Source organism: Mesorhizobium sp. M0960, assembly GCF_040319055.1.
GTDB lineage: Bacteria > Pseudomonadota > Alphaproteobacteria > Rhizobiales > Rhizobiaceae > Mesorhizobium.
Genome location: NZ_JAMYNN010000004.1, coordinates 1 through 51,848, shown reverse-complemented (window position 1 = coordinate 51,848; position 51,848 = coordinate 1). Strand labels below are relative to the sequence as shown.

65 protein-coding genes and 2 pseudogenes (1 of these 67 running past the window's edge) are annotated in these 51,848 nt (G+C 62.7%); 25 read left to right on the top strand and 42 right to left on the bottom strand.

Annotated elements, in window-relative coordinates; translation table 11 throughout:
• The 10 genes from NKH63_RS10955 to NKH63_RS10910 all read left to right on the top strand — a co-directional run.
• Positions 1-489: the 3' portion of a heme-binding protein gene (locus tag NKH63_RS10955; protein WP_023716604.1), read on the top strand. It extends 288 nt beyond the left edge of the window; only the last 489 of its 777 coding nucleotides appear in the window; its start codon lies beyond the left edge, outside the window; the stop codon is at positions 487-489.
• Positions 490-551: 62 nt separating this feature from the next.
• Positions 552-2,354: a methanol/ethanol family PQQ-dependent dehydrogenase gene (locus NKH63_RS10950; RefSeq protein ID WP_280940404.1), complete on the top strand. Its 1,803-nt coding sequence runs from the start codon at positions 552-554 to the stop codon at positions 2,352-2,354.
• Positions 2,335-3,204, top strand: a complete 870-nt coding sequence (locus NKH63_RS10945; protein WP_352482827.1) for a substrate-binding domain-containing protein — start codon at positions 2,335-2,337, stop codon at positions 3,202-3,204. Before NKH63_RS10950 ends, NKH63_RS10945 begins: the two co-directional genes overlap by 20 nt.
• A complete protein-coding gene (locus NKH63_RS10940) occupies positions 3,201-3,734 on the top strand; it encodes a c-type cytochrome (RefSeq protein WP_023716601.1) in 534 nt (177 codons plus the stop codon). The genes NKH63_RS10945 and NKH63_RS10940 overlap by 4 nt, the downstream gene beginning before the upstream one ends.
• Positions 3,735-3,772: 38 nt before the next feature.
• Entirely contained in the window at positions 3,773-4,747 is a 975-nt protein-coding gene (gene coxB / locus NKH63_RS10935) for a cytochrome c oxidase subunit II (RefSeq protein ID WP_352482828.1), read from the top strand.
• The gene (gene ctaD, locus NKH63_RS10930; protein WP_352482829.1) at positions 4,744-6,720 is read left to right on the top strand and encodes a cytochrome c oxidase subunit I; all 1,977 of its coding nucleotides are present in this window, start codon (positions 4,744-4,746) and stop codon (positions 6,718-6,720) included. The genes coxB and ctaD overlap by 4 nt, the downstream gene beginning before the upstream one ends.
• A complete protein-coding gene (locus NKH63_RS10925; protein WP_352482830.1) occupies positions 6,717-7,322 on the top strand; it encodes a cytochrome c oxidase subunit 3 in 606 nt (201 codons plus the stop codon). The genes ctaD and NKH63_RS10925 overlap by 4 nt, the downstream gene beginning before the upstream one ends.
• A gap of 1 nt (position 7,323) precedes the next feature.
• Positions 7,324-7,665 (top strand): hypothetical protein, encoded by a 342-nt coding sequence (locus NKH63_RS10920; protein WP_023716597.1) that lies wholly within the window; start codon positions 7,324-7,326, stop codon positions 7,663-7,665.
• Complete coding sequence (locus NKH63_RS10915) at positions 7,662-8,540, top strand: cytochrome c oxidase assembly protein (protein WP_352482832.1); 879 nt, start codon at positions 7,662-7,664, stop codon at positions 8,538-8,540. The genes NKH63_RS10920 and NKH63_RS10915 overlap by 4 nt, the downstream gene beginning before the upstream one ends.
• The gene (locus NKH63_RS10910; protein WP_023716595.1) at positions 8,521-8,934 is read left to right on the top strand and encodes a c-type cytochrome; all 414 of its coding nucleotides are present in this window, start codon (positions 8,521-8,523) and stop codon (positions 8,932-8,934) included. The genes NKH63_RS10915 and NKH63_RS10910 overlap by 20 nt, the downstream gene beginning before the upstream one ends.
• A gap of 3 nt (positions 8,935-8,937) precedes the next feature.
• Here the strand turns inward: NKH63_RS10910 and NKH63_RS10905 are convergent, their stop codons facing one another.
• The 9 genes from NKH63_RS10905 to NKH63_RS10865 form a co-directional block, all read right to left on the bottom strand.
• Positions 8,938-9,741, bottom strand: coding sequence for a lanthanide ABC transporter permease protein PedC (locus NKH63_RS10905; RefSeq protein WP_023716594.1), 804 nt, complete (start codon positions 9,739-9,741; stop codon positions 8,938-8,940).
• Positions 9,738-10,463: a lanthanide ABC transporter ATP-binding protein PedB/LutE gene (locus tag NKH63_RS10900; RefSeq protein WP_023716593.1), complete on the bottom strand. Its 726-nt coding sequence runs from the start codon at positions 10,461-10,463 to the stop codon at positions 9,738-9,740. Before NKH63_RS10900 ends, NKH63_RS10905 begins: the two co-directional genes overlap by 4 nt.
• Positions 10,460-11,428, bottom strand: a complete 969-nt coding sequence (locus tag NKH63_RS10895) for a PQQ-dependent catabolism-associated beta-propeller protein (RefSeq protein ID WP_023716592.1) — start codon at positions 11,426-11,428, stop codon at positions 10,460-10,462. Before NKH63_RS10895 ends, NKH63_RS10900 begins: the two co-directional genes overlap by 4 nt.
• Positions 11,416-12,594, bottom strand: coding sequence for a lanthanide ABC transporter ABC transporter substrate-binding protein PedA1 (locus NKH63_RS10890; RefSeq protein WP_023716591.1), 1,179 nt, complete (start codon positions 12,592-12,594; stop codon positions 11,416-11,418). Before NKH63_RS10890 ends, NKH63_RS10895 begins: the two co-directional genes overlap by 13 nt.
• Positions 12,595-12,786: 192 nt before the next feature.
• The gene (gene pqqE, locus NKH63_RS10885; protein ID WP_051409553.1) at positions 12,787-13,932 is read right to left on the bottom strand and encodes a pyrroloquinoline quinone biosynthesis protein PqqE; all 1,146 of its coding nucleotides are present in this window, start codon (positions 13,930-13,932) and stop codon (positions 12,787-12,789) included.
• Complete coding sequence (gene pqqD, locus NKH63_RS10880) at positions 13,902-14,198, bottom strand: pyrroloquinoline quinone biosynthesis peptide chaperone PqqD (protein WP_023716589.1); 297 nt, start codon at positions 14,196-14,198, stop codon at positions 13,902-13,904. Before pqqD ends, pqqE begins: the two co-directional genes overlap by 31 nt.
• A complete protein-coding gene (gene pqqC, locus NKH63_RS10875) occupies positions 14,195-14,935 on the bottom strand; it encodes a pyrroloquinoline-quinone synthase PqqC (RefSeq protein WP_352493902.1) in 741 nt (246 codons plus the stop codon). The genes pqqD and pqqC overlap by 4 nt, the downstream gene beginning before the upstream one ends.
• 14 nt (positions 14,936-14,949) lie before the next feature.
• Complete coding sequence (gene pqqB, locus NKH63_RS10870; RefSeq protein ID WP_352917852.1) at positions 14,950-15,882, bottom strand: pyrroloquinoline quinone biosynthesis protein PqqB; 933 nt, start codon at positions 15,880-15,882, stop codon at positions 14,950-14,952.
• An 87-nt stretch (positions 15,883-15,969) separates the two neighbouring features.
• Positions 15,970-16,068, bottom strand: coding sequence for a pyrroloquinoline quinone precursor peptide PqqA (locus NKH63_RS10865; RefSeq protein ID WP_352482840.1), 99 nt, complete (start codon positions 16,066-16,068; stop codon positions 15,970-15,972).
• A 339-nt stretch (positions 16,069-16,407) separates the two neighbouring features.
• Between NKH63_RS10865 and NKH63_RS10860 the strand changes: the two genes are divergently transcribed.
• The 3 genes from NKH63_RS10860 (at position 16,408) to NKH63_RS10850 (ending at position 18,651) form a co-directional block, all read left to right on the top strand.
• Positions 16,408-17,583: a M20/M25/M40 family metallo-hydrolase gene (locus NKH63_RS10860; RefSeq protein ID WP_352917851.1), complete on the top strand. Its 1,176-nt coding sequence runs from the start codon at positions 16,408-16,410 to the stop codon at positions 17,581-17,583.
• 33 nt (positions 17,584-17,616) lie between these two features.
• On the top strand, positions 17,617-18,048 hold the full coding sequence (locus NKH63_RS10855) for a zinc-binding metallopeptidase family protein (protein WP_352590399.1): 432 nt from the start codon (positions 17,617-17,619) through the stop codon (positions 18,046-18,048).
• Between the two features lie 81 nt (positions 18,049-18,129).
• Entirely contained in the window at positions 18,130-18,651 is a 522-nt protein-coding gene (locus NKH63_RS10850) for a ferritin-like domain-containing protein (RefSeq protein ID WP_352482843.1), read from the top strand.
• 311 nt (positions 18,652-18,962) lie between these two features.
• Here the strand turns inward: NKH63_RS10850 and NKH63_RS10845 are convergent, their stop codons facing one another.
• The 9 genes from NKH63_RS10845 to NKH63_RS10805 form a co-directional block, all read right to left on the bottom strand.
• Entirely contained in the window at positions 18,963-19,877 is a 915-nt protein-coding gene (locus tag NKH63_RS10845; RefSeq protein ID WP_352816961.1) for a hypothetical protein, read from the bottom strand.
• Complete coding sequence (locus NKH63_RS10840; protein ID WP_352482847.1) at positions 19,874-20,269, bottom strand: phage holin family protein; 396 nt, start codon at positions 20,267-20,269, stop codon at positions 19,874-19,876. Before NKH63_RS10840 ends, NKH63_RS10845 begins: the two co-directional genes overlap by 4 nt.
• Complete coding sequence (locus NKH63_RS10835; RefSeq protein ID WP_352482848.1) at positions 20,266-20,904, bottom strand: hypothetical protein; 639 nt, start codon at positions 20,902-20,904, stop codon at positions 20,266-20,268. Before NKH63_RS10835 ends, NKH63_RS10840 begins: the two co-directional genes overlap by 4 nt.
• 360 nt (positions 20,905-21,264) lie before the next feature.
• Positions 21,265-21,738, bottom strand: a complete 474-nt coding sequence (locus NKH63_RS10830; protein ID WP_352493899.1) for a DUF2269 family protein — start codon at positions 21,736-21,738, stop codon at positions 21,265-21,267.
• Complete coding sequence (locus tag NKH63_RS10825) at positions 21,738-23,036, bottom strand: SDR family oxidoreductase (RefSeq protein WP_352917850.1); 1,299 nt, start codon at positions 23,034-23,036, stop codon at positions 21,738-21,740. The genes NKH63_RS10830 and NKH63_RS10825 overlap by 1 nt, the downstream gene beginning before the upstream one ends.
• Before the next feature lie 24 nt (positions 23,037-23,060).
• Positions 23,061-23,399 carry a hypothetical protein gene (locus tag NKH63_RS10820; protein ID WP_352917849.1) on the bottom strand — a complete coding sequence of 113 codons (339 nt, stop codon included), beginning with the start codon at positions 23,397-23,399 and terminating at the stop codon, positions 23,061-23,063.
• A complete protein-coding gene (locus NKH63_RS10815) occupies positions 23,399-23,761 on the bottom strand; it encodes a hypothetical protein (protein WP_352493896.1) in 363 nt (120 codons plus the stop codon). Before NKH63_RS10815 ends, NKH63_RS10820 begins: the two co-directional genes overlap by 1 nt.
• The gene (locus NKH63_RS10810) at positions 23,761-24,981 is read right to left on the bottom strand and encodes an NRAMP family divalent metal transporter (protein ID WP_352493895.1); all 1,221 of its coding nucleotides are present in this window, start codon (positions 24,979-24,981) and stop codon (positions 23,761-23,763) included. The genes NKH63_RS10815 and NKH63_RS10810 overlap by 1 nt, the downstream gene beginning before the upstream one ends.
• Complete coding sequence (locus NKH63_RS10805) at positions 24,978-25,367, bottom strand: hypothetical protein (RefSeq protein ID WP_352917848.1); 390 nt, start codon at positions 25,365-25,367, stop codon at positions 24,978-24,980. Before NKH63_RS10805 ends, NKH63_RS10810 begins: the two co-directional genes overlap by 4 nt.
• Before the next feature lie 227 nt (positions 25,368-25,594).
• Here NKH63_RS10805 and NKH63_RS10800 point away from each other — a divergent pair, with 227 nt between their 5' ends.
• A complete protein-coding gene (locus NKH63_RS10800; protein ID WP_352917847.1) occupies positions 25,595-25,807 on the top strand; it encodes a DUF2934 domain-containing protein in 213 nt (70 codons plus the stop codon).
• A gap of 6 nt (positions 25,808-25,813) precedes the next feature.
• Complete coding sequence (locus tag NKH63_RS10795; protein WP_280940403.1) at positions 25,814-25,942, top strand: hypothetical protein; 129 nt, start codon at positions 25,814-25,816, stop codon at positions 25,940-25,942.
• A gap of 182 nt (positions 25,943-26,124) precedes the next feature.
• Here NKH63_RS10795 and NKH63_RS10790 read toward each other — a convergent pair whose 3' ends face one another.
• The 7 genes and pseudogenes from NKH63_RS10790 to NKH63_RS10760 form a co-directional block, all read right to left on the bottom strand.
• Positions 26,125-26,526, bottom strand: coding sequence for an FCD domain-containing protein (locus NKH63_RS10790; RefSeq protein ID WP_352917918.1), 402 nt, complete (start codon positions 26,524-26,526; stop codon positions 26,125-26,127).
• Between the two features lie 115 nt (positions 26,527-26,641).
• Positions 26,642-26,869, bottom strand: a pseudogene (locus tag NKH63_RS10785) (GntR family transcriptional regulator); the annotation flags it as partial.
• Positions 26,870-26,957: 88 nt separating this feature from the next.
• Entirely contained in the window at positions 26,958-27,740 is a 783-nt protein-coding gene (locus tag NKH63_RS10780; protein ID WP_352493892.1) for an SDR family NAD(P)-dependent oxidoreductase, read from the bottom strand.
• Positions 27,741-27,838: 98 nt separating this feature from the next.
• Positions 27,839-28,753, bottom strand: a complete 915-nt coding sequence (locus NKH63_RS10775) for a PfkB family carbohydrate kinase (RefSeq protein ID WP_352917846.1) — start codon at positions 28,751-28,753, stop codon at positions 27,839-27,841.
• Entirely contained in the window at positions 28,750-29,949 is a 1,200-nt protein-coding gene (gene uxuA, locus NKH63_RS10770; protein ID WP_352816956.1) for a mannonate dehydratase, read from the bottom strand. The genes NKH63_RS10775 and uxuA overlap by 4 nt, the downstream gene beginning before the upstream one ends.
• 157 nt (positions 29,950-30,106) lie before the next feature.
• Positions 30,107-30,766: a ThuA domain-containing protein gene (locus tag NKH63_RS10765; RefSeq protein ID WP_352816952.1), complete on the bottom strand. Its 660-nt coding sequence runs from the start codon at positions 30,764-30,766 to the stop codon at positions 30,107-30,109.
• An 11-nt stretch (positions 30,767-30,777) separates the two neighbouring features.
• Positions 30,778-31,875: a Gfo/Idh/MocA family protein gene (locus NKH63_RS10760; RefSeq protein WP_352792012.1), complete on the bottom strand. Its 1,098-nt coding sequence runs from the start codon at positions 31,873-31,875 to the stop codon at positions 30,778-30,780.
• On the opposite strand from NKH63_RS10760, the pseudogene NKH63_RS10755 reads away from it, so the two are divergent.
• Positions 31,835-33,049, top strand: a pseudogene (locus NKH63_RS10755) (dihydrodipicolinate synthase family protein). The gene NKH63_RS10760 and the pseudogene NKH63_RS10755 overlap by 41 nt on opposite strands.
• Here the strand turns inward: NKH63_RS10755 and NKH63_RS10750 are convergent.
• The 6 genes from NKH63_RS10750 to NKH63_RS10725 all read right to left on the bottom strand — a co-directional run bounded on the left by NKH63_RS10750 (position 33,050) and on the right by NKH63_RS10725 (position 35,530).
• Positions 33,050-33,451 (bottom strand): DUF1801 domain-containing protein, encoded by a 402-nt coding sequence (locus NKH63_RS10750; RefSeq protein ID WP_352482862.1) that lies wholly within the window; start codon positions 33,449-33,451, stop codon positions 33,050-33,052.
• Positions 33,452-33,540: 89 nt separating this feature from the next.
• The gene (locus NKH63_RS10745) at positions 33,541-34,011 is read right to left on the bottom strand and encodes a DUF1801 domain-containing protein (RefSeq protein ID WP_023716564.1); all 471 of its coding nucleotides are present in this window, start codon (positions 34,009-34,011) and stop codon (positions 33,541-33,543) included.
• Between the two features lie 4 nt (positions 34,012-34,015).
• A complete protein-coding gene (locus NKH63_RS10740) occupies positions 34,016-34,246 on the bottom strand; it encodes a hypothetical protein (RefSeq protein WP_352917845.1) in 231 nt (76 codons plus the stop codon).
• 86 nt (positions 34,247-34,332) lie between these two features.
• The gene (locus tag NKH63_RS10735) at positions 34,333-34,725 is read right to left on the bottom strand and encodes a VOC family protein (protein WP_352482865.1); all 393 of its coding nucleotides are present in this window, start codon (positions 34,723-34,725) and stop codon (positions 34,333-34,335) included.
• Positions 34,726-34,799: 74 nt separating this feature from the next.
• Positions 34,800-35,210: an SRPBCC family protein gene (locus NKH63_RS10730; RefSeq protein WP_352590440.1), complete on the bottom strand. Its 411-nt coding sequence runs from the start codon at positions 35,208-35,210 to the stop codon at positions 34,800-34,802.
• Positions 35,207-35,530 carry an ArsR/SmtB family transcription factor gene (locus NKH63_RS10725; RefSeq protein WP_023716560.1) on the bottom strand — a complete coding sequence of 108 codons (324 nt, stop codon included), beginning with the start codon at positions 35,528-35,530 and terminating at the stop codon, positions 35,207-35,209. The genes NKH63_RS10730 and NKH63_RS10725 overlap by 4 nt, the downstream gene beginning before the upstream one ends.
• 198 nt (positions 35,531-35,728) lie before the next feature.
• Here NKH63_RS10725 and NKH63_RS10720 point away from each other — a divergent pair, with 198 nt between their 5' ends.
• The 4 genes from NKH63_RS10720 (at position 35,729) to NKH63_RS10705 (ending at position 37,123) form a co-directional block, all read left to right on the top strand.
• Positions 35,729-35,971, top strand: coding sequence for a type II toxin-antitoxin system Phd/YefM family antitoxin (locus NKH63_RS10720; RefSeq protein WP_352493885.1), 243 nt, complete (start codon positions 35,729-35,731; stop codon positions 35,969-35,971).
• Positions 35,971-36,396: a type II toxin-antitoxin system VapC family toxin gene (locus NKH63_RS10715; protein ID WP_352855283.1), complete on the top strand. Its 426-nt coding sequence runs from the start codon at positions 35,971-35,973 to the stop codon at positions 36,394-36,396. Before NKH63_RS10720 ends, NKH63_RS10715 begins: the two co-directional genes overlap by 1 nt.
• 99 nt (positions 36,397-36,495) lie before the next feature.
• On the top strand, positions 36,496-36,726 hold the full coding sequence (locus NKH63_RS10710) for an AbrB/MazE/SpoVT family DNA-binding domain-containing protein (protein WP_023716557.1): 231 nt from the start codon (positions 36,496-36,498) through the stop codon (positions 36,724-36,726).
• Complete coding sequence (locus NKH63_RS10705) at positions 36,716-37,123, top strand: PIN domain-containing protein (protein WP_352917844.1); 408 nt, start codon at positions 36,716-36,718, stop codon at positions 37,121-37,123. Before NKH63_RS10710 ends, NKH63_RS10705 begins: the two co-directional genes overlap by 11 nt.
• Positions 37,124-37,187: 64 nt before the next feature.
• Here the strand turns inward: NKH63_RS10705 and NKH63_RS10700 are convergent, their stop codons facing one another.
• From NKH63_RS10700 to NKH63_RS10660, 9 genes are all read right to left on the bottom strand, one after another.
• Positions 37,188-38,444 carry an RNA polymerase sigma factor gene (locus NKH63_RS10700; RefSeq protein ID WP_352917843.1) on the bottom strand — a complete coding sequence of 419 codons (1,257 nt, stop codon included), beginning with the start codon at positions 38,442-38,444 and terminating at the stop codon, positions 37,188-37,190.
• 118 nt (positions 38,445-38,562) lie between these two features.
• Entirely contained in the window at positions 38,563-38,931 is a 369-nt protein-coding gene (locus NKH63_RS10695) for a YciI family protein (RefSeq protein ID WP_352917842.1), read from the bottom strand.
• A 399-nt stretch (positions 38,932-39,330) separates the two neighbouring features.
• Entirely contained in the window at positions 39,331-40,113 is a 783-nt protein-coding gene (locus tag NKH63_RS10690; RefSeq protein ID WP_352482875.1) for an ABC transporter ATP-binding protein, read from the bottom strand.
• Positions 40,114-40,123: 10 nt separating this feature from the next.
• Positions 40,124-40,921, bottom strand: coding sequence for an ABC transporter permease (locus NKH63_RS10685; RefSeq protein ID WP_245278504.1), 798 nt, complete (start codon positions 40,919-40,921; stop codon positions 40,124-40,126).
• Between the two features lie 97 nt (positions 40,922-41,018).
• Entirely contained in the window at positions 41,019-42,020 is a 1,002-nt protein-coding gene (locus NKH63_RS10680; RefSeq protein WP_023716550.1) for an ABC transporter substrate-binding protein, read from the bottom strand.
• 215 nt (positions 42,021-42,235) lie between these two features.
• Positions 42,236-42,967 (bottom strand): histidine utilization transcriptional repressor HutC, encoded by a 732-nt coding sequence (hutC, locus tag NKH63_RS10675; RefSeq protein ID WP_023716549.1) that lies wholly within the window; start codon positions 42,965-42,967, stop codon positions 42,236-42,238.
• A gap of 31 nt (positions 42,968-42,998) precedes the next feature.
• Positions 42,999-44,021, bottom strand: coding sequence for a zinc-dependent alcohol dehydrogenase (locus NKH63_RS10670; RefSeq protein WP_023716548.1), 1,023 nt, complete (start codon positions 44,019-44,021; stop codon positions 42,999-43,001).
• Positions 44,022-44,036: 15 nt separating this feature from the next.
• On the bottom strand, positions 44,037-45,359 hold the full coding sequence (hisD, locus tag NKH63_RS10665) for a histidinol dehydrogenase (protein ID WP_352482878.1): 1,323 nt from the start codon (positions 45,357-45,359) through the stop codon (positions 44,037-44,039).
• An 80-nt stretch (positions 45,360-45,439) separates the two neighbouring features.
• Complete coding sequence (locus tag NKH63_RS10660) at positions 45,440-46,213, bottom strand: SDR family NAD(P)-dependent oxidoreductase (protein ID WP_023716546.1); 774 nt, start codon at positions 46,211-46,213, stop codon at positions 45,440-45,442.
• 197 nt (positions 46,214-46,410) lie between these two features.
• Here NKH63_RS10660 and NKH63_RS10655 point away from each other — a divergent pair, with 197 nt between their 5' ends.
• Complete coding sequence (locus tag NKH63_RS10655) at positions 46,411-48,471, top strand: N,N-dimethylformamidase beta subunit family domain-containing protein (protein WP_352917841.1); 2,061 nt, start codon at positions 46,411-46,413, stop codon at positions 48,469-48,471.
• A gap of 55 nt (positions 48,472-48,526) precedes the next feature.
• On the opposite strand, the gene NKH63_RS10650 is transcribed toward NKH63_RS10655, so the two are convergent.
• A complete protein-coding gene (locus NKH63_RS10650; protein ID WP_352917840.1) occupies positions 48,527-49,381 on the bottom strand; it encodes an SDR family oxidoreductase in 855 nt (284 codons plus the stop codon).
• 194 nt (positions 49,382-49,575) lie between these two features.
• Here NKH63_RS10650 and NKH63_RS10645 point away from each other — a divergent pair, with 194 nt between their 5' ends.
• The 4 genes from NKH63_RS10645 to NKH63_RS10630 all read left to right on the top strand — a co-directional run bounded on the left by NKH63_RS10645 (position 49,576) and on the right by NKH63_RS10630 (position 51,462).
• Positions 49,576-49,863, top strand: coding sequence for a winged helix-turn-helix transcriptional regulator (locus tag NKH63_RS10645; protein ID WP_245278483.1), 288 nt, complete (start codon positions 49,576-49,578; stop codon positions 49,861-49,863).
• Between the two features lie 280 nt (positions 49,864-50,143).
• Positions 50,144-50,497 carry a hypothetical protein gene (locus NKH63_RS10640; protein ID WP_023716542.1) on the top strand — a complete coding sequence of 118 codons (354 nt, stop codon included), beginning with the start codon at positions 50,144-50,146 and terminating at the stop codon, positions 50,495-50,497.
• Between the two features lie 103 nt (positions 50,498-50,600).
• Positions 50,601-50,963 (top strand): ArsR/SmtB family transcription factor, encoded by a 363-nt coding sequence (locus tag NKH63_RS10635; protein ID WP_023716541.1) that lies wholly within the window; start codon positions 50,601-50,603, stop codon positions 50,961-50,963.
• Positions 50,944-51,462, top strand: a complete 519-nt coding sequence (locus NKH63_RS10630; RefSeq protein ID WP_023716540.1) for an SRPBCC family protein — start codon at positions 50,944-50,946, stop codon at positions 51,460-51,462. Before NKH63_RS10635 ends, NKH63_RS10630 begins: the two co-directional genes overlap by 20 nt.
• Positions 51,463-51,515: 53 nt before the next feature.
• Here the strand turns inward: NKH63_RS10630 and NKH63_RS10625 are convergent.
• The coding region (locus tag NKH63_RS10625) for a transposase (RefSeq protein WP_352917839.1) at positions 51,516-51,848 on the bottom strand (333 nt) is incomplete at its 5' end.

Genomic DNA, 51,848 nt, shown 5'->3' with positions numbered 1-51,848 from the left:
GCCAATACGGCCAACGGGCTCAGCCTCGCGCAGATGGCTTTGTCCACCGCGAACCTCTACGCGCCGGTGCAGCCCGGCGGTCCTCTATTCGGCCTCCTGGCCACCAATCCGGTCAATCAGGCGGCAGCCTATGCGGGCGATCCTTCTACGTATGGAAGCTCCAGCGATCCATTGCTGGGAAAGCCCATCGGCGGTGTCGTCGTGTTTGGCGGTGGCCTGGCTCTCTACGACGGCAAGGGGATCGTCGGGGCCCTCGGGATAAGCGGCGATTCCTCTTGTGCCGACCACAATGTCGCCTGGCGGGTGCGGGCCGCACTCGGGCTGGACAAGGTACCGGCCGGCGTCAACCCAAACCGCAAGGACGCTATCATTTTCGACCTCGATCCCGGCGGCAAGAGCGCTTCCGGCTGGGGCCATCCATTGTGTGCCGGAACCGAGGCGGACGTAGCCGCAGAGCTTGGCGCCGGTGTCGGCGGGTCGATACGGTAATGAGGCAAGTGCGACAGGTGGCAGCGAAAACCAGTGTGTCAGCCAAAAGGGGAGAAAGGCCAATGGCTGCGATGCTGGGATGGACGCTGCTGGCAGGCTTCGCGCTAGTTACCACGGCGGTTGCTCAGTCAACGTCAAGCTTTGCGATAAATCCGCCGTCCGCAGCTGCTCCGCCCGACGACGGCCAGTGGGCGATGCCGGCAAAGAACTACGCCTCGACCCGCTACAGCGAACTTGCGGAAATCACCGAGGACAACGTCAAGAACCTGCAGGTGGCCTTCACATTCTCCACTGGCGTCAACAAGGGCCAGGAGGCTGCGCCCCTGGTCGTCGGCAACACGATGTACATCGTGACGCCGTTTCCCAACATCCTCTACGCGCTTGACCTTACCAAGCCCGGCGCGCCGATGAAGTGGAAATTCGAGCCCAATCCCGAGCCTGCGGCGCAGGGCGTTGCCTGTTGCGACGTGGTCAACCGCGGTGCGGTCTTCTTCGACGGGCGCATCTATTTCAACACGCTCGACGGCCATACCATCGCCGTTGATGCAGCCACCGGCAAACCGGTCTGGAACACCCATATCGGCAACATCAATATCGGCGAGACCATCACCATGGCGCCGCTGGTGGTCAAGGGCAAGGTGCTGGTCGGCAATTCCGGCGGCGAAATGGGCGTGCGCGGCTGGATCAAGGCGCTCGACGCCGGCGACGGGCACGTCGTCTGGACGGCCTACAACACCGGCCCGGACGCCGAGGTGCTGATCGGCCCCGATTTCAAGCCGCATTACGACATGGACAAGGGCAAGGATCTCGGCGTGACGTCATGGCCGCCCGATGCGTGGAAGATCGGCGGCGGCAATGTGTGGGGCTGGATCTCCTATGATCCGGATCTGAACCTTATCTTCCACGGCACCGGAAATCCCGGCCCGTGGAATCCGGATCTGAGGCCCGGCGACAACAAATGGACCGCCGGCATCTTTGCCCGCGATCCCGACACCGGCGCAGCCAAATGGTTCTATCAATGGACCCCGCACGACCTCCATGATTACGACGGCATCAACGAGCAGGTGCTGCTCGACATGACTTGGCAGGGCAAGCTCCGCAAGGTCCTGGTCCGACCGGAACGCAACGGCTATGTCTATTTGCTGGACCGCACGACGGGGGAGGTATTGTCGGCGGTGCCGTTCGGGCCTGTCAATTCCAGCAAGGGCGTCGACCTCAAGACCGGCCGGCTGATTGTAAATCCCGACAAAAAAACCGGCACCGGTAAGGTCGTGCGCGACATCTGCCCCACCGCATCCGGGCTAAAGGACTGGCAGCCTTCGGCGTTCTCGCCAAAGACCGGCCTGCTCTACATTCCGCACAATAACATGTGCATGGACGAAGAAGGCGTCGAGGTGAATTACATCGCCGGGACGCCCTATGTCGGCATGAACGTGCGCATGATTCCGGGGCCGGGCGGCAATCGCGGCGCTTTCACCGCCTGGGATGTCGCCGCCGCCAAGCCGGCGTGGAGCCTGAAGGAGAACTTTCCGGTGTGGAGCGGCGCCGTCGCCACCGCCGGCAATGTCGTGTTCTATGGCACGATGGAAGGCTGGTTCAAGGCGGTCAGCGCCAGGACCGGCGCGCTGCTTTGGCAGTTCAAGACGTCGTCCGGCATCATCGGCCAGCCGATCACCTATCGCGGCCCAGACGGGCACCAATATGTCGCGGTCCTTTCGGGCGTTGGTGGCTGGGCTGGGGCGATCGTATCCGGCGATCTCGACCCGCGCGACGCCACCGCCGCGCTGGGCTTCGTCAACGTCATGAAGGATCTGAAGGATGTAACCACGCCGGGAGGTACGCTGTATGTGTTCCGGCTGCCTTGAGACGATCGGCCGAGTTGCGCGGCCACGGAGAACGCGACCGCGGCGGCTTGCCGCCGCGGTCGGTGCACTGGCGCTCTCGCTTGTTGCCCCCCTTGCCGATGCGCGCGAATTGAGAATCTGTGCCGATCCCAACAACATGCCGTTCTCCAATGCCGCCAGGGAGGGCTTTGAAAACAAGATTGCCGAACTCGTCGCCGAGGAGCTTGGTGCGACTGTTTCCTACACATGGTGGGCACAGCGGCGCGGCTTTGTGCGCAACACGCTGAAAGCCGGCCTGTGCGATCTGGTGCCCGGCACACCCGCCAATCTCGAAATGCTGCGCACCACCGCGCCCTACTACCGGTCTTCCTACGTCTTCGTGACACGAAAGGATGCGCCGGAAATCACGTCCTTCAACGATCCTCGCCTGCGCGATCTGCACATCGGCGTCCAGCTGATCGGCGACGACGGCGCCAACTCGCCACCCGTCCAGGCGCTCGGGCGCCGCGGCATCGTCGGCCATCTCATCGGCTTCCCGGTCTATGGCGACTATTCCGCGCCAAACCCGCCAGCGCGCATCATCGAGGCGGTGGCGAATGGCGACATCGATGTTGCCGTCGTCTGGGGACCGTTGGCCGGCTACTTCGCCGCCAGGCAAAAAGCTCCGTTACGAATTACGCCGGTTGCGCCGCGTATCGACGGTCCGCTGCTGCCGATGATCTACGACATCTCGATGGCCGTGCGCCGCGACGACGATGCACTGCGCGGTGAGGTAGACGCAGCTATTGCCAAACACCGCGCCGAGATCGATACGATCCTGGCGGAATATGGCGTGCCTCGCCTCGACGGCGCCGGGGCGGCAGTGCGATGAACCGCGGCCTTCCATGCTTGCTGTCGGCGATGCTCGTCCTTGCCGCTTGCCAGCGCGAGGAACGCGACACGCGTCCACAGTCGGTGCTCGGCTCGGGCGACCAACCGGCGGCCGTGACGGCCCTCGAGCCGGGCGGCCAACGGCCGGCCTCGTCCGACAACAAGGCCGGCGTGTTCGAGGCCAACGCCTTCCACCTCAGCGAGGGCAAGCGTCTGTTCAACTGGTTCAACTGTTCCGGCTGCCATGCCAATGGCGGCGGCGGCATGGGCCCGGCCCTCATGGACCAGAAGTGGCTCTATGGCAGCTCGATCGAAAGCATCCACGCCACGATCAGGGACGGCCGGCCGAACGGCATGCCGAGCTTCCGCGACAAGATCCCTGACGACCAGATCTGGGAGCTCGCCGCCTTCGTCCGCGCGCTGAGCGGCAACGCGCCAAAGTCCGCTGCGCCGAGCCGCGACGACGACATGATGCCCCATCCATCCGAAAATCGCCTGCCGGACGCCGCGACGCTGGGGAAGTCGCCGTGAACCGCCTTCTTTGCAGGGTGTGCTGCAGCACAGCCTGCATGCTGCTCCTTGCAGGATGCAGCGGCTGGCAATCCGCGCTCGACCCGAAAGGCCCGGCCGCGGGCGAGCTTGCATGGCTGATCTGGTTCTTCACCGCGCTGTGCACGGCGGTCTGGCTTCTGGTGATGGCCGTGCTGATTACGCCATTGGCCCGGCGCCCGGCGCCGCTCGGCGATCCGCTTGTCCTCGACGCTGCCGCCGAGCGCAGCAAGATGCGAATTGTCGTCGCCGCACTCGCCGCTACCGCCCTGATCCTGGTCGGCCTGACGCTGCTGAGCTACTTCGCTAACCGGACGCTCGCCGCCATCGGCTCGGATGCGGCGCTGACGATCCGGGTGACCGGGCATCAATGGTGGTGGGAGGTGCGCTACGAAAACGATCAGCCGAACCGCATCCTGACGACCGCCAATGAAATCCACATCCCGGCGGGGGAGCCGGTGCGGCTTGTCGTGACCTCGACCGACGTCATCCATTCCTTCTGGGTGCCGAACCTCTCGGGCAAGCTGGACCTCATTCCAGGCCACGAGAACGTTCTCGATCTGAAGGCGGACAAGCCCGGCGTCTATCGCGGCCAGTGCGCCGAGTTCTGCGGCGCGCAGCATGCCAATATGAGCACCTTCATCGTCGCCGAACCCCGGCCCGTCTTCGACGCGTGGCTGAACGATCAGCTGCGGCCGGCGGTCGCTCCTGCCTCTGGCGAGGCAAAAGCCGGCCATGACCTATTCCTCAAACGGCCTTGCGTGATGTGCCACAAGATCGGCGGCACCATCGCCGGCGGTACGGTCGCTCCCGACCTTACACATATCGCAAGCCGGCAGACGCTCGCTGCCGGAACGCTGGCGATGAGCCGCGGCAATCTCGCAGCCTGGATAGCCGATCCGCAAGGGATCAAGCCAGGTGCCCACATGCCCGTGGTGGGACTAAACGGGGACGAGCTGAATGCGATCGTAGCCTATCTCGAAGGCCTGAAATGAGCAGCGCCGACCTAGCCCATGAGCGTGACCTCGCCCAGCAACGCGCCGCAGCACAAAAGGGTGACCTAGCTCCCGAGCACGACGGTCCTCGCGATACCGGCCTCGACGACGCCAGCCTTGACCGCTGGCTGGCGCGGACATGGCAGACGGCACCGGGCATCATCGGTGCGCTCTCGAGCGTCGACCACAAAATTGTCGCGCGGCGCTACCTGATCACCGCCTTCTTCTTCCTGTGCCTCGGTGGCCTCAGCGCCGTTGCCATGCGCATCCAACTGTCGGGGCCGGAGCGCGGGCTGATCGGGCCCGACCGCTACAACCAGCTGTTCACCATGCATGGCGTAACCATGATGTTCTTGTTTGCAGTGCCGATCGTTCAGGCGACTGGCATCTACCTCGTGCCGCTGATGGTCGGCACCCGCAACATCGCCTTTCCGCGCCTCAATGCATTCAGCTTCTGGATTTATCTCTCCGGTGGCCTCTTCGCCTGGGTGTCGTTTGCACTCGACATGGCGCCCGACGTCGGCTGGTTCTCCTATGTGCCGCTGTCCGGCCCTGAATTCGGGCCAGGCAAGCGTTCCGACGTGTGGGCGCAGATGATCACCTATACCGAAGTGTCGTCGTTGGCGGTCGCGGTTGCCACCATCGTCACCGTGCTGAAGCAACGCGCGCCGGGCATGTCGCTGGACAAGATTCCGCTCTACGTCTGGGCGCTGCTGGTCACCTCCTTCGTGATCGTGTTCGCCATGCCGGCGGTCATGATCACGTCGACGTTCCTGATCCTCGACCGGCTGGTCGGCACCCATATCTTCAATCCCGCCGAGGGTGGCGACGTACTGCTCTTCCAGCACCTGTTCTGGTTCTTCGGCCACCCCGAAGTCTACATCATTTTCCTGCCGGCCACCGGCATGGTGTCCTCGATCATCGCCGCTTTCGCCCGGCGTCCGGTATTCGGCTATCTGGGCATGGTTCTGTCGCTGATTTCGGTCGGCTTTCTGTCGTTCGGCCTGTGGGTCCACCACATGTTCGCAACCGGCTTGCCGAAGCTCGGCGCGAGCTTCTTCACCGCGTCGAGCATGCTGATCGCCATCCCGAATGGGCTGCAGATCTTCTGCTGGCTGGCGACATTGTGGGACGGAAAGCCGATAGTCAGGACGCCGCTGCTGTTCGTGTTCGGCTTCTTCTTCACCTTCGTCGCAGGCGGCCTGACCGGCGTGATGCTGGCCTCGGTCCCATTGGACCTGCAAGTGCACGACACCTATTTCGTGGTCGCGCATTTCCATTACGTGCTGATCGGCGGGTCGGTGTTCCCGCTGCTCGGCGCGACCTATTTCTGGTTCCCCAAGATCACCGGCCGGATGATGAACGAGCGTCTCGGACGCTGGCACTTCTGGCTTGCCTTCATAGGCTTCAATGCGGCGTTCTTTCCGATGCACATTGTCGGGCTGTGGGGCATGCCGCGCCGGGTCTACACCTATCCGGCGGAGCTCGGCTGGGGCAACATCAACCTGTGCATCACAGCCGGCGCGGTCGTCCTGTTCCTGAGCTTCGTGCTGTTTACCATAAACCTGGTTCACAGCGCCTTGAGGGGCGCGCCGGCCGGGGACAATCCCTGGAATGCGGGCACTCTGGAATGGGCGACAATGTCTCCGCCGCCTAACTACAATTTCGCCCATATTCCGGTGGTTACACATGCCGAGCCGCTGTGGGCCGAACGCGATACGCTGCCGGTGGCGACTGGGCTTCGTGTCGACGTGCGCGAACTTGTTATTTCGACCGTGGCAGAGGCGCATCCCGATGTGCGCGAGAAGTCGGCGACGCCATCGATCTGGCCGTTATTCGCCGCCCTCGCCGTGGGCGCCACCTTTCTCTATTCGATCTTCAGCCCGTGGGCGGTGGTCTGGGGAGCCGGGCCGATCGCCATCACCTTGATCGGCTGGTTCTGGCCGAAAGGCGATCCGGAGGACGAGGAATGAAACAGCGCCCGGCCGCGGATCTTTCCGAACTCCCGACCTTCGGGCTCGGACCGCGCAGCCCGACCTGGTGGGGCACCCTCGCCTTCATGGCGCTTGAGGGCACTGGTTTCGCGCTCGCCGCAGGCGCCTATCTCTACCTTGCCTACCTGTCCCCCGAATGGCCGCTCGGCGTGCCGCCGCCCAACCATTGGCCGGGCACCATCGTCATGCTGTTGCTGCTCGCCAGCGTGGTGCCCAACCACATACTGAACCGCTACGCCGAAGCCTGTGCCATGGTGCCGGTGCGCATCGGCCTGCTGGTGATGTCGCTGCTCGGCATCGCACCGCTTGTCGTGCGCTGGTTCGAATTTCCGGCCCTCAACATTTATTGGGATACCAATGCGTATGGCTCGATGCTGTGGGTGCTGCTCGGCCTCCACACCACACATCTGATCACCGATGTCGGCGACACGCTGGTGCTGACGGTTCTGATGTTCACGCGCCATGGCTATAGCGGCCGGCGTTTCGGGGATGTGGGCGACAACGTCTTCTACTGGGATTTCGTGGTCGCGACCTGGATCCCGATCTATCTGTTTATTTACTGGACGCCGAGGCTGGGTTGAGATGCGTGCGGTTCGGTACGGAACTTCCTGGGGTGGGCTGTTGTCGGGGCCATTGGCCTGGGCGGTATCGACGCAACTGAACTACGCGGTTGTCGAGTGGCAGTGCGCTCACAGGATTGCGATCATCCCCGTCATTGCGTTGGTGTTGGCGGTGCTGGCCTTGCTCGGCGGCGCGCTTTCGTGGCGGGCGCGACAGCAAGGCGGCGCCGCCTTCAAACCGGAGCGTACGCGCGGCACCGAAGATTTCGTCGCCAATGTCAGCATTCTAAGCGCGGTGCTGTTTACGCTGGTAATCGTCATGCAGGGCGCTGCCTCGCTCATTCTTGACGGCTGCATACGATGAGCTTCGAGGCGCTCTTCTCGACCTCGATCTGCTACGGTGCCGGCGCCCCTCAGGCCGGTTGGACGCTGGCGCTGCCAATTACGCTGCCGTTGGCAGCGATCGCACTGCTTTACACCGCTGGAGCCGCTCGGTTGTGGCGGCGGAGTGCTCGCAGCCGCCCGTTGCGGCTGTGGCAAGCCCTGCTGTTCGCGGCCGGCTGGGTCATTCTGGCAGCAGCGCTGGTCAATCCGCTCCATGCATTGGGTGAGCGCGTTTTCACCGCCCATATGATCGAACATGAGCTGCTGATGGCGGTGGCGGCGCCCTTGCTGGTCGCCTCCTGTCCGGCCGCGGCGATGATGTGGGCATTGCCGATCAAGCTGCGGCAGGCGCTGGGCACAGCCGGGCACGCCAAGATGCTGCGAGCGGTTTGGGTCGCCATCAGCCGCCCTGCAGCCGCCACCGTCCTGCACGGCGTCGCGATATGGGCGTGGCACGTTCCGGCCCTGTTCGAGGCAGCGCTTGGACAGGGTGCCCTGCACTATGCGCAACATGCCAGCTTCCTCGGTAGCGGCCTGCTGTTCTGGTGGGTGCTGCTGCCGCGCCCCGGCCGCGAACAAGCCTATGGCAGCGCGGTCATGCACCTTTTCTTCACCTCGCTGCACACCGGCCTGCTCGGAGTGCTGCTGCTGGTCTCGCCAAGGCTGTGGTACCCGGAAAACGCCGCCGGCGCAGAATTGTGGAGCCTTAGTCCGCTCGAGGACCAGCAACTCGCCGGTTTGGTGATGTGGGTTCCGGCCGGCCTGATCTATGGCGGCGCGGCGTTGCTGCTGGCTGGCCTGTGGATCCGCTCGAGCAGCCGAAAGGAGGCGCCGCATGCGCTTCACGCTGTCTAAAGCCATAATCGGCGCTGCGGTAATTGTCGTGCTCGTTGCAGCCCTGGCCGGGATTGCGTTGTACTTCGAGCAAAGCCGTCGGGTCGAGCAGAAGGCCGACAATGCGACCGGCGGTGTCGGCGCCCGCGCCATACCGATCATGATGGCCAATGGCTGCGCCGGTTGCCACACCATCACCGGCGTTCCCGGAGCGCAAGGGCTGGTCGGCCCGCGCCTCGACGCCAGCTTGGCCAACCGGGTTTACGTCGGCGGCGTCTTGTACAACAAGCCGGAAAACTTGATCCGCTGGATCCGTGCGGCAAGGGAGATCAGCCCGCATACGGCAATGCCTTCGACCAGAATTTCCGAGCAGGAGGCGCGGGACGTGGCTGCCTACCTCTATTCGCTCAAATGAAAGTCATTGCTCGCCGCGTCGCGACCACAGACCACGACCGGGATCATAAGCGGCCGCCGCGGCGAGGAAGAACACGACGAGGCAGGCCAGAACTACTTGGCATGAGACCGGCTCGAAGCGCAGATAGAGCGCGAAGCGGATCAGCTCGACTGCATGGCTGAACGGATTCAGCGCTGCGACCGTCGCAAGCACCGGACCAGCCTCGGCAAGTCGCCACAGTGGATAGAGCGCGGTCGAGGCGAAGAACATCGGAAAGATGACGAAGTTCATCACCCCGGCGAAATTCTCCATCTGGGCCGATACTGACGAGACGAGCAGGCCGAAGGCGCCAAGCATCAGCCCGGACAGCACCAGCGCCGGCAGAACCGCGAGATAGCCGAGCATCGGTGGCCGCACGTCCCAGTAGCGCGCGATCAGCAAGAACAGGTACACGAGCGGCAGGCCGACGACCACACTGGCGAGCAGGCGAGCGCCGAGCAGATACCAGCGCGGCAGCGGCGCGGTCAGCAACAGACGCATGCTGCCCATTTCGCGGTCATAGACCATTGCCAGCGAACTGGCCATGGCGTGGAACAGCAGCATCATCGCGGCCAGCCCGGGCACCACATAGACTTCATACAGCACATAAGTCTGGTAAGGCGGCGTGATCGACAGGCCGAGCACGGAGCGGAAGCCGGCGGCGAAGATGGCCAGCCATACCAATGGCCGGGCAATCGCCGAGATCAGGCGGCCGCGCTGGCGCAGCGTGCGAAGCAGTTCTCGCTGCAAGATGCCGATGAGCGCCCGCAGCGCATGACGGGTTATCATGCCGACTCCGTCAAGCGAGCGAACGCGTCTGCCATGCTGCCGACGCCGAGTTCGGCGGTAATGCGATCGGCGCGGCCTGCCCATCGCACCCGGCCGCCGTGAAGCACGACAACATCATCTTCGGCAGTCACCTCCTCAAGGAAATGCGTCGCCCACAATACCGCAATGCCGCGTTCGCGGCATAAGCCGCGAACATGCTGCGCCAGTGCCCGGCGCCCGGGCACGTCCAGTCCGGTGGTCGGCTCGTCGAGCAGGAGAAGGCGCGGCTGGTGCATGAGCGCACGGGCGATCTCGACACGCCGCCGCTGGCCGCCCGACAATGAGCGGATGGGATCGCCGAGCCTGTCGAGGACTTCGAGGCGGCCGAGTTCCTCGCGTGTTCGGACCTTGGTAACGTCGGCGGCAAGACCATGCAGGGCGGCGTGATAGCGTAGGTTCTCGCCCGCCGTGAGATCGAGATCGAGCGTCTGCTGCTGGAAGACGACGCCCATCTGGGCGAGCGCGGTCGCAGGGTCGGTGCGCATGGCGTGTCCGAACACTTGCACCGAGCCAGAACGAGCGTGATAGAGACCGGTAATCAGCGAGAACAAGGTGGTCTTGCCGGCGCCGTTGCGACCAAGCAGGATGCACATCCTGCCCTGCTCGACCGAGAAGGAGATAGCGTCGAGCACCCGCCGGTCCTTGAAACTGTGCCCCAGATTGTCGAGCGACAGCGCTTTCATGGCCCAACCACGACGCCCCACGGACCGCGCCCGACCGGCAGCGATTTGACCACCTCTTCATTCTCAAGGTCGATGACCGAGATATCGCCGGAATTGCCGTTGGCGCTGAATAGGCGTCTCTGATCGTCTGCCAGCGCGACGTGCCATGGCCGCTGGCCGACAAGATAAAGGCGGCGCACCGCCAGCGTGGCCGTGTCAATCTCGGCGATCCGGTTTGCGGGACCCAGCGCGACATACGCAGTGCCGCCGTCACGCGACATCTCGATGCCGACGGCCTGGACGCCTTCGCGGCGAATACCCGGCACCTCAAACTGGACCTTGCCGGTTTCAGCCCGTGTTAAGGTGTCGAAGACCGTCACCGTGCCGCGGATCTCGGAAGAGACCCAAAGCCGCTTTGCGTCCGGGGAGAACGCCGCGGCGCGCGGTCGCGTGTCGACCAGCAAATTATCCACGAGATCGAGCGTGCCGGCGTCGATGAGATGCAGCATGCTCGTCGTCTCCGAGGTGCAGGCGACGTAACGGCCGTCCGCGCTGACCGCCATTCCCTCGGGCTCGACACCGACATCGACGTTGCCGATGACCTTGGCCGAGGCGATTTCCACTACCGAGACCAGATTGTCGTTCTCATTGGCCACAAACAGCCGCTTGCCGTCGGGATGCACGACGAAGAATTCCGGATCGGCTCCCGAAGGCAGTTGGCCGACCACTCGTCTCTTGGCAAGGTCGACGACATCGATGCGATTGTCGTCGCCGACAGCGACAAAGAGGGTCTTCTTGTCAATGGAAAGCGCCAGTCCGCGCGGCCGCCGTCCGACGTCGATCGTTGCCGAGAGGCTCATACTTGCCCCGTCGACGACGGCAACCGCATTGTCCTGTTCGTTCGACACGTAGACGGTTTCGGCAGCAACAGGACCGACCGAGATAAGCACGGACACCACCAGGAGGATTGCGGTCAAAAGCGGCATGCGCTCTCCTCGAGATCGATGCCAAGCGTGTCGAGCGGCGTCCGCTGATGCAGGAAGCCGGGCTGCGGCGAGGCGGAGACCAGCAGGCGAGGCCCAGCAATCAGGATCGGCTGCCGCAGTTGCCCGTCCCATGGACGAAAACTGAGCCCTTGGCCTTTGAAACCGGGGAGAAGAAAATCGTCGCCGCGCATGTAGCCGGCGATGGCTGACGGATCGACGCTGCGCAGCCGCGTCGCGGCCTCGCCGACGCTGCGCACGGCGAGCCAGGCGGCATAGTCGCTCGGCGTCATCCATCGCCCCGCCTGCTTCCGGAAGCGGTCCTGCAACTGCGTCGCTCCCCATTCCTCGGTGACGGCGCTCCAACCGGCCGCAACCAGCCCTTGCGTGCCGGCGACCGGTCGCGGCAGTGCCGTGCGGTCATCGAGATAGGCGCCGAATTCGTCAGCCTCGTCGGCGACGACCAATACATCGTAATCGGCGACCTGCGTGGCGGCCGGTATTTCTGACTGCAGCGTGACATGGCCGGTATCAGCGCGTCCGTTCGCCGGACGGAACGTCCATGGCTGGTCGACGGTGATTTCGGCCCCGAAACGTTGCGCCGCGCGGCGAAAAGCGGCGGCCATCGCCTGGTCGGCAGAATGCGTGCCGACAAGCAGGAACCAGCGCTGCCAGCGCTTCCACACCAGGTACTGCGCCAGGCCGTCGGCGAGCATGGCGCGGCTTGGAATGGTGTGTAGCAGGTTCTTCCTGCAGTCCTGCTGGCGCAGCGCATCGTCGGTAGCGCGGCTGTTGAACAGCAGCATCTTCTCGGCGCCAGGCGCCGCAAGCGCCTGCGTGAGCGGCACAGCGTCAAGATCGGCGACGACAAACGCAAGGCCGGCGCCAGCGAACTGGCCTATCGCGTCCGATGCCGTCTCGGCGGGCTTCAGCACTCGCTCCTCCAGCCGGAAATGCTGGCCGAGAAAGCGCCCGGTCGTATTGTCGTCGGCGATGCCAAGACGTGCGCCTTGCAGCCCGTCATCTGTCGCGAACTGGTCCAGCGGACCCAACTGTAAGGGCGGCTTGCGCGACTGGCCGAGATAGCCGATTACCACCGTCTGAGGCTCGGCAAGACCGGGAGCAGCGACGAAAAGCAACAGGGCAAGAACAGCAAGCGCCAGCCTCATTCCGCTGCAGCTCCCTCTCCCGCAGTGACTGACCGAGGCGGAGTTGGATTAATTCCCCGCCATTGAAAAGGTTCCACTCTGGATATTCACGGCCTTGTGGTGACGGCTGGTCAGATCTGGATCGGCCTCACCTTGACTGTTCCTTCCAGCCGCCGAGTGAGAACGAGGGTAGCCCCGGACTCTTGATCGAGATCATGTGCGGCCGATACGGCGAAAGGCAAAGGGCGGGATGAGGTCTCCGCCGGTCCTCGCATCGGACGGCGGAAGCGTCTCCTCGAGCAGCATCGCCATCCGGGCATGGAGGGGCGACCTGACGCATACGGGATCGGCCGCCGCAGCATCGCCGGCCAGCGCCAGCGCCTGGCAACGGCAGCCGCCCCAGTCGACATCACGGCGCTCGCAGCTGCGGCAGGGTTCCAGCATCCAGTCCGTCCCACGGAAGGCGTTGAATGCCGGCGAGTCCCGCCAAATGTCGGCCAGCGGCCGAGAGCCGAAGCGCTCGAATCGCAGCGATGGAATGGTCATCGCAGCATGACAGGGCAGCACCAAGCCGTCCGGTGCGATGACGAAAGCATCGCGCCCCCAGCCGCCCATGCAGGGCTTGGGATAGGTCGCAAAATGATCCGCCACCACGAAATCGATCTCCAGCACGCCGACAAGACGTGCCCGTGCGGCCTCCACGGTCGCGACCTGATGCTCTATCGAGGCGCCGTCGGGCAGCAGATAGCGACGATTGAGCAACGCCCAGCCGGCATATTGCACGTTGGCAATCTCCAGCCGCTCGGCGCCGAGCGAGAGCGCCAGGTCGATGTAATCGGGAATTTCCGCGATGTTGTGCCGATGGATCGGCGCATTGATCGTCAGCGCCAGTCCGAGGGCCCGCGCATGTCTGGCGGCAGCGAGCTTTTGCGCGTGGGCGCCGGAATGGCGTCCGATCCGCGCGGTGGTTTCGGCATTGGCACCCTGGAAGCTCACCTGAACATGGTCTAGCCCCGCGCTGGCAAGTGCTTCCAGACGGATGCCGGCAAGGCCGACGCCGGCCGTGATGAGGTTGGTGTAGACACCGGTTTGCGACAGCGTTGACACGAACTGTTCGAGGTCCCGGCGCAGCGTCGGCTCGCCGCCCGAAAGATGCACTTGAAGAACGCCCATAGCCGCCACTTGCTCGAACACGTCGAGCCAGCGTTCCGTCTCCATTTCACGGTCGGCTTTCAGCAAATCAATGGGATTGGAGCAGTAGGGGCACTGCAGAGGGCAGCGATGCGTCAGCTCAGCCAGCATCGCGATCGGAGGGAACGGCGCCTGCGTCACAGCCGCACCAACAGCCGGTCTGCCCATTCCTGCAGGAAGGCGCCGACGTCGGCGTCGATTTCCTGGCCCTGACCGTCATATTCGCAAGCAAGCTCCCTCACGATGGCACTGATTGACGTCTTGCCGTCACAGCGCCGGAGGATGTCCAGTCCGATTGCATCGGGCCACAGAACGCGCTCGGGTGCCAGCACCGCCCAGGCATTCCGGACGGGATCGAAACGCAGGCGTACATAGGGCGCGAGGCGCGGGCGAGATTGCGCCGATACAATCCCTCTCCGGCGGTCCGCTGTCATCCGTTGGTCTCCGGCCGGAAGCAGCCAGGGGGTATGACGCCGTCACGCCCATATGCGTAGTCGAGCGCGTCGAGCATCGCCCAGAGCACATCGCACTTGAAGACCAAGGCGTCGACAACCTTCTGCTGACGTTCCGGCGTATCGGCGTAGCGAAGCACGTAGCCCAGCGCGAAATCGGAATCGCGTGCGGCCTGATCGGGCCGCCGATCGAAATAGGCGAGCGTGTCGGCCCTGACGAAGTCGTATCGCGCCAGCATCGCTGGCACGCGTTCTGCGATAATATCGGGCGAGAAGAGTTCGGTGAGGGAGGAAGCAACTGCTTCGAGCAGCGTATGGGACGCGCAGAAATTGACATACGCCTGCACCGCGAAGCGTGTTGCCGGCAGCGCCAGCCTTTGGCTTTTCACCTCTTCCGACTCAAGGCCGAGCGACGTCGCGAGATGCAGCCAGCGCGCAATTCCGCCACTCCGGCCGTCCTCGCCGTCATGGTCCTCGATGCGCTTGCGCCATGCGGCCCTGAATGCCGGATCCTCGGCGTAGGACAGGATGGTGGCGTCCTTGCGCGGGATGGCCGCCTGATAGCAGTAGCGGTTGAGCGCCCAGGCCTGCAGCTCGGTCTTCGACATCGCTCCCTCCACCATTCTGCGATGGTAGGGGTGTCGGTTGTGATAACGCTCGCGGCCGACCTGCAGAAGGACTGTGCGCAAATCTTGTTCATTGAGGCCGCGGCCGACCACGTCGGAAAAATCGTTCACAGCATGAGCTCCATCCGGTCTTGCGCAATCTCCCATCCAGCTGCGCGCACCGCCGCGTGTTCGGGCGATTCCTCGTCCAGAACCGGATTTGTGTTGTTGATATGGATGAAAATCCGGCGGTCGACCGGCAGGTGGTTCAGACATGCGATCGCACCGTTCGGTCCGGACATGGCGATGTGTCCCATGCGCGCGCCGGTCTTCACGCCCACGCCGGCCGTGATCAGCTCGTCGTCCGTGAACACTGTGCCGTCGAGGAGAACCATGTCGGCGCCGGCAATCCGTTGCCGCAGCGATTCATCGACGGCTGTACAAGCGGGAATGAAGAGCAGCGAGCGGCTCCCCTCCATCAGACGAACCCCGATCGTGCCGCCATCGGCGGAACGGAGCTCCGGATCCTGTCGGCCGCCATCTTCAAGAAAGAGCGCCACCTTGCCAGGAACGGAAAACACCTCGATGCGGATGCCGATTTCCGCGCCCTCGGCATCGCAAAGATCGATGAAGCCTTCAGGAGGAAGGCAGCGGCGCGAAACAATCTGAGCATCGAGGACATCGAAGATCGAATTGGAGGCGATAACCGCCAGAACCTGCTCCGTTGCATAAAGAGCGAAGGGTTGCCGCTCACGCAAGCTGAGGAGCCCCGAAATCTGGTCGATCTCGGCGCCGGTCAGGACGACGGCTGCCAGCGGTGTGGCGCGTGCCGACATCTCCGGATGCGGTTGGAGTTCAGGGTTTTCAGCAATCTGCTGGCGGATATCGGGAGAGGCATTGAAAAGCACCCAGCGTCGCCCGTCTGGAGATGCCGCAACACTCGTCTGAAGACGCGGGCGGACCCCAGGATTACCCGCCCGCGCGGCCCTCTTCAGCCGGTCGTTGGCGTTCCACTGAGGAAAACCGCCACCCGCGGCGGAGCCGATGATCCTAATCCACACGCCGTGACAAACTCCGCGTTTCTCTATTCCAGCAATGTCGCGAACCGGTCGAGCACAGCCGATGCCGTACCCGCCGGTTGCGTAATGTCATTTCTTTGTGGTGATTTCGGCAGGCAAATAGCGCGATATCTCCATTCCCGCCGCGACTTCGCACATGACGGGCTTCTTCCAAGTCTTCTTCTTCATGTCTTTCTCCGATCTGGCTGCCTTGGAAATACCGCAGCCAATCCCATAAGCACGCAGCCCAAGCTTTGTTCCCGACAGGGTATGCGAGGGATGCTCTTTCGGATTGGGCGTCGGACGCTCGCGTCAAAGAAAAGACAGATCAACCGAAAGCGGAACCGGGGTGGCGGATGTTCGCGCGAAGCTTACAGCATCGGCCGGCCACCTGTGACCAGAAGCAAGCCCCGGTGAAACAACCGGCTTCTGACGAAGCCAGGAGGATGTAAGCCGGCGCAACGCAACTCTTGAGGAAATCGCCCTGCTGGCGCTAAGCTCGTTCTCCTGCATCTTGTATCGGGCACAATGATGAACGGTGAGGCGAAAAGCAGCCTGTCCGGGCGCGCCATGCGCTGGGCCATTGCATTGACCGAGGAGAAGAGCGTCACCGGGACCGGCGGCGAAGCCTCGTTCGGCCCGTGGCTGGCAGACGAGTTACGCCGCGAAGCCGCGTTTCGCCACGCGGAAACCTGGACCATAGAGGTCGAGCCGGAAGATGGCCGCCATTGCGTGGCGATGCTGGTCCGCGGTACTGGCCGCGCCACCATCGTGCTGACCGGTCACTACGACACCGTCACGACGCGCGACTATGGCGATCTGGAGGATCTGGCCACCCAGCCGCAACAACTCACCCAAGCGCTAAGAAAAACTTTGGCCATGGCCGAGGCGCCTGCCGTGAGGCGGGCGCGGGACGACTTCGCCTCGGAGGAGTTTCTCGCCGGCCGCGGGCTGCTCGACATGAAGGCCGGTTTGACCGCCGGGCTGGCGGTTTGCGCCGCATTCGCCGAAAGCACCAACGCGGCGGGAAACTTTCTGTTTATCGCGGTTCCCGACGAAGAGAACAATTCTGCCGGTGCGCGCAAAGCGGCACAGGTTCTCACCGAGATAGCCGGCGAGCACGAGTTGGACATCTTCGCGGCGATCAATCTCGATGCGATCGCCGACGACGGGGACGGCAGCAAGGGTCGCGTCATCGCGCTTGGAACGGTCGGCAAGCTGCTTCCGACGGCCCATGTCGTCGGCGTTCCCGCGCATAGCGGCTTTCCGTTGAGTGGCCCGAATGCGGCGACCATTGCCGCGGCCATAGCCGCCCGGGTGGAATGGGCATCGGAGCTGACCGACGACTCCCGGTCGCTTCCGGGTACACCGCCGAGTCTGCTCAGCATTCGCGACGGCAAGTCCGGCTATGACGTGACCACGCCGGCTGCGGCGTTCGCCACCTTCAACGTGCTGAGCTATCGCCGGACGCCGGATGAGGTGCTCGAACGCTTCGACCGGCTTTGCGCCGATGCTGCTTCGGCCTGCCTGGCGGAGTTGAAGCGGCGGCGGCACTTCCAGCACGGCAGCGCCGCGATCGATCTCCTCGAAACAATCCCCCTGCATCGTTACGAGGCAGTGCTGGACCGTCTCGACGCGGAGGCAAGATCGAGGCTTGGCGCCGTTGGGGCTTCGCTTGCCGCCGGCGATCTTCCACTGCCGTAGCAATGCCGGCTGGTCACCGACTAGGCATGGCGATTGAGCCGCTTGCCGGGACCGGCAATCGTCACCGGCTTCGGCTCGATACCTTACTTGCCGACGAACCTTTCGGACCGGCCGGCAGCGGCGCGGCTGCGGGCGATCGCTTCGGACGTCGCGGCCGACGCAAGCGCCCGCTATGGCTCGGCAATCGGCTGTGCGGATTATTTCGCCGGCATCTCGGATATGAGCTTCTTTGGCGAGGCGGCCGAGTCCGGTCTCAAGGTCGTCGCCCGCAACACGCCGATGTGGCGGGACGGCATTCGCTGGCCGAAGTCAGGTGGGCTAGCCAACATTCCCACCATCAATATCGGTCCGTGGGGACGAGACTACCACACGCCGCCTGAGCGGCTTCACATCGGCTATGCTTTCGACGTCCTGCCACAGGTCGTGAGCGATGTTTGTGCAGCGCTGCTTAAAGAGCAAGGATAGGTACGAGTCCATCAAATCTCGCCAGGAACAAATCGGCGAAGCCGAGGTTTGGTTCTACAAATCAAATCGCGAGGAAATCCTATGGACACTGACGTCAACTCCGAAACCCGTTCGATCTTCATTGTTGGGCTGCGCAACGCCCACGCCATGGAGAACCAGGCACTTTCGATCATGAAGCCTCAGGTCAAGCGGATCGAGAACTATCCGCAGGTCGCCGATCGCCTGCAGCAGCATATCACGGAGACCGAAGGGCAGATCGCCCGGCTGGAATCCATTCTGGATGGCCTCGGCGAGGACCATTCCACATTGAAAGACACGGCCATGTCGATGGTCGGCAGCATGGCGGCGATGGGACATTCCGTAGCCGGCGACGAAATCCTCAAGAACAGCTTCGCCAACTTTGCATTCGAAAATTACGAGATCGCCGCCTACAACTCATTGCTCGTACTCGCCGAAGCCGGAGGGTTTAGTCAGGCAACCAACTCTCTTCAGCAAAATCTCAGCGAAGAAGAAAAAATGGCCGACTGGTTGAAGCAGAACCTTCGCGCCGTCACCTTGCAATACGCCAGGCTGCGTGAGGCGGGAGAGACCGCCAAGAGTTAGGCCGCCCCGCTGGGGAAGAGGAATTCCTGACAACCACCCCAGCCGAATTGACGGGGTGGTTGTTTTTTCTGGGATCGGAAGTGCTGCTAAGGACCGCGCGCCACGCGTCGGCCAGACACGCTTCCTTGGAGCCCGAAGAACCGAACGGATTCAGAGCTAAGAATCCGAACGGATCGGAGCGCCCCGGTTCTGATGGCTTGAACGCCGCGATCCCATTTGTCTGCGGAAGGTTGCGGACTCCTGGCCGACTTCGATGTTCCCACCGCAAGGCGACCCGCGGTCGAAATCACCAGGAACGACCGGTGGCAGCGCTATGACGTCGATTTGGGAGACTCGTCCGTCTCCGGCAAACGATCGCGAATGGCTTCCTCGGTTGTGCTTGCCGTTTTTTTCACGACTTTCTCGACGCGGTCGACCAACGTCTCGGCGTCGCCACTGGAACCCTGTCGGTCAGCCTCTGCCTTTATAGTCTCATAGGCTTCCGCGGCGACCTGCTTGGCTTGCTCCACGCCTTCTTCAAAGAGTTCCTCGGCACTGTCACGAAGCTTGTCGCGGTAGGGGCCGAGTTGCTCGTCTTCCGCTGCGGTGTGAGGCAGCATCACGCCAATGGCTGTGCCGACGGCGAGACCCAACGCGGCCATTGCCAGAGGTTCGCGCTGGAACAGGTCCTGCGCTGACTGACGCACCCGCCCCGTCATATCGCTGCTGGCCGAGCCGAACTGCCCGGTCGTGCTTCTTAATCTTTCTCTGGCGCCGCTCGCAACATCCGCCACAGCCTCAGTCGCACCGCCTGCCACGGAAGCGACCGAACGAGCGGCATCGGAGAGCATGGAGCCGGCGGAACCTTCGCTCTCGGCACCGTACTCATCGCCGCTTGATTCCGGCCAAGGCCGGCCCAAGCCCCGCTCGTCAGAGAAGTTTCGGGCGCCATCAGGTTCCCTGCCGGTCGAATACGCACCAAGTGCGGAACTGTCTACGGCCGTGCCCTTGCCGAGCATCAGCCACGCCAGGCCGGCGCCCACCAAGGTAAGCGGCAGTGGATTGTCCCTGACCTGAGCCTTGAGGTTGTTGAGCATGGCGGATCCCTCGCCGCTGAACATACCGGTGAATTCGTCGATCAGTTGACCCGGTGTCATCTTGCTACGGATCGAGTCTGCGGTGTCTGTTATCTTGGCGCGGGCAATGTCGGCTTCGCGTTCGAGTTCGGCTGCGGATTTATCGGTCATCTTATCTGGTCCTTGATCACGCGTGCGTCGCGCTTGAGTTGGTCTTGCGTGCGGTCGGGCGTCAGCTCGGAAGGAGCCATGCTTGCCGTGCCCGTGCGCAAGAGGATGACACCCAATACCGCCACCACGATTCCCACCAGCAGCGAAGACCATCCCGCGCCCAGCCCGGCGCTCGCCAAAGCAATCACCAGCGCCTGCAAGAGCACCATCAGGGCGGCGAGCAGGCAAATGGCGCCTCCAAGTACCTCAACCGCCCCGGCGCCGGCCTTGCTTACCTTTTCCGACATTTCAGCCCGCAACAGCCTGCTTTCGGTTTGAAGCAGCGTTGTGACCTGCTGTGCCAGATCACTGACAAGGGTTGTCAGGCTGCGAGTGTCCTGGTTGTCGGTCATGGGTTTCGCTCCAGGCTTGCGTCGGCCCGGTCATCGCCGGACTCATCGGATCCTAGCGGGGCCGGCTTAACTGGCTCTGCCGATCGCCATCCGAACTCATTCGAGCTAGGACCCGTCTCTGACGCCCGGCCTGTTCCCGACTGGCCCGGTGTCCCGGTTTCGGCGGAAGGTGGCGAACTCTTGATGAACCGCCCCAACGCGAGGCCTGCCAATACCGAACCGGCGATCAGCGCCCCCGAGTTTTCGCGGCCGAAGGACTGGATTTCACCAAGCACCTCGTCAAACGGTTTATCCTTCAGGGACGATGAAAGCCGCTCAAGCCCGCCTGCGGCATCGAGGGCGAACTTCGAAGCGGTCCGTTGATCATTATTGGCCAGATGCTCGCTTGCCGCCCGCAATGCGCCGCTGAAGGCCTTCAGATTGGCGCTTACGTCGCGCTGCGTTGCGTCTGCCTTACTGGACAACGCTTGCTTTGCTTCCGAAGCGTAATCGGCGGCTTTCCGAGTGACCTCGTCCCGAGCGTCGTGGAGCGCTTCCGTCGCGGTCTGCTTTTCCCGTTGTAATCTGTCCGAAAGCTCGCTTCTGGCTGCCTCGAAATCGGCCGTCTGACGGCCCTGATCGTCCTGGTCCTGCATGGTATCTCCTAGTGGAATCCGAGGAAGGAGAGGATCGCAAGCACGACAACGACGAGGCCGATGAGATAAATAACACTGTTCATGGCGCAATCTCCTCCACTGCGCACCGAACTTGCCTGTGCTTCCCGTGTTCCCTCAGACGTCATCTTTTTTGGTAAGCGAAGCCTAACCAGCCTTAAGACGGGATCTTGTCCTGTGCCGATGGCGGTGAGCGCGGTTGGAAATGATACGAGACCGGAGTCCGGTGCGACTTACAGGTCGAGACGCAGGTCCGTTCCGGCAGATATTCGCGCTGCATGGGCCGGGAATTTTTCCGCAGTGCTTTGACTGGGCATTATCGCAGTGGGACCTGCCTGCGACCTACCACTCAATCGCAGGCCGCGCGATCATCAGCCAGAAAATTCCGAGTACGGCAGCGAAGGCGGGGAAGCCGAAGGCGAACCACAGCCAGAAGAGCCGATGATACCGTGGCGGCAACGGCGCGCCTGCAGCGGCGGCTTGCGAGGCCAGCTTGCGCATCTCCATCTGCATCCAGACGACCGGGAGCCAGAACATTCCGGTGAAGATATAGAGCGTGATCGAAAGCACGATCCAACCTTCCGACAGCGAGTAGCCTGCCTGCCAGGCGAGCGCGGCGCCCGTCAGCGGCTGCGCGACGACGGCCGTCGCTGTGAAAAGAAAGTCGGCTACGACGACCATGCGCGCCACCGCCGCAACCGTTGACGTATTGCCCGTCCTGTGGGCGAGCAGCATGAAGAAAGCGATGCCGGCGCCGGTGCCAAGCAGCACGGCTGCGCCGATGACATGCAGAAATTTCAGCAGGAAATAGAGCATCAACGCTCCTCCAGCACTGCCAACGCCACAAAGTGCAGCACCAGAATCGGCAACACTTTGAGGAACGGCCCAAGCGGTTCGTTCCACAGCTCCGGGCGCAGGAAACTTCCGACGGCCAAGTAGAGGAGCGAGAGCGCGATGCCGCCATAGAGGCCTTTTCGCGTCGTCGACCGCCAAGCTATGAGCGCGCCGATGGCGATGTCGGCCAGAGCGCCGACGATCACGGTAGGTGCCGACAAGATGCCAGCCCCAGTGCTTTGCATCAGATCGATGCCACGGTTATAGCCGGTGGTCAGCGACACAACACCCGTCACGATCCAGAAGAAGGGCAGGACGACGAAGATCGCAGGCTTGATGAAATACAGGCGGGCAAACCATTTTTCCTGCACCGTTGCCGGATTGAGCGCGAGGAAACCCGCCAGGGTTTGCGGCCGTATGCCGGTCAAGGCGGTCCAGTTGGAGGGATCTCCAACCGCCCCTCGGGCGATCTCCCTGGCCGCGTTGGTGCGCATTGGTGGGCGCCAGCCGAACATCGCGGCAAAGTCGCCGAGGCGGTAGAGGAGGCTCGCAAGCGGTTCCGGAAGCACAAACGTGGCCGCTGGGGCCCAGCCGAGCCATCGGCGATAGCTGCCGACGACCTCGTCCAGGGTCAGCTGTTCGGGACCGGCAAGTTCCAGCACGACGCGAGACGGACTGGCGGGAGCGAGAAGGAAGACGACGGTTGAGACCACGTCGTCGAGTTGTACCACCTGGAGCCGGCCGGTGCCGGGCATGGACGGCAGCACCGGCAGCGAGGCGAGACCCCGAAACAATGCGCTGGCTCCAAACACCGGCCGCCCGAGCACCACGGACGGGCGCAGGATCACCCAGTTCAGATCAAGCGCCATTAGCGCTTGGTCGCCGGCCAGTTTCGTCGCCGAGAACGTCGAAGGCTGCGCCCGATCGACGCCTATCGCCGAGAAGTGGATCACCCGAGCAACCCCTACCCTCGCACAGGCGAGGAAGAGTGCTGCCGCCGCATCGCGATGGACTTCCCGCGTCTTTTCACGGGGGCTGTCCTGCAGAACGCCGGCACAATTGACGACGGCGTCGATGCCCGTGAGATGCGGCAACCAGTCTTCGGGCTGCAGCGCCACCGCGATGTCCAGCACCAGCAACTGATAATTGCCGGCCCGGTTTGCGCCGGGGCTGCGGACCAAGCCGATCACCTCATGCCCTTCGGAAAGAAGGCGTGCGACGACCGAGGCACCGATCAGGCCGGTGGCGCCGGCAACCAGAACTTTCACACTGGACCCCATTCTCCGACGGCGGGACAGTATCGTTCATTCCCGCTTATCGCCCTCGATACTCCCCTTCATAGCGGAAAGTTCTTCCTTCGTGTATAACAACCGCGGCCGCGCCGGGTCGGAGATGTCGAGCTTGTCCCAGGGAATGCGGTACATGCTGTCGCGACTGCGCATTCGAAAGACGTCGAGGACCGCTGTGCCGATGGCAGAAGCGGACAGGCGCTCGAATGCTGCGTAGATGCCGACATGGTACTCGGTAACCACGAGGTCATCGCCATCCGGTTCGGCGCGTATCTCCTCGATATGGCCGATGCTTTTGCCGCGCTGCGAAAGCACATTCCTGCCAGCCAATTGCTCAAGATTGACGGTGGCCATCATCCAGCTCCCGGGATACGCCCAATGACATGATCGCGCAGCCAGTCCTGCCAGTCGAAAATCGCCGTTTCGCGGACGTCGATATCGAACTCGATGTCGACGCCGATGTCGCGCACCTTGTTCCATGCGATGCGGTGCGGCTCGGCATGGCGCCTGCCGCCGAGCCTTGCCGCAAGCCGCGCCATCCAGCGCCCGGGCCGCTGGCCAAGCCGGCGCGCCAGCGTGATCGAACCGAGCTCGACCGCAATAATTTTTGGCGGCTTGCCTGGCCCGAGTTCGGCCACCAGCCCGTCCACCTTGCCGATCTTGACCTGCTCGCGGTCGACCACTTGCTTGTCCAGGATGTCGCGCAGCAAATCCATCAAGTGCCTCCGAATATCTGTAAAGGAATAGTCACGACTGCGAGCACGAAACCGAGCGCTATGATGAAGATGACCGCTGCATTCGCGATCAGCCCATTGCGGTGCTCGCCGACATAACGCTCGTCGTTCAGCAGGAAGAGGAACGGAACCACGGTCAGCGGCAGGCTGGCGGCCGTCAGAGCCATGGAAAAGATGGTGAGCTTCAGCGGATCGAGACCCAATGCGATCGGAATGGCGGCGAGAAACAACGAGATCGTATAGACGGTGCTGAAGCCGGGATCGTCGCGCGGTTTCAGGTCCTCGCCCCAGGTCCAGCCGAAGCCCTGCGCCACAAGGTACGCTTGCTGCAGCCCGATTTCGAGCGCGGCACCGAAGCAAGCTATGCCTAGTGAAGCAACGAATAGGACGAACCCCCAGAAACCGAAGATCGGAATCAGCATCAGCGGCAGTTGGTGGTAGTCGTCGATCTGCTCAATGCCGTGCGCTGCCAGCACCAGTGCTGCCACGATCAACACACCGATAGCGATTGTGCCGCCAAAACACATGCCCAAGCCGGCAATGGCCCGATTGGCTCCGAGATAGCTCTTGTCCCATTGGTCCTCGATCGCTCCCGACGAATAGAACATGAACAAATAGGGCGAGATCGATGCACCAAGAATGCTGACCGCCATGAACCAGTAATTGGCCGCGTCGTGCTCGGGCAGAGTGGGCACGGCACCGGCCGCAACCTGCCCCCAATCGGGCTTCAGCATGACGGCGCCAACCACGAAGCACAGCGTGACCAGCCCGAGGACCGCGACACCTTTTTCGATGAATCCGAACGTGCCTTTCCAAAGGAACAGCCATGCCAGAAAAGCGACCGGCAGCGCCCACCACTGAAAGCCGATGCCGGTGGCGAGCTCGAGCGCAATGGCAACACCGCCGATTTCGGCTGCCATGACCAGGAAGTTGACCAGCAAAGTCGCAAGCAGCGGCCACAGAAAGGCGTTGAAGCCAAACCGTTCCCGGATCCCGTCGACGATGGTGTGATGGCTAACGGCGGCGAAGCGTCCGGCCATTTCGACCAGGAAGATGATGCAGATCGTGCCCAGGACGACGGCCCATATCAGCTGGAACCTGAACGCCGCGCCGGCCTGAGCTGCGGTCGCCATCGATCCGACCTCGAGAAAGCCGCCAACGCTGGTGACGACGCCGAGCGATATTTCGAGTAGCTTCTTCATGATTTCGACGCGAAATATCTGGCGTAGGACGCGCTCAGATCGGCGGCGGCGGCCCGCAGATCCTGTTGCGCGTGTTCCACGTCCGAACGGTTGCCGTTCTGCACTGCGGTCGCTGCGCGTGTTACCGCCGCCGAAAGCTGTCCGACCGCCGTCGTCAGACCGGCTTGCTCGCTGGGCTCAGGCGACTTGGCGGACTGGATTTGCGCACCGGCATCGGCGAGCGCCTTGCCGACCGATTGCAACGTGCGCGACGTGTATTTCGAAGGGGCTGCCCCAGCGACCCAAGCCTCCAGGACCAGTGATGCGGTCTGTGTGGCGGAAGCCGCGATTTTCGACTGCTGCTCGACCTGGTCGGAAGACGTGCATGCCGTCAGTACAGATATCATCAGCAGCAAGCACAGGCGGTCTGGTCGAAGACCGACGGCTGTAACGGCATTTACAACACGTGCTTGTAGCGTTGCTGCCACACGATTGTTCTCCCCGCACCAAGCGACTTCGGCGTGAAGTTTGATCTAGAGCGCCCGGTAATCACGTCAACTGAACCGGATGAACGGCGCTGGCAGCGCGGAACAAACCAGCGATCGCCGGATTAGGTGATGAGGAGGCAAAGGCCATGGACAGGGAACAGCGTATCAGGCAGCGAGCCAATGAGATCTGGGAGCGCGAAGGCCGTCCGCAAGGACGCGAGCGCGAGCATTGGGATCAGGCCGTGCAGGAGATCGAAGCTGAGGGTTCCGAGGCCGAACGCGGTCCGGTCGTGCCCGATCCAACGGTCGAGGCCGGCTCCAATCCAGAGGCGCGCGGCAGCAAGCGGCGGGGGAAGTGAGGTCCAATGCCTCGTCTCGTCGCCTGGATCGTGGTCGTACTGGTCGTGCTGTTCGCCGCCTGGCTGATGATCGGACGCGACAGAACCAGTGGCGGAGCTCAGCCCACGCCGCATGCAATAGATCAGAATGGATAGGAGCTGACATGGCGGGAACCGATACTCATCCTGAACAGGACCCTGCCGAAGGATCGCGATCGACAGTGGAAAAGCAGCTCCGCAAGGAGCAAGGCGGCGAGGGTCAAAATCGCAAAGCCGAGCCAGCTTCCGACAAATCCGGCAGCAAGACCAAGACGCCTTCGGAAGCGCGCAAGAAAGGCTCAGGCTTGGATTGAGCCGGCTGACGGCGGGCTCACGCTGCCGTTTGCCTCGAAATAATAGGGATAGCGCTGCTGGACGATTTCGAGCACCTCGAAGATGTGGCGAAGATGCATTCGCATTGCTTCTTCCGCCGCAAGCGCGTCGGCCTGCTCGAGCGCATCGACAATCCGCCGATGCTGACCGAGGACCACCGACATGCTGTCGAGGCGCGGAAAAGACAGGAAGCGGAACCGGTCCATGTGCAGCTTCGCCGCGCTGATGTCGGCCCAGATTCCGGGAAACCCGGCATGACTGGCGATATGCTGGTGGAACAGCTCGTCCGACTTGAAGAAGCGCCTGTCGTCCGCGATGGAGGCGAACGTCTCCTGGACCGCCAGTTCGCCTTTGAGCATGGCAAGCAGGTCGGCACGGTGCGGGGCTCTCGACGGCGCGCTTGATCAGGCCGACTTCGAGCGATTCGCGCAGGAACTGCGACTTCTCGAGATTGGCAATACGGAGCGGCGCCACCATGCTGCCGCGCTGCGGATAGATGTCGATCAGGCCAAGACCGGCCAGCCGGGCGAGCGCCTCCCTGACCGGCGTGCGGCTCACCCCAAGGGCTTCCGACATCGCCTTTTCCGAGATCCCTTCATGCGGCTTCAGGCGGAAGGTCAGGATCTGGTCGAGCAGAACCTCGAACGTCCTCGCCGCGACCGACGCGCCGGGGCCGGATTCGCCCAACCGCCCCTCGGTGATGGTCCGCATTCCCAAAAGCCCTGCCATCGGCAATCCCCTTAAAGGCTCTGCAGTTTCAAGCCGTTCATGAAATGCCTGCGCAAGCAGCAGCCCGGCGTTACTCCGTGCGCGGAGAACCGCCGATGCGCGCCAGCAGCCCGCCATCGACGCGCACGACCTCGCCAGTGACGAAGGAGGCATCGTCGGACAGCAGGAAGGCAACGACTGCGGCAATCTCTTGCGGCTGGGCGGTACGGCCGAGCGGATGCATGTTGTCGAGGATGCGCAGTATCTCGTCGGGGTTGTCGTTGAGCTTGACCGCATCCCGCAGCATCGGCGTGTCGACGGCGCCCGGAGCGACGGCATTGACGCGCACGCCGAGGGGCGCGTAGTCGACGGCCATCGATTTGACGAGGCCGATCAGGCCGTGCTTGGCCGTGCTGTAGGCCAGAACCCCTTCCTGGCTGGCCAGGCCCTGCACCGAGCTCATATGGACGATGGCACCGCGGCTTTGGCGCAGCAGCGGCATCGCCGCACGCGACAACAGGTAGGCAGCCTTGAGGTTGACGTTCATCACCTCGTCCCAAAGCGCCTCGTCCGTAGTCTCCACTGTTCCGTAACGCTGGATGCCGGCATTGTGGGAGAGCATGTCGAGCCCGCCGAACACGGACCGGGCAAGCTCGACGGCGCGGCCGCAGGCTTCTGTGTCGGCGGTTGAGCCAAGCACGGTGCGCACGGTCACGCCGCGCGCCGAAAGCTGCGCCGCGACCTCATCCAGCTGATCGCCCGCCCGGTCGAACAGGATAAGGTCGACGCCTTGCTCGGCCAGCCTTTCGGCGACAGCACGGCCGATGCCCATGGCTGCCCCGGTGACCAGTGCGCGTTTTCTGAATTCAGCCATTTATCCTCCAAGAACAGTTGCCGATCGATTACCATGGTAGTCGATCGGCGCAATTTGACGCGCTCTTTTCCGCGGAGCCGGCCCAAGCGTGTCCGGCATCATGCCGATCCTTGCATGAAAGCCAGCGTTTCCGCGCGCGTCGGTGCGCCAACACGTCCGCCAAAGCGCAGGCATTTCAGGGCGGCGGCGGCGCTGGCCACTGCTATGGCCCGCTCTTCGTCCCAACCTTCGGCCAGACCGAGGGCGAAGGTGCCGTGAAACACGTCGCCTGCCGCCAGGGTGTCGACGGCTTCGACCCGCGGCGACGGCAGGTGACGGACATCATTGCCACCCGGGTGCTGGAACGCGGTGCCGTTCGCCCCATCGGTGACGGCCACGAAGGCGCCGGTCCGTTCGCCGAGGATAGCAACGGCAGAACCGGCGGATATCTCCGGACCGCAAAGGATGCGTGCCGCCGGCAGCGAAGCAACGACATGCGAGGCGATCGGCAGCAGCCGGTCGAGCACCGGTCGCGACGCGACATCTGCGTCAAGGACCGCCGGAATGCCGTATTCACGAGCTTTCGCCAGCGCCAGGGCGGCGGCTCCGGGCCAGCGGACATCGACCAGCACGGCGTCGAACTGGCAAAAATCCGCGGGTGGAAGGCGGTCCGGATCGGCTTGCGTGACGGCATCGTAGAAGGGCACGATCATACGTTCGCCGGCGGCGTCGACCAGGATCGTAGCAATGGCCGAGCGGCCGCCCTCGACCCTGCGCACCAGCGAACAGTCGACCCGCTCCGCCTCCATCTGGCCAATGACATCGCGGCCGACGGCATCGTCGCCGACGCTTGCCCATAGCCAGACCTGTCCGCCCTGGCGGCTGGCCGACGCGGCGGCGCTGGCCGCCATGCCGGCCGCGATCTGCACGGCCTCGCTTGGCAGGAACTTGCCGGCGCCGGAGGGCAGGACATCGAGGCGCAAGATCGTGTCGTAGGTGAGCGCGCCGACACAAAGCAGGCGGGGCGCCGTCATTGCAGCCGGTAGCCGCGCTGATGGGCAATCGCCGTCATCACGCCTCTCAGTTCGGCAAGGCCGCGAAGACGGCCGATCACGGGGTAGCCGGGATGGGTGTGCCGCGCGGCGTCATCGATCAGCTCGTGGCCATGATCCGGGCGAAACGGCAGCAGCGCCGCCGGTTCGCCGGCGTCGCGGCGGCGTTGCTGCTCGTCGAGCAAGATCGAGACCACCGAGACCATGTCGACATCGCCGCTCAGATGCTCCGATTCCATGAACGAGCCGTCCGGGTCCTTGCTGACGTTGCGGAGATGCACGAAGTTTATCTTGTGCGCAAAGCGCCTGGCGATGGCGGGCAGGTCATTGGCCGGGTTGGCGCCCAGCGACCCCGTGCACAAGGTGAGGCCGCTATGGGCCGATGGCACCGCGTCCAGGATAAGGGCGATGTCGTCGGCGTTCTTGACGATCCGGCACAGGCCGACGAGATCGCGCGGCGGGTCGTCCGGGTGGATCGCCAGCGTGACGCCCGCCTCTTCGGCGGCCGGCAACACGTTTTCGAGAAAACGGACGAGGTTCTCGCGCAGCCGCTCATGCGACAGGCTCGACTGCTCGGCCACCACTTCGCGCAATTCCGCTATGTCGTAGCGCTTGAAGGCGCCCGGCAGCCCGGCCATGATGTTGGCGAGCAGACGCTCTTTTGCCGTGTCCGGCGTCGTCTCGAACCATTCGCTTGCCCGCTGGAGAACATCGGACGCATAGTCGCGCTCCGATCCCTTGCGCTGCAGCATGTAGCAATCGAATGCGGCAAGCTCGTGCATGTTCATGCGGAGCGCCCGTCCGCCGCCCGGCAGCGGCGCAGCCAGGTCTGTGCGGGTCCAGTCGAGGATCAGCATGAAGTTGTAGCAGACCGTGCGCACGCCGCAGGCGCCGAGATTGCGCAAGGTCTGCCTGAAATTGTCGTAGAGCCGGTCAAGATCGCCGCGGCCGAGCTTGATGTCTTCGTGCACGGGGACGCTCTCGACGACGCTCCATTTCAGGCCCATCGCCGGATCCGCCTCGATCAGCGCCTGGCGGTGCCTGATGGCGTCGATCGGCCAGACTTCGCCGTAAGGGATGTCGTGCAGTGCCGTCACGATGCCGGTCGCGCCGGCCTGCCTGGCATGGGCAAGCGTTGCCGCATCGCCCGGGCCAAACCATCGCCACGTCTGCTCCATTCGACCCCCAACTGCGGAATTCCCCGATGACCGGTGGTGTATTGGATGCTACCATGGCAGTCAATCGATTGCAGTTCGGGGACCCTGCGAGATACCGTCGGGGGCGGCTTTGCTCCTTGAAAAGACTGCAACGACACCTGGCGTTCAGATCGAACGGCTACGCAAGGTCCGAGTTTCGGCTGGCCCAAATCGCGCCGCGTTCGAACATCGTGCGCATTTGCGGCACGGCGAACTCATCGGCGGTGTGGCCGAGCGCGCTATAGAAGACGCGGCCCTTGCCGTAGCGGCGCTTCCAGACGACCGGCATGACGACGCCGGCGATGAAGTCGAGATGCTCGCCGGTAAACGTCGTTGTCGCCAGCACCGCGTTGGTCGGATCGACATGCATGTAATACTGCTCAGAACGGTAGGCGAAACTATCGATGCCTTGCACGATCGGATCGTCTGGCCTGGTGATATCGACGTGATAGTCGATGATGTTGCCGGGATGGGCGACCCACTGGCCGCCGGTCATGAACTGGTATTCCGGCTCGTTGCGGAAGCTGTCGCACATCGTGCCGTGAAAGCCCGCAAGGCCGGTGCCGGCCCCGACGGCGCTGGTCAGGTTTTGCAGCTCCGGCTTTTCGATCGTCGACATGGTGATCACCGGGACAATGAGATCGAGCTTGCCCAACTGCGGATCGGCAAGCGCCGAAGTCCCCTGTTCCAGCTGCACGTCGAAGCCGTTGCCGGCCAGCATCTCCTTGACGATTTCGGCGCTTCGGGCCGGGGTGTGACCTTCCCAGCCGCCCCAGAAAATCAATGCCGTCTTGCTCATCGCATTATTCCCTATTCCAGAATTCCGAAAGGCAGGTCGGCGCGCATCGGCGCCGGCCGGGCGCAGCCATATCTGAGGTCGATACGCTGCCCTATCTCTGCTGAAGAGATGATCGATTCCATGATTTCCAGGACATGAAGGGAAAGCTCGAGACTGGCGCGGTGTTGCCTGCCGGAGACGATCGCCTGCGCCATGTCGGCAAGGCCGAGGCCCCGGTAATTGCCGTCGCCATAGGAATGGATCTGATCGGCCACCTTCCAGTCGCCCTTGCGCTGGCTGGTCCTGATGTCGCCCTGGAACTGATTAGGATCGGAGACGATCATCGAGCCCGTGGTTCCGTAGAGTTCGATGTGATTGTGTTCATGCTTCCAGACGTCGAAGCTGGTGGTGATCGAAACCGCCGCCCCGTTCTCGAATGCGAGCAGGCCGGAAATATGGGTCGGCACCTCGACCTGGATGGTTTCGCCCTGGCGCGGTCCAGAACCGATGGTACGAGTGGCATAGGATGACTTCGCCTGCCCGGTCACCGACTTTACCGGGCCTAGGAGATTGACCAGGCAGGTCAGATAGTAAGGTCCCATGTCGAGCATCGGCCCACCGCCGGGCTGATAGTAGAAATCTGGATTGGGATGCCAGAGCTCGTGGCCGGGCACCTGCATGAAGGCAGAGCCGGCGACAATGCTTCCAACGGTGTCCTCATCGACCAGCCGCCGCGCCGTCTGGTGGGAGCCGCCAAGAAAGGTGTCGGGTGCGCAGCCGATACGCACGCCCTTTTCGCGTGCGGCCGCGACGAGCCGCTCCGCGTCGCTGAGCGTCGTTGCTAGCGGCTTCTCGGAGTAGACGTGCTTGCCTTGCCCGACAGCCTGCAAACCGACCGGCACGTGATGCTGCGGCGTGGTCAGGTTGAGCACGATCTCGACGCGGGGATCGGCTAACAGCGCCTCGATCGGCATGGCAGCCAGGCCGTAGGCCGCTGCCTTGGCCTCAGCTGCCGTCCGGTTGATGTCGGTGACGCCGACAATGTCGAGCACCGGGAATTGTGGCGACGCCTTCAGATAGGCGTCTGAAATGTTGCCGCAGCCAATGATGCCGACACCGATCCTCCGCATGGGCTTCTCCTCAAAAGGCGGCATTGATGAAACAGCAGAACTCCTTTGTCACCCCCTTTTCGGCCAGGCGATGTTGTCCCGTGAAAAGGATTTACCTCGAGAGCCTCAGAACCGCGGCCCGATCACAATCGCGCGCCTATGCGCGAGCCGCTTGCTTTCGAGGTCGAACGCCCGGTACTCAGCAACACTGCTTCATGTAGCTTGCTCGACATTCTTGATGCCGGCGTTGAGCACTGCACCGATTTTCACCGGTAGAAGGACGCACATGATCCGCCCACAAGGAACCATCGCACCGATCCTGACGCCGTTCGAAAACGACGGCCGCATTGCCCGCGACCTCTGGATATCACACGCCAAGTGGGTGCTGGATCAGGGAGCGCATTTCCTGTCGCCGTTCGGTACCACGGGCGAGGCGTTGTCCGTCTCGTTGCGCGAGCGCATGCAAGCGCTGGAGTGGCTGGTCGAGGCCGGCATTTCGCCAAGCCATCTGATGCCCGGCACCGGTGTCACAGCACTTGCCTAAACCGTCGAGCTGACGGCGCATGCGGTCGGTCTCGGCTGTGCCGGGGTGATGGTGCTGCCGTCGTTCTTCTATACGGCCGCCGGCGACAACGGACAGGCCCGCTACTACAGCGAGCTGATCGAACGGGTGGCGAACCCGGCGATGAGGATGATCCTCTACCACATCCCGCAGAATTCCGGCGTACCGGTGAGCCCGGCGCTGACCGCCCGGCTGAGCGAAGCGTTTCCCGATGTCGTGGTGGCCTACAAGGACAGTGCCGGTGACTGGAACAACACCGCGGCGGTCATTGCGGCAGCCCCAAAGGTCGCGGTGTTTCCGAGCTCGGAAGCACAGCTGACGAAAGGCCTCGCCAACGGTGCTGCGGGGTGCATCTCGGCGACGGTCAATCTGAATGCGGCAGCGATCCGGGCCCTCTATGACGCAACGCTGGCGGGAGAGGACATTACTGACGCGGAGGCCGGCATCAAGGCGTTCCGCAAAATCATCCAGGATGCCGGCCTCATCGCTGCGATGAAGGCGGTCCTGTCAGCACGATCGGGCGACAGGCGCTGGCTGAACCTGCGCGCGCCGCACGAGAATGCAACGCAGACCAGCGGCGAAGCTTTGCTCGCCGCTCTCGGCCCGCTAGCCGACCATATCGGCCGGAGCTGACTATCGGGCAGCGTTCAGGGCGGCAGCAGCGCGTATCAGCGCCTTGAACGCATTCTCATTTATAGCCTCGCCCTCACGGATATCGATGGCGCGCCTGGTGTTGCCTTCGAGGCTGGAGTTGAACAGGCCTGAAGGGTCCTGCAGCGAGGCGCCCTTTGCGAAGGTCACTTTCACGACGTTCTTGTAGGTCTCGCCAGTGCAGATTATTCCGGCGTGCGACCACACCGGAACGCCTCGCCACTTCCACTCCTCGACCACTTCCGGGTCGGCCTGCTTGACGAGAGCGCGGACATGCGAAAGCGTCTGGCCTCGCCAATCGCCCAGCTCGCTGATCCTCGCATCTATCAGCTGAGAGGGAGAGTTGCCTGCATTTCCTTCCATCGAGCCACTCTTCATCGTCATTGTCGCTTTCCCTAGGGTTGTTGCCGCTCGCCCGTCACATGAATACCGCTAGTCGGCACCTGGTTTGCGGGAATGACTGGCATTCCCACTCACATTCGCTCGCCCGGCAATTGGCTGGCTTGCTTCACCCAGGCGGCCAGTTGAGTTTCGTCCAGCTGGTCGTCCTGGCGGATATCGAGGTAGCGCACGTCCTTGTGCTTGGACTCGCCTGGAGGGACAGGATGCAGCGACGCGCCGCGGAAGAAAGCCAGCTTGATGTACTTTGTGAAGCAATGGAAGTTGAGGAACCAGCCTTGACCCTCTACGCCATAGAAGGGCGAGTTCCATTTGACGGCCTTGCGCACGTTGGGCACGCTGCGCACGATGAGCGCGTCGAGGCGGCGCCCGACGTCGCGTTTCCAGCCCGGCATGGCCGCGATGTAGGCTTGCACAGGGGCGTCGCCATCGGCCTTCGCTATCTGCGGGTTGCCGCCTGCGAGGAGGACCGGCTTGGCAGCGGCAGGGTTGGCGGCGGGCTTCTTCGCGACCGCCAATGACCTGATGGACGTCTTGTTGGCCATGCGTTCACTCCAATGCGCCGGTGCCCCCTGCGTTGCGCCACTTGGGAGCGTAAGGCAGCACGATCATGTACAGACCGGTAAGCAGGAGCAAGCCGAGCGGAAACAGCGGCAAAAGGTATACCCAGTAGGCGGGTTCCTTGCCTGCTCCCAGGCTGATGAAGATAGCGGCGACGACCGCCGCAAAGATAATCGACAGCCAGCGGTGGATCTGCCGAACCCATTTGTTCCAATCCATTGAGACCTCCTCTGAAGACGAACCGAAGCGGATCGGCGGCCCGTTTGGCGACTCCCGCCGGGCAGCCACGCCACTGAACGCGTGCCTTACCAGCGCGCCAGCTGGGTGATTTGAACGACATTGCCGCAGCCGTCGTTCAGCTGGGCGATGGTCGAGCCGGTTACTTCGGTCGGCGGCATGGTGAATTCGGCGCCGCGCGCTTTGATACGCTCGTAGTCGCTCTTGATGTTGTCGCTGAAGAACATGACCGCGGGCTGGCCCTGCTGGAACATGGCTTTCTGGTAGGTCTTTGCGGCCGGGTTGTCATTGAGCGCGAGTTGCAGCTCGGCACCGTCCGGCTCGTCGGGTGATGCGACGGTCAGCCAGCGAAACGGCCCATTGCTGAAATCGGCCTTCTTCGTAAAGCCGAGCGTTTCGGTGTAAAAGCCCAGAGCCTTTTCCTGGTCATCCACGTATACTTTGGTCAACTTGATCTTCATTGGCTTGCCTCCATTATCGCCCCGCCATCTGCCGCTCTGTAACAGAGCCCGTGCTTGAATAGCGCCCGCGGACCTCAGTCCGTCCGCGCCAGAACCTGCTCCAGATCGTCAAAGAACCTCGGCCAGCCGACTTTGGCACCCCGGAAGTAAGGCTGCTGATCCGGCCGGAAGCCCGACTGCTCCATGCGCAAGCGGACCCCGGTACTCGTGGGGGTGAGGGTCCAGGAGACGACACTCTTGAGATCCTTGGTATCCCACGTGTAAGTCAGCGTTCTGTTCGGCTCGACCGTCTGGACCTGACATTCGACGGAGCCCCAGGCTGCGTGAAGATTAAAACGGTGGTCCGCGACAGGCTTGAAGTCGTTTTTCATGAGCCACTCCTCGATCAAGTGTGGTTGCGTGAGCGCGCGCCAGATCTTCTCGGGCGGATAAGCGATCTCCCGTTCGACAACGACGGAGAGTGTTTCGGTCGACGTTCGGTTCACTGGTCCATCCTTTTGAGCAGGTCTTCGAGGTCGTCGAACCGGCTCTGCCAGAACCCGGTCATCTGGCTTGTCCAGTCGATCAGGGGGGCAAGCGCAGCAAGCTGCGCGCTATAGTGGGTCTGTCGTCCTGCATGGCGGTCGCGCACCAGCCCCGCCTGCCTCAAAACCCCGAGATGCTTCGACACGGCCGGTTGCGAGATCCCGGCCTGAGCCGTCAGAGCCCCGACCGTCTGCTCTCCTTCGCGACACAGTCGCTCAAAAATAGCGCGCCGAGTCGGATCGGCAAGCGTTCTGAAGAGTACATCGTGAGCGTTTGGCATTGAGATCGATAACCCTTCGGCTATTGATCGATGTATAACCATTGGGATATGTATTAGTCAAGCGGAAAGCGGCATAATTCTCGTTGAGGAGCGATCACCTGCTTCGCTCACGCAGCCAGTTGCTCATTCGCCGTACTCTGCGCTGGAATCGTCAAGCGTGATGCGCTATATGACCATCTACATGGTCAGGAGCGTGACATGGACGTGGTCAATCTGGCGGACGCCAAGGCACATCTGAGCGAGCTCGTCGACCGGGTCGAGGCTGGAGACTCGATCGACATCACCCGGCGTGGCAAGCCGGTCGCCCGACTCACGGCCGTGGCCCGCCCCCGCAGGCGGATCGACGCCGTCCTGCTCCAATCCCTGACCGCAACCATGCCTCTGCAGGCTCAGGCCGCCGCCGATCTGGTGCGATCGATGCGAGATGGCGATCGCTATTGATGCTTTATCTCGACACTTCGCTGATCGTAGCAGCGCTATCCAACGAAGCCATGACCGCGCGCGTTCAGGGCTGGCTGGCGGAGCAGGACCCAGCGCAACTTGTGATCAGCGACTGGACCATCACCGAGATGTCCTCCGCCATGGCGATCAAGCTTCGGACCGGACAGATGGACCTGGAGCAGCGCGCAGCAGCGCTCGCGATGTTCAACAAGCTGGTCGCCGAGAGCTTCACCGTGCTGCCGGTGACGGGCGGGCATTTTCGGGTCGCCGCGAAATTCGCCGATCAGCATACGCTCGGGCTTCGTGCTGGCGACGCCCTGCACCTCGCGACGGCATCCGAGCATGGCGCCACGGTGCGAACCCTCGACCAGCGGCTCGCCGAGGCAGGACCGATACTCGGCGTGCCGACGCAGTTGCTGGCATAATCAAGGCTCCTTCTTCAAATGCATATGTCCCGAGTTGCCTTGATCTCGACCACTTCTGGATATACATTTCTCTAGCGTATATCTAAGAGAGGAAGTGGCATGCAGGTCGCCAAATGGGGAAACAGTCTTGCGGTCCGCCTTCCCGCCGCTGTGGTCGAAGCGCTTGAACTCAGGGAAGGCGATGAGATCGAAATCCATGTCGCTGACGCCCGCCAGCTTGGCGTCGCGCGGAAGCCCGGGCGCGAGGAGTTGCTGAAGCGTCTCCGCGCCTTCCGTGGTCGGCTCCCCGCTGACTTCAAATTCGATCGGGACAAGGCGAATGCCCGTTAGTTTTTTTGATACCAATGTCCTACTTTATATCGCGTCAAGCGATACGGCGAAGGCTGATCGGGCCGAGGCGGCCATCGCTGCTGGCGGGGCGATCAGCGTGCAGGTTCTCAATGAACTCGCCAACGTCGCGCGTCGGAAGATGCAAATGTCATGGACCGACACGCATGCGCTGCTGACCACGCTGCGCGGCCTGTTGACGGTTCATCCGCTCACGCTCGAGACCCACGAAACAGGATTGAGGCTCGCCGAGCGGTACAGCCTTTCTACCTATGACGCGATGATCGCGTCCGCGGCGATTCACGCTGGCTGCGATACACTTTTGTCAGAGGATATGCAGCACGGAATGGCGCTCGGCCATGGCTTGCGCATCGTTAATCCCTTTCGCGTTGCGGGTTGATCTCGCTCATTGAAGGCGGCTTTCGGCCTTGCCGAGCGGCGTTTCAGGCACCGAGGGCGATGCTTCAACCACAAGCGTCGGCGCGGGCGAGGAGAAAGGCCGCTTCCCGCGCGTTGCGGGTGAGCTTGGCCGCCGCCTCGAATTCGGCGCGGGCCTCGGCCAGCCGGCCGGCCCGAAACAGAAAGTCGCCCCTCGCTGCCGGCAATGGCGCATAGTTGCGCAGGGCGGCGGCGCCGGCAATCTCGTCTACCAGCCGCAGGCCCGCCTCAGGCCCGAAGGCCATGCTGTGGGCGACCGCTCGATTGAGATCGACCACCGGCGAGGGCATCACTGCTCGCAGCCGGTCGTAGAGCGCTGCGATGCGGGGCCAATCGGTATCGGCCGGACTGCGCGCCCGCGCATGGCAGGCTGCAAGCGCGGCTTGTAACGCATAGGGGCCATCGCCCCCGAGAGCTTCGGCGCGGGCCAGCGCGTCAAGGCCTCGGCGGATCAGCAGTTGGTCCCAGCGTGCACGGTTTTGCTCGGTCAGGGTCAAGAGGGCGCCGTCCGGCCCGATGCGTGCGGGCAGGCGCGATGCCTGGATTTCCATCAGAGCCAGCAGGCCGAACACTTCGGCATCCTCGGGCATCAGCCCCGCCAGCATACGGCCCAGCCGTTGTGCCTCCAGGCACAGGCCCGGCCGGACAAGGTCGTCGCCGGCCGTGGCAGCATAGCCTTCATTGAAGATGAGATAGATGACCTCCAGCACCGAGGACAGACGCGCCGCACGCTCGGCACCGCGCGGCACCTCAAAGCTGAGCCCGGCCTTTCCGATCGTCTTCTTTGCGCGGACGATGCGCTGGGCGATCGTCACCTCGCTCGACAGGAAAGCACGGGCGATCTCGTCCGTCGTCAGACCGCCGATGACACGCAGCGTGAGCGCCGCGCGGGCGTCGGCCGAAAGTACGGGGTGGCAGGCTGTGAAGATGAGGCCCAGCAGCTCGTCGCCAAGATCGTCGTTGATGGCCATTTCGATCACCTCGGCCGCGCCGTTGCACTCGCCGTCAAGCTCCCGCGCGATCTCCTCATGCTTGCGCCCGCGCATCTTGTCGCGACGGATCGCGTCGATGGCGCGGCGTTTGGCGACCGTCATCAGCCAAGCGCCGGGATTGGCCGGCACGCCGGCCTTGGACCATTCGGACAGGGCTATGACCAGGGCGTCTTGCACCAGTTCCTCTGCAAGGTCGACATTGCGCACGAGGCGGACCAGACCCGCGATGAGTCGGGCCCGTTCAATGCGAAAAATCGCTTCGATCGCCTGGTGCGTCTCGCCTGCAGTCATGCTGCCTTGTCGGCCAAAGCCATAACGGAGGCAAGCAGATTGCGGCCGACAGTCTCGGTTGCCGCTGAGCTTCTCGCGCGTTCGGTCATGGATTTCCGTGACCTCCGGCATCAGATTTTCATTGCCAATCAGCCATCTCGTACAGCGGCCGGATTTCGATCTCGCTCGGTCCCGGCATGGGATTGGGGCAGCGCTTCACCCAGGCGACCGCCTCGTCCATATCCTTGACTTCCCAAAGCCAAAAGCCGGCGACCAGCTCGCGGGCCTCGGCGAAAGGCCCGTCGATGACGGTGCGGCGGGAACCATCAAACGCAACGCGCTTGCCCTGCGAGGAGGGCTTGAGGCCGTCGGCGTCGAGCAAGATGCCGGCATTGCGCAGCTCATCGTTAAATCTGCCCATCGCCTCCATCGCCTCCTTAGCCTCGGGCGTGGGGAGAAAGCCCTTTTCGCTGTCCTCGGTAGCCTTCACGAGCACCATCACACGCATCGTCTGTCTCCTTGTTTGAGCCGGCCTCATAGGCCGGCATCGGAACGACGAACGGAGTTTAGGAAATCGACATTGTCCTGCAAATTTTTTTCGACGGTTGAGGCGCGGGACGCCAATGGCCGCTTCCGGGTCAGGAATCGCGACGGTGCGATATTGAGATTGGGCGCTTGACGGGCGCCCGAGTCACAAGCTCGAACACGAGTTTCATGAACGCCTTGATCGGGCGAAGCTCCTGCTACTCTTCAGACGGCCGCGAATGAACCTGTGAACCGGCTTGTGATCGGCAATCCGTAGCGGCATCAGGCGTCATCCGGCTGAAACTCCGTCTTCCGAGACGATCCCCGCGCCCAGCCGCGTTCGTTGCGCTGCTCTTGGACCTGACACGCATGAGTGACCCGCCTAAACCATTTCGGGACGTTTTGAAGCCTCGCGGATCGCCTTGTGCACGCTGCGCTGCAAATCCATGAAAGCCGGGGTTTCCATGACCTCTTCCCGGCGCGGGCGCTCGATGTCGACATTGAAGGTCTGCATGATGCGTCCCGGGCCGATCCCCATCACAACGATGCGGTCCGACAAGTAGACCGCCTCTTCCACATCATGGGTGACGAAAAGCACGGTCAGCCTGTGCTCCTCCCAGATCTGCGTCAGGAGTTCCTGCATATGATGCCTGGTCAAGGCATCGAGCGCGCCAAAGGGCTCGTCCATCAGAAGCATTTTGGGTCGATAGGAAAGAGCACGCGCTATAGCCACACGTTGCTTCATGCCGCCCGAAAGCTCAGACGGATAGCGATTGGCGCTGTGCGGGAGCTTGACCAGATCGAGATGCTCGCGTGCTATCCTGCGGCAGGTCGCGCGATCATGACCCGCGGCCTTGAGCGCGAACTCGATATTCTGCTGCGCCGTCAGCCAGGGAAGCAGGGTGTAGGACTGGAAGACGACGCCGCGGTCGAGACCCGGCTGCAGGATCGGCGAGCCATCGATGGCAAGATCTCCTGCGTCGAAATCCTGCAGTCCGGCAACGATCGACAGCAGCGTGCTCTTGCCGCAACCCGACGTGCCTACCAGCGAGACGAACTCGTTGTCGGCAAGATCGAGATTGATATCGCGCAACACTTCCGTGCGCCGCGCGCCCGTGCCGAAGCTCTTGTGGAGACCTTTGATCCCCAATTTGGGCAAACTCATCGGCCCGGCCTCATTGCACGTGGCCCTCCTGCCGGAACAACACTTTTCCCAGTGCCTTCATGACCTGGTCGGTGATGAGACCAAGCACGCCCAGCAGCAGGATGTAGCCGATGATGGTGTTTGTCTGGAAATAGCGCTGGGACACGGTGATGCGGTAGCCGAGGCCTGATGTCGCCGCGACAAGTTCCGCCAACACCAGCCAGGTCCATGCCCAGCCGAGACTGATGCGCAGCGTATCCCAGATGCCTGGCAAGGCGCTGGGAACCACGATGCGCGTCAGGATCTTGCGATCCGGCAGGCCGAGCGTCCTGCCAAGGCCAATGAAATCAGCGGGAACCCGCTTCACATTGTCCATGATCATCAGCACCTGCTGGAAGAAGGTGCCGATGAAGATGATCAGGAACTTCTGCGCATCGCCCGTCCCGGACCACAGGATGGAGAGGGGCACGAACGCGACCACCGGCATGTAGCGGATGAAATCCACAAGCGGCTCGATCGCCGCTTCCCAGGTCCTGAAGCTGCCGATCAGCACGCCAATCGGAATTGCCAGGGCCGAGGCGATGAGGAAGCCAATGGAAATACGGTATATCGAGGTCCTGAGATCCAGCCACAGCGTGCCGTCACCCGCGAGCTTGCCGAGTTGGGTCACCACGCTTCCCGGCGAGGGCAGGAAAATCGGCTTTACCAGCCCAAGCCCCGTTGCCGCCCACCAGGCGAGGCCGAGGCCGGCAAAGACGGCCACCGCTATCATCAGGAAGCGCGAGCGTGCGATAGGCGCGCCGATCCCGGAGGATCGGCGACGGCGCATCGGCTGTTTGGTCACCGGCCCCGGTGCTGCGTGAGACGGGCTTGGCTTGGTCGCACGCTGCTCGGACATTTGCGTCACCACCGCGAGCCGGCCCTCGTCATTTCGCGGCCTTGACGAATGACGGGTCGATCATCTGCTCCGGCGTCACGTCCGCCTGAAGCAGCCCGGCGTTCTTGGCGGCCGCCTCGACATCGGCGAATGTCTTGGTGGAAAATTCGCCCGTCAGCGCATCCTTGTTTTCGGCGAGAGTATAGTAACGCACGCCATCAAAGGCGGTGTTGAGGTCTTCGACGCTCGAACCGACCGCCTTGGAGATGATCGCCCGGCCGTCGGGCGTGTCGGCGTTGTAGGCCTTCAGGGCCGCATCCCAGGTCTTGATCATGGCAAGCACCTGGCCGGGACGCGACTTGATCACCTCATCGCGCACCACGAACACGTCGCTGATCAGGCCGGGATCTTCGCCCGCGGTGAAGAGCAGCTTGACATCCTTGTTCTGCGCCCTGGCCGCGGTGAGATAGGGCTCATAGGTAACCGCGACCGGCACCTGGCCAGCGATCAACGCACTGCCGGCATCCGCCGCCGGCATCGGAACCGGCTGGACATCGGCGATGGACATGCCGTTCTTGGCCAGCGCGTATTTGAGCAGGATGTCGCTCGTCGTGCCTTCCTCGAAAGCGACCTGCTTTCCCTTGAGGTCAGCGACGGAGGCGATGTCCTTGCCGGCGATCATGGCATCAGCCGTCATGCTGACGTCGAGCAGAAGCACGATCTTCACCGGCAGGCCGGCCGCAACCATGCCCATGGCCGTGTGGGTCGCGATATTGGCGGCATCGAGCTGGCCGCTGGCCAAGGCGGCGTTGATGTCCTTGTCCTCGGCGAAGTTCACGATCTGAACGTCGGACAGCCCGCTTGCCTTGAACAGTCCCTTGGCTTCGGCGACATGCCACTGGCCATAGCCAAGCCATGGCTCGATGCCGATCTTGAATGTTCCTGCCTCAGGCGTCGCCGGAATGGTTGTATCGGCCGCGTAGGCCGCCGGGGCGAACCCGACGGCAGCGGCCATAACGAGTGCCCGAAATTGTCCTGCTAGGTTACGCATCGTCTTGTTCCCCTTGATGATCAGGCCGCTTTTTTTGAACCAAACATCCGGCCTGGTGAGAATGCGGGCTTCTGCTCTTGCGGCACCGTGCCTCGGCATCTTAGCGTCAGTTCAACCGAAGTGCGACGACACTTCAACGTCAGCAACAGCGGATGTCAAGGCTAAATACATACATGCATATACAAGTCAGACCTCTCTGAATCGCTTCACTGCGATCAGGTTTTTTTGGACGGAGAATACCGACTGCCAAGCGAGTAGCGGCTTCCAACGTAAGTCAGCTTGCTGATCGTGGCAACGACGGCGCCCGTCCATGTCCGGCGATGCAGAAGCAGGCAGCAGCTGCCCGCATCGATGCCCAGATGCCGCGCCGTTTCGGCATCGGCAGGGGTCGCCGAAATGATATGCTCGACCTCCGTCACCGGGGTTTTCTGCATGAGATAGTCGTAGGTCGCTGTCCTGGAAAAATCCTGCTTGTCATAGTCGGGTATCAGGCCCGGGTTGACGAAGCGCTCTTCCAGTTGCACAGGCAGGTCGTTCTCGAAGTTGACGACAATGGAATGATAGATCGACGCGCGCTTTGCGAACTCGAACGAAAGCGCGAGTTCCTTTGTCGGCATGATCTCTTCGAGGACGATAACCGCGGAGCGATGCCTGTTTCCCCGCGCGACAATTTCCGCCGCGATGTTGTTGATCTCGATCAGTGCGGATTGCGGTCGAGGTGGCGCGATGAATGTGCCGACGCCCTGGAGCCGGATCAGAAAACCCGCAGAGGTCAACTCCCGCAAGGCACGATGAACCGTCATCCGAGACACGCCGAGTGTCGCCACGAATTCATTTTCGGACGGCAGCTTCCGATCCTTGCTCCATCGCCCCGTTCCGATGTTCGTCAGGATGTAGTCCTTGACCTTCTCGTAAAGAGGGCTGGCGGTGTCGGGCAAAGAGATCATTTCAAAAATCCTTTCCGGCAATGTTCGGAAATCACACGCGCCCGGCAGACCGCATCCGGATGATTGTTTTCAAGCCATCGCCCTGCCCCGCCAACAGCCGCTCATAGGCTGCGGGAACATCATCCAGACCGATCTCGCGGTCGATCAGTTCGACCATGGGCTCGGTCAATTCGCCAAGCATCCGGATGGCGTCGGGAAGCTCATCTGCAAAGGCGTGGCATCCCAGCAATGTGATTTCGCGTTCAACCAGGATGTTGGGATCGATATCGAGGCGCCCATGGAATATGCCGACCATCGCAACGATGCCGCCGGCATCGAGAACGCCGAGCAGCTGGCTGAGTGCTGCGATGCTGCCGGTCGCTTCGACGGCAGCGAGCAAGGGGGCATCCGCGGTCGCCGCGGCAATGGCGTCCCGGTTCAAGTCGACGATGCTGGCGTCTGTCACCCGCGCCACCCGGGCGCATCGGCCAGGGTTGCGATCGGCGACGAGCACGGTACCTGCGAAGGTTCGAGAGAGCAGCAGCGCGGCAAGACCGCCAATGGTGCCGCAGCCGACGACAAGAACGGAGCCGACCGTTTTCGGCAGACGCCGCACTGCATGCAACGCTACAGCCAGCGGCTCGGCCATCGCCGCGACCCGTTCGTCAAGCGCGGTATCGACGACGTGCAGCAGGCGTGCGGGCAGGACCGCTTGTTCGGCAAATCCGCCGTCGCATATTTCGCCAACAAAGCCCAGCGACGTGCAAAGATGCCGCCTGCCTGCATGGCATTGCGCGCACTCTCCGCACCAGAAGCGGGAATCGGCGACCACTCGGTCGCCAACAGCGACGGTGTCCACGCCCTCGCCGATGGCGATCACCGTGCCTGTCAGTTCATGGCCTGCCGTCGAAGGCGACCGGCTTATCCACTGGCCCGTGCGGAAGTTGTGGAGATCGGAACCGCAGATGCCTGCGGCATCGACCCTCAGCTTCACCCAGCCCACCTCGGGAGCGCCTGGCGCGGCGATATTCTCGACGCGCAAGTCGCCGGGTCCATGGAGTCGTGCCGCCCTCATCATCATCGTTTCCGCTCAGCCGGCGAGATAGCGATCGCGGATCTCCGAAACCGCGTTCTCGTGCGAGCTGAACCCTTCGTAACGGGCGAGCCTGCGGGCATGCAGTGCGAGTTCCGGATAGGCGGCCGAGGTCACATAGCCGACTGATGATCTCTTGACGAAATCCGTCACAGAAAGCGGTCCGAAGGTTCGCGCCCACCGGCTGGTCGGCAGCACCGCATTGGGCCCGAGGACGAAGTTGGCGAGGGTCACCGGGGTATGCGGCCCCATGAGGATCTCGGCGGCTTCTGTGATACGTCCGAGATGCGCAAATGGCTCCGTTGACAGAATCTCGAGATGCTCCGGCGCATAGTCGTTGATGAAGCGGTAGCTGTCCTCCAGCGATTCGGTCAGCACAATACCGCCGCGTTTTCCGGTGAGCACGGCGCGCGAGAACTCCACGCGCTGTTCGGTCATCCGGGACCAGTGTTCCGGTATCGCAATCAACGCGGCTTCGGCGACCTTGCGGCTGTGCGTCACCAGATAGGCGGACGAATCCGGCCCGTGCTCGGCCTCGATCAACAGGTCAAGAGCGGCCAGGCCGCCGTCGATGCTGTCATCGGCAAAGATGATCGCTTCGGACGGACCGGCGGGGAGACCCGTGTTGACGATCGGGGACAACACGCTCTTTGCCGCCACTACCCACGGGCTCCCCGGTCCGACGATCTTGACGGCGGGCTTCACAGTCTCGGTTCCATAGGCGACAGCGGCAACCGCATGGGCGCCGCCGCACTTGTACACGGTCTCCACGCCGGCGAGGCGGGCGGCAACCAGCGTCGCGGCATCGACGGAACCATCCGAAGTCGCAGGCGTCACGATCGCGATCTGCGGAACCCCGGCAATCACCGCCGGAACCGAGGTCATCATCGTCACCGAGGGGAAGGCGCCTTTGCCGCGCGGAACATAAAGCGCAACCGAAGCGATCGGTGTGTATCGGTCACCCGCATAGGCGCCAGGCCGAACTTCCTTGAGCCACATCGTCTCCGGGCGCTGCTCCTCGTGGAAATGCCTTATGTTCTCGATGCCAAACCGGATACTCTCCACGACATCCTTGTCGACCTTGTCGAATGCCGCATCGAACTCCGCTTCCGAAGCTTTCAGTCCACCGTCGGCAACATCGGCTTTGTCGAGCTCGCGCGCAAACCGGAGCAAGGCCGCGTCACCTTCATTCTTGACGGCCTGGATGATTGGACGGACCTTTTCGATGAAGGAAGACAGATCTCCTTCGGCGCGTTTAAGTAAATTGGCGCGCTGATCGACACTGAGGGATGACAGGCGGTGGAAGCTGACGTCAGACATGGCGGCTCCTTTTCTTAGTACGCAATCACGGTTAGCGCTTGTCGATCACTTCTGGGACACGTCTCCAGTCCCTGAAGCCTTCAAATCGATGCGAGAAAGCCTCCATCCACGGGAATGGACTGGCCCGTTATGTAGGCTGCCGCATCCGAAGCGAGGAACACCGCGATTCCGTGCAGGTCCGAGAGATCACCAAAACGGCGCTGCGGAATCTTGGCGAGCATCGATTGCTGCCATGCCTCGTTGCTGTAGAACACGTCTGTCATCGCTGTCCTGAAATAGCCAGGCGCGATGGCGTTGACCCGGATCCCGAGATCGGCCCACTCCGCCGCAAGCGCCCGCGTCATGCCGAGGAGGCCTGATTTCGACGAGCCGTAAGGCACCGCCGTGGGAATCCCGACCTCGGAGGTCAACGAGCAGAGATTGATAATGACGCCGGGCCGTCCGGCGTCTCTCATCTGCCGCGCGGCGGCTTGGGCGCAGAAGAAGGCGCCTTTGAGATTCGTATCGACAATCCTGTCCCACAAGGCCTCGTCGACATCGAGCGAGGGCCGGACCTCTTCCACACCCGCATTGTTGACGAGAATATCGAGACCTCCGAGCAGGCTGCCGGCCTCGGCTGTCGCCGCCCGGCATTGGTCGACATCGGTGACGTCCAGGGCGATGGCATGCGCGGCCCCGCCGGCAGTGCGGATGGCGGCCACCGTCTCCTCGAGCGAGGCCACGCTGCGCGCCGTGATCGCGACGTCGGCGCCGGCTGCGCTGAGCGCCTCGGCGATGCTGCGCCCGATGCCACGGCTTGCGCCGGTTACAAGCGCCTTCCTGCCTGACAGGTCGAAGAGAGATGCGTTGCGCATGTCATCCTCCTTGGTAATGTCGCGCTTGGACCGATCGCGTCGAGACTATCCGAATGCAGCTTATCTATACAAGCATGTACATCATGGCGGTAGTGCGCCATGCGGAACTTTGCTTGTCAGAGCGGCAGCGTATTGGCCGGCATCGGACCGGTCTGCGCGGTTCGCCGCAGCCCATCTGGAGTTCATCGGGAGGATAGATGAAGCGCGCAGTAGACCACGACGCGATGAGCGTGGTTGGTTATACCACCCCCTGGAGTGCCAAAGCAGGCCAGCAGATCAACCTCAGCCTGTCATGCGATCGGCCGATAAAGGCCACACGAATTTGCCGACTCGACAAGCCGGCTCCGGAATTTCTGGCCTGGCCCATCGAAGCGGTGGGTGAACCACGGCATCGGCATTTCGACCAAGGGTCGTTCCTGTTCGTGCGAGCCGGCGAACTGGCCAAAGTACAAGCCGTCCACGGCATTCGTTTTGAGCTGTTCCTCACGCGCAACGGAGGTGCGCGTACGATCCTGGAAGCAGGCGCCCTCGGGCTGCGCCTCCGCGACGGCGCATTTGCCCTGGAAATCGGCGGCGAAACCTTTGTCGAGAGGAAGGCGCCAACTGGTGTGTGGCTCACTGTCGAGTTGGATCTGCGGCAGGAGCAGCCGCGTCTGCGGATCAAATCGCATGATCTCCTCGCGCCTTACGAACTTCGTGAAGGTTTTGGCAGCCCTGCGCGGACCCTTCAAGCGCACGGCATCCATTTCGGCGCAAGTGCTACCCACCACGAACCTACCCTCAACGCGAAATTTGCCGCGATCCGGCTCGAGACACCGCAGGGGACCATTGCCTGGGATTTCCCGACGCTGTTACCAACGCAGCCGATCCTGTCGTCGGGCAGAGCAGATCCGCTGCTCCTCGATGTGATCAATCAGCCAGCCTTCTGCATGACTTCGGCACGCTGGGACGGATCGAGCTTCGAACCTCGCTTCGTGCCGTCGCACTACGACGCTATCCATTGCCACGACGACGACATCGGCCCGCTTGAGTGGCCGGCATCGCACTGCGTGACAATCCCTGAAAACGCACGCCCAGGCGTCTACGCGTTCCAGATCGAATGGGAGGATAGCTACGAACGCGTGGTGTTCTTCGTCACCTCATCACAGGTTTCGTCGCCGCTGTTGTATCTCGTGCCGACGGCCACCTATCTCGCTTATGCGGACGAATATCTCCCAGATCATCTTTATGAATGGAAAAGCGACGACCGGGGACATCGCTTCGCGGTCGCCAACAATCTGAAGTCTCTTTACGACTACCACTCCGACCTTAGCGGCGTTTCTATCTGCTCCTACAAAAAGCCGAAAGTGACGCTCAGGGACGATTACGATTATCCGCTCTGCGGCTGCCCACACAATTTGCCGGTCGATCTGCACTTCCTCCGATTCTGCCACGACAATGGAATCGTGTTTGACGTCATGACCGATCATGATTTGCACGAATGCGGTATAGACGGTCTGCGTGGACACCAAGCGGTCGTCACCGGCAGTCATCCCGAATATATGTCGATCGAGATGGAGCAGGCGCTGCGGCAGTTTGTGGCCGAAGGCGGCAGCATCGCCTATCTCGGCGGAAACGGCTTCGCCGCCACTGTGGCTTTCAAGGACGATCTGATGGAGCTGCGGCGCTCGCCGCTGGAGGCCGGCCGCACGTGGGACGGCCCGGTCGCCGAACAAGCGCTGTCGATCACCAACGAACCAGGCGGCTATCTCCGCTCCCGTGGCCGCGGCGAATTCTCGCTGATCGGTGGCGCGATCTCACTGATGGGATTCGAAGGCGCACGCCCCTTCACGCGCACTGACGAAAGCCATGAAGCAGGATGCGCATGGCTGTTCGAAGGCGTTGAAAATGCGACCTTCGGTTCGGACGGCATCGTGCTGGGCGGTGCCGCGGGCTACGAAGTGGATGCGACGGATCCAGCCCTCGGCACATCCGCGGACACCGTCGTGATCGCGCGTGCGACGGGATTTCCCGACAGCTTCTTCCAGGATCCGACGCGCTGGTGCGAGGGCGGGGATACGCAACGCATCGCCCGCCGCTGCGCCGAAATGACCCTGCGAAAGCTCGCAGCAGGCGGCTTGATCTTTTCGGCAAGCTCGGTTGCCTGGTGCGGCGCGCTGCCAGCCGCAGGCGCCATGAACGATGTCGGCAGGATCACGTTTAATCTGCTTAACCGCCTCGGCGCGACGAAAGGAGAACCCGGCCGAGAAAATCGATAAGCTGATTGGTCTCATTACGAGAAAGACCGCATCCTCAAGTCGCTGAGCCCGGCCTTCAACCGCGCAATGCGGCCGCGACGAGGCTTTGCATCGAAGTGGTCGGACGACCGATCAGCCGCCCGAGGGCGCCTCCGTCATCGAACAACGCTCCGCGTGAGGCTGCGGCGTCGGTATCGGCCAGAAGCGCAGCGAGGTCGGCCGGCAGCCCGGCCCCCGCCAACACATCCTGATAGGCGGCTTGGGAAAAATCGTTGTAGGCGATAGCCTTGCCCGACTGCCGCGAGACCTCCGCCGCAAGCTCGGCGAGCGTAAAGGCTTGGTCTGCGGCGAGCTCGTACGTCTTTCCCGCATGGTCGTCGGTCGTCAGCACCACGGCTGCGGCCTCGGCATAGTCCCGCCGCGCTGCGGACGAGAAACGCCCGTCTTTCGCGGCGCCGACGAAGGCGCCGTGCTCCAGAGCCGCCGGAAGCGCCAGCAGATGGTTCTCGGTGTACCAGCCATTGCGCAGGATGACGGCGGGAACGCCCGAGTCCGCGATGACCTCCTCCGTCTGCCGGTGCTCGATTGCGAGCGTTGCGGAAGACGTGTCGGCATGCAGCATGCTGGTGTAAGCGATCAGCGAAACTCCGGCGCGTTGGGTTGCCTCGATCACCGCCCGATGCTGCGGCAGGCGGCCGCTGACCTCGGTCGACGAAATCAGTAGCAGTTTCTGGACGCCGGCGAAGGCCGGGGCGAGCGTGTCGGGACGGTCGTAGTCCGCCTCCCTTACGATCACACCGAGCTCCGCCAGATCGCTGGCCTTTGCCGGATTGCGAACCGCCGCGACGATCCCGTCGGCGGGAATGGTCTTCAGCAGTGCCTCGATCACGAGACGGCCAAGCTGTCCTGTTGCTCCAGTTATTGCATACATCGTTCAGTCCATTTCGTGGTTGTGTGATTGGAGAGTCTTCGAATAGCGGCCATCGTTACCATTGGAAACCACGTATCTTGCGGTTACCGCCATTTTCCGGTAACCAACTGGAAACTCCTCGAGAAGGGTGTGCGATGGTTCTCAAGGCGCGAAAGAAGGTGAAGGCTCCCCCCGGCTGCCCCATGTCGAGATGCATGGCGCTGCTTGGCGGCTGCTGGACACCCGAGGTGCTCTGGTCCCTGAGCGAAGGCCCGCGTCGGTTCTCGGAACTCCGGCGCGATATCCCAGCCGTTTCGGCGAAGGTACTGACCAGCAGACTGCGGGATCTCGAGGAGCGCGGCGTCCTCGGTCGCAACGTGATGGCGACCTCGCCGCCGACGGTGGAATATGAGCTGACCTCGTTGGGGCAGGAGCTGCTGCCGGCTATCAGGTCTATCGTAGAGGTCGGATCGCGCCTGCTGCTCGGTGATTCTGTTCTTTAGAGAATCGCGAGCACATCAGAGAATCGCGAGTTTGTGGCGTCGACACTACTTTCGGCCTGCGCTTAACAGCGAGGATGACGCTTGATGTGCGTGTTGATCTGGTGGTGGAGCAGTTCCGCCCGCCCAGGTCAGCGTTCAAAATAGATGGCCAACCTTAGCCTCGGGTCATCATTTCGGACTGAAAGATACGGAGCGCCAAAGGGTGGTAATGCGCAGTGACTTGGGCCCACCAGGAGTCTAAGCTAGCATGCTTCTGCCAGCACGAAGAAAAAACCGCCGCATGCCCCGCTTTCTTGCCGTCTACACCATGAAGCCCGAAGACCTCGCCCGCTTTCGCAGCCTGCCTAAGCCCGAGCAGGATACGATTGATGCCGTCGGCTTACAGCTGTGGGCGGACTGGGAGGAGAGAAATGCCGCATTTTTCCCCGATCGCGGCGGCATGGTCGGTAAGACGAGGCGCGTTACCAGGGACGGCATCGCCGACGCCGTGAACCCTTTCTGCGGCTATATTGTCGTCGAGGCCGATACCATCGATGCCGCCGCCCGCCTGTTCGAGAACCACCCGCATTTCACCGTCTTCCCAGGAGACGGCGTGGACATCATGCCCTTCCTCACCGACCCTGCTCCGACTTGAACATCCGCTAATCGCTTGCGATTTCCAGAAGGGGCGGCCGGCAACGCAGCCCACTCGGCCTCCCCTTGCACGCCGCCAGCCCGTCTGTTAAATACTGAACCATATGGTTCAGTATTTAATGCCCCACCTCGATGCCTCATTCGCCGCGCTCTCGGACGCCACCCGGCGCGGCGTTTTGGAGCAACTCGGACGAGCAGACGCCTCGATCACGGACCTTGCCGAAAAGTTCCACATGACCCTCACGGGCATGAAGAAGCACGTCGGCGTCTTGGAGAAGGCGGGGCTCGTCACCACGGAGAAGGTTGGGCGCGTGCGGACCTGCAAGCTTGGCCTACGCGCACTGGAGGAAGAGGCGGCATGGATCGAGAGGCACCGCCAGCTCTGGGACGCACGCTTCAACGAGTTGGACAAGGTTGTCGAGGAATTGAAACGGAAGGAGAAAGTCGATGGACGAAACAAGAGCTAGTGAGCCCACCCCCATGCAGAACCGCACGATGGTGGAACGGAAGTCCGACCGGGAGCTGGTCGTTACGCGAACCTTTGACGCGCCGGCACGCACCGTGTTCGAGGCTTGGACCAAGCCCGAGCTGTTCATGCGGTGGTGGGCACCGAAGTCGATGGGCATGTTCCTGCGTTCCTGCGAGATGGATGTTCGTGTCGGGGGCAGGTACCGTTTGGTATTCGGTCACGATGCCTCAAACCCTGACGAGTTCTTCGGTAGGTATATCGAAGTGACACCGCACTCGCGCCTCGTCTGGACCAATGACGAAGGTGGTGACGGTGGACCCATCACCACGGTGACCTTCGAGGAAAAAGGTGGCAAGACGCTGCTGGTCATGCACGAGCTCTATCCCTCAAAGGAAGCTCTCGACGCTGCCGGCACCGGGGCGGCGGATGCGATGGGCGAGACGTTCGAGCAACTGGACGAGCTTCTCGTCACGCTAGGCGCGAGCGTGCGACGGTGATGAAGTCGTCGATCTCGGAACTGTCAGGAATTCTGTGCGCGAGGCCGGTTTCGTCATTGGCTGACGAACCTTTCGCCGAAGACGACGGCGAACTGGGTCTTGGCCTCGAACCATTCGCGCGGCGGTCGTTTCCATTCCTCGGCCGCGTGGTTCAGCACCAAATATAGCAGCTTCATGGCCGCATCGTCACTGGGGAAGTGTCCCCGGGTGCGGACGGCGCGGCGCAGCTTGGAGTTCAGCGCCTCTATGGCGTTCGTGGTGTAGATGATCCGCCGCACGCTTTCGGGATAGGCAAAGAATGGGACGACGTGCTGCCAATTGCGCCGCCAGCTTTGGGTGATCGCCGGATACCGCTGCCCCCAGTAGCTGGCTTCGAAGTCCTCAAG

Bases quoted from the DNA above. Each gene is read 5' to 3' on its own strand.
- NKH63_RS10940 (WP_023716601.1), top strand. From the start codon at position 3,201: ATGAACCGCGGCCTTCCATGCTTGCTGTCGGCGATGCTCGTCCTTGCC.
- NKH63_RS10810 (WP_352493895.1), bottom strand. From the start codon at position 24,981: ATGAAGAAGCTACTCGAAATATCGCTCGGCGTCGTCACCAGCGTTGGC.
- NKH63_RS10640 (WP_023716542.1), top strand. From the start codon at position 50,144: ATGCCCCGCTTTCTTGCCGTCTACACCATGAAGCCCGAAGACCTCGCC.
- NKH63_RS10910 (WP_023716595.1), top strand. From the start codon at position 8,521: ATGCGCTTCACGCTGTCTAAAGCCATAATCGGCGCTGCGGTAATTGTC.
- NKH63_RS10780 (WP_352493892.1), bottom strand. From the start codon at position 27,740: ATGGCTGAATTCAGAAAACGCGCACTGGTCACCGGGGCAGCCATGGGC.
- NKH63_RS10725 (WP_023716560.1), bottom strand. From the start codon at position 35,530: ATGCCAAACGCTCACGATGTACTCTTCAGAACGCTTGCCGATCCGACT.
- pqqE (WP_051409553.1), bottom strand. From the start codon at position 13,932: ATGGGCAGACCGGCTGTTGGTGCGGCTGTGACGCAGGCGCCGTTCCCT.
- NKH63_RS10890 (WP_023716591.1), bottom strand. From the start codon at position 12,594: ATGAGGCTGGCGCTTGCTGTTCTTGCCCTGTTGCTTTTCGTCGCTGCT.
- NKH63_RS10670 (WP_023716548.1), bottom strand. From the start codon at position 44,021: ATGAGGGCGGCACGACTCCATGGACCCGGCGACTTGCGCGTCGAGAAT.
- NKH63_RS10680 (WP_023716550.1), bottom strand. From the start codon at position 42,020: ATGCGTAACCTAGCAGGACAATTTCGGGCACTCGTTATGGCCGCTGCC.
- NKH63_RS10650 (WP_352917840.1), bottom strand. From the start codon at position 49,381: ATGTATGCAATAACTGGAGCAACAGGACAGCTTGGCCGTCTCGTGATC.
- NKH63_RS10900 (WP_023716593.1), bottom strand. From the start codon at position 10,463: ATGAAAGCGCTGTCGCTCGACAATCTGGGGCACAGTTTCAAGGACCGG.
- NKH63_RS10745 (WP_023716564.1), bottom strand. From the start codon at position 34,011: ATGGCCAACAAGACGTCCATCAGGTCATTGGCGGTCGCGAAGAAGCCC.
- NKH63_RS10645 (WP_245278483.1), top strand. From the start codon at position 49,576: ATGGCGCTGCTTGGCGGCTGCTGGACACCCGAGGTGCTCTGGTCCCTG.
- NKH63_RS10775 (WP_352917846.1), bottom strand. From the start codon at position 28,753: ATGACGGCGCCCCGCCTGCTTTGTGTCGGCGCGCTCACCTACGACACG.
- NKH63_RS10760 (WP_352792012.1), bottom strand. From the start codon at position 31,875: ATGCGGAGGATCGGTGTCGGCATCATTGGCTGCGGCAACATTTCAGAC.
- NKH63_RS10795 (WP_280940403.1), top strand. From the start codon at position 25,814: ATGCCTCGTCTCGTCGCCTGGATCGTGGTCGTACTGGTCGTGCTGTTC.
- NKH63_RS10835 (WP_352482848.1), bottom strand. From the start codon at position 20,904: ATGCAGGACCAGGACGATCAGGGCCGTCAGACGGCCGATTTCGAGGCA.
- NKH63_RS10865 (WP_352482840.1), bottom strand. From the start codon at position 16,068: ATGAAGAAGAAGACTTGGAAGAAGCCCGTCATGTGCGAAGTCGCGGCG.
- NKH63_RS10905 (WP_023716594.1), bottom strand. From the start codon at position 9,741: ATGATAACCCGTCATGCGCTGCGGGCGCTCATCGGCATCTTGCAGCGA.
- NKH63_RS10700 (WP_352917843.1), bottom strand. From the start codon at position 38,444: ATGACTGCAGGCGAGACGCACCAGGCGATCGAAGCGATTTTTCGCATT.
- coxB (WP_352482828.1), top strand. From the start codon at position 3,773: ATGCTGCTCCTTGCAGGATGCAGCGGCTGGCAATCCGCGCTCGACCCG.
- ctaD (WP_352482829.1), top strand. From the start codon at position 4,744: ATGAGCAGCGCCGACCTAGCCCATGAGCGTGACCTCGCCCAGCAACGC.
- NKH63_RS10705 (WP_352917844.1), top strand. From the start codon at position 36,716: ATGCCCGTTAGTTTTTTTGATACCAATGTCCTACTTTATATCGCGTCA.
- NKH63_RS10860 (WP_352917851.1), top strand. From the start codon at position 16,408: ATGATGAACGGTGAGGCGAAAAGCAGCCTGTCCGGGCGCGCCATGCGC.
- NKH63_RS10740 (WP_352917845.1), bottom strand. From the start codon at position 34,246: ATGGATTGGAACAAATGGGTTCGGCAGATCCACCGCTGGCTGTCGATT.
- NKH63_RS10915 (WP_352482832.1), top strand. From the start codon at position 7,662: ATGAGCTTCGAGGCGCTCTTCTCGACCTCGATCTGCTACGGTGCCGGC.
- NKH63_RS10710 (WP_023716557.1), top strand. From the start codon at position 36,496: ATGCAGGTCGCCAAATGGGGAAACAGTCTTGCGGTCCGCCTTCCCGCC.
- NKH63_RS10850 (WP_352482843.1), top strand. From the start codon at position 18,130: ATGGACACTGACGTCAACTCCGAAACCCGTTCGATCTTCATTGTTGGG.
- NKH63_RS10715 (WP_352855283.1), top strand. From the start codon at position 35,971: ATGCTTTATCTCGACACTTCGCTGATCGTAGCAGCGCTATCCAACGAA.
- NKH63_RS10630 (WP_023716540.1), top strand. From the start codon at position 50,944: ATGGACGAAACAAGAGCTAGTGAGCCCACCCCCATGCAGAACCGCACG.
- NKH63_RS10735 (WP_352482865.1), bottom strand. From the start codon at position 34,725: ATGAAGATCAAGTTGACCAAAGTATACGTGGATGACCAGGAAAAGGCT.
- NKH63_RS10765 (WP_352816952.1), bottom strand. From the start codon at position 30,766: ATGAGCAAGACGGCATTGATTTTCTGGGGCGGCTGGGAAGGTCACACC.
- NKH63_RS10685 (WP_245278504.1), bottom strand. From the start codon at position 40,921: ATGCGCCGTCGCCGATCCTCCGGGATCGGCGCGCCTATCGCACGCTCG.
- hutC (WP_023716549.1), bottom strand. From the start codon at position 42,967: ATGATCTCTTTGCCCGACACCGCCAGCCCTCTTTACGAGAAGGTCAAG.
- NKH63_RS10820 (WP_352917849.1), bottom strand. From the start codon at position 23,399: ATGGCCACCGTCAATCTTGAGCAATTGGCTGGCAGGAATGTGCTTTCG.
- NKH63_RS10840 (WP_352482847.1), bottom strand. From the start codon at position 20,269: ATGACCGACAACCAGGACACTCGCAGCCTGACAACCCTTGTCAGTGAT.
- NKH63_RS10945 (WP_352482827.1), top strand. From the start codon at position 2,335: ATGTGTTCCGGCTGCCTTGAGACGATCGGCCGAGTTGCGCGGCCACGG.
- NKH63_RS10720 (WP_352493885.1), top strand. From the start codon at position 35,729: ATGGACGTGGTCAATCTGGCGGACGCCAAGGCACATCTGAGCGAGCTC.
- uxuA (WP_352816956.1), bottom strand. From the start codon at position 29,949: ATGGAGCAGACGTGGCGATGGTTTGGCCCGGGCGATGCGGCAACGCTT.
- NKH63_RS10830 (WP_352493899.1), bottom strand. From the start codon at position 21,738: ATGCTCTATTTCCTGCTGAAATTTCTGCATGTCATCGGCGCAGCCGTG.
- NKH63_RS10655 (WP_352917841.1), top strand. From the start codon at position 46,411: ATGAAGCGCGCAGTAGACCACGACGCGATGAGCGTGGTTGGTTATACC.
- NKH63_RS10750 (WP_352482862.1), bottom strand. From the start codon at position 33,451: ATGACGATGAAGAGTGGCTCGATGGAAGGAAATGCAGGCAACTCTCCC.
- hisD (WP_352482878.1), bottom strand. From the start codon at position 45,359: ATGTCTGACGTCAGCTTCCACCGCCTGTCATCCCTCAGTGTCGATCAG.
- NKH63_RS10815 (WP_352493896.1), bottom strand. From the start codon at position 23,761: ATGGATTTGCTGCGCGACATCCTGGACAAGCAAGTGGTCGACCGCGAG.
- NKH63_RS10635 (WP_023716541.1), top strand. From the start codon at position 50,601: ATGGTTCAGTATTTAATGCCCCACCTCGATGCCTCATTCGCCGCGCTC.
- NKH63_RS10825 (WP_352917850.1), bottom strand. From the start codon at position 23,036: ATGGGGTCCAGTGTGAAAGTTCTGGTTGCCGGCGCCACCGGCCTGATC.
- NKH63_RS10805 (WP_352917848.1), bottom strand. From the start codon at position 25,367: ATGATATCTGTACTGACGGCATGCACGTCTTCCGACCAGGTCGAGCAG.
- NKH63_RS10925 (WP_352482830.1), top strand. From the start codon at position 6,717: ATGAAACAGCGCCCGGCCGCGGATCTTTCCGAACTCCCGACCTTCGGG.
- NKH63_RS10695 (WP_352917842.1), bottom strand. From the start codon at position 38,931: ATGCGTGTGATGGTGCTCGTGAAGGCTACCGAGGACAGCGAAAAGGGC.
- pqqD (WP_023716589.1), bottom strand. From the start codon at position 14,198: ATGACAGCGGACCGCCGGAGAGGGATTGTATCGGCGCAATCTCGCCCG.
- NKH63_RS10800 (WP_352917847.1), top strand. From the start codon at position 25,595: ATGGACAGGGAACAGCGTATCAGGCAGCGAGCCAATGAGATCTGGGAG.
- NKH63_RS10660 (WP_023716546.1), bottom strand. From the start codon at position 46,213: ATGCGCAACGCATCTCTCTTCGACCTGTCAGGCAGGAAGGCGCTTGTA.
- NKH63_RS10950 (WP_280940404.1), top strand. From the start codon at position 552: ATGGCTGCGATGCTGGGATGGACGCTGCTGGCAGGCTTCGCGCTAGTT.
- NKH63_RS10895 (WP_023716592.1), bottom strand. From the start codon at position 11,428: ATGCCGCTTTTGACCGCAATCCTCCTGGTGGTGTCCGTGCTTATCTCG.
- NKH63_RS10845 (WP_352816961.1), bottom strand. From the start codon at position 19,877: ATGACCGATAAATCCGCAGCCGAACTCGAACGCGAAGCCGACATTGCC.
- NKH63_RS10690 (WP_352482875.1), bottom strand. From the start codon at position 40,113: ATGAGTTTGCCCAAATTGGGGATCAAAGGTCTCCACAAGAGCTTCGGC.
- NKH63_RS10920 (WP_023716597.1), top strand. From the start codon at position 7,324: ATGCGTGCGGTTCGGTACGGAACTTCCTGGGGTGGGCTGTTGTCGGGG.